Origin of the sequence: Microbulbifer zhoushanensis (assembly GCF_021729055.1) — a bacterium.
Taxonomy (GTDB): Bacteria; Pseudomonadota; Gammaproteobacteria; order Pseudomonadales; family Cellvibrionaceae; genus Microbulbifer; species Microbulbifer zhoushanensis.
On record NZ_JAJSAO010000002.1, the window covers coordinates 278928 to 334413 of the forward strand.

60 protein-coding genes and 1 riboswitch (2 of these 61 only partly in view) are annotated in these 55486 nt (G+C 63.2%); of the genes, 29 read left to right on the forward strand and 31 right to left on the reverse strand.

What is annotated here, in order from left to right; translation table 11 throughout:
• The 3 genes from LVD10_RS04795 to LVD10_RS04805 all read left to right on the forward strand — a co-directional run.
• On the forward strand, positions 1 to 442 hold the 3' portion of the coding sequence (locus LVD10_RS04795) for a hypothetical protein (RefSeq protein ID WP_237062099.1). Its footprint begins 23 nt before the window's first position; the window shows 442 of its 465 coding nt (coding positions 24–465); its start codon lies off the left edge, out of view; its stop codon occupies positions 440 to 442.
• A gap of 53 nt (positions 443 to 495) precedes the next feature.
• Positions 496 to 858 (forward strand): Imm41 family immunity protein, encoded by a 363-nt coding sequence (locus LVD10_RS04800; protein ID WP_232940131.1) that lies wholly within the window; start codon positions 496 to 498, stop codon positions 856 to 858.
• Between the two features lie 118 nt (positions 859 to 976).
• Entirely contained in the window at positions 977 to 1498 is a 522-nt protein-coding gene (locus tag LVD10_RS04805; protein WP_232940133.1) for a YcxB family protein, read from the forward strand.
• A gap of 142 nt (positions 1499 to 1640) precedes the next feature.
• On the opposite strand, the gene LVD10_RS04810 is transcribed toward LVD10_RS04805, so the two are convergent.
• Positions 1641 to 2537, reverse strand: a complete 897-nt coding sequence (locus LVD10_RS04810; RefSeq protein ID WP_237062101.1) for a LysR family transcriptional regulator — start codon at positions 2535 to 2537, stop codon at positions 1641 to 1643.
• Positions 2538 to 2701: 164 nt separating this feature from the next.
• Here LVD10_RS04810 and LVD10_RS04815 point away from each other — a divergent pair, with 164 nt between their 5' ends.
• The gene (locus LVD10_RS04815; RefSeq protein WP_237062103.1) at positions 2702 to 3193 is read left to right on the forward strand and encodes a DoxX family protein; all 492 of its coding nucleotides are present in this window, start codon (positions 2702 to 2704) and stop codon (positions 3191 to 3193) included.
• Positions 3194 to 3286: 93 nt separating this feature from the next.
• The gene (locus LVD10_RS04820; RefSeq protein ID WP_237062105.1) at positions 3287 to 4129 is read left to right on the forward strand and encodes a DODA-type extradiol aromatic ring-opening family dioxygenase; all 843 of its coding nucleotides are present in this window, start codon (positions 3287 to 3289) and stop codon (positions 4127 to 4129) included.
• 227 nt (positions 4130 to 4356) lie between these two features.
• Here the strand turns inward: LVD10_RS04820 and LVD10_RS04825 are convergent, their stop codons facing one another.
• Positions 4357 to 4524: a hypothetical protein gene (locus LVD10_RS04825; protein WP_232940141.1), complete on the reverse strand. Its 168-nt coding sequence runs from the start codon at positions 4522 to 4524 to the stop codon at positions 4357 to 4359.
• Positions 4525 to 4857: 333 nt separating this feature from the next.
• Positions 4858 to 5352: a SixA phosphatase family protein gene (locus tag LVD10_RS04830; protein ID WP_232940143.1), complete on the reverse strand. Its 495-nt coding sequence runs from the start codon at positions 5350 to 5352 to the stop codon at positions 4858 to 4860.
• A gap of 169 nt (positions 5353 to 5521) precedes the next feature.
• Here LVD10_RS04830 and dbpA point away from each other — a divergent pair, with 169 nt between their 5' ends.
• On the forward strand, positions 5522 to 6925 hold the full coding sequence (gene dbpA / locus LVD10_RS04835; RefSeq protein WP_237062107.1) for an ATP-dependent RNA helicase DbpA: 1404 nt from the start codon (positions 5522 to 5524) through the stop codon (positions 6923 to 6925).
• Positions 6926 to 6980: 55 nt separating this feature from the next.
• On the opposite strand, the gene LVD10_RS04840 is transcribed toward dbpA, so the two are convergent.
• Positions 6981 to 8162, reverse strand: coding sequence for an acyltransferase family protein (locus LVD10_RS04840; protein WP_255701179.1), 1182 nt, complete (start codon positions 8160 to 8162; stop codon positions 6981 to 6983).
• 376 nt (positions 8163 to 8538) lie between these two features.
• Here LVD10_RS04840 and LVD10_RS04845 point away from each other — a divergent pair, with 376 nt between their 5' ends.
• Positions 8539 to 8976 carry a hypothetical protein gene (locus tag LVD10_RS04845; protein ID WP_232940149.1) on the forward strand — a complete coding sequence of 146 codons (438 nt, stop codon included), beginning with the start codon at positions 8539 to 8541 and terminating at the stop codon, positions 8974 to 8976.
• 17 nt (positions 8977 to 8993) lie between these two features.
• Here the strand turns inward: LVD10_RS04845 and LVD10_RS04850 are convergent, their stop codons facing one another.
• The 4 genes from LVD10_RS04850 to LVD10_RS04865 form a co-directional block, all read right to left on the reverse strand.
• On the reverse strand, positions 8994 to 9905 hold the full coding sequence (locus tag LVD10_RS04850) for a choline kinase family protein (protein ID WP_232940151.1): 912 nt from the start codon (positions 9903 to 9905) through the stop codon (positions 8994 to 8996).
• Between the two features lie 9 nt (positions 9906 to 9914).
• Positions 9915 to 10598, reverse strand: coding sequence for a nicotinamide riboside transporter PnuC (pnuC, locus tag LVD10_RS04855; protein ID WP_232940152.1), 684 nt, complete (start codon positions 10596 to 10598; stop codon positions 9915 to 9917).
• Positions 10591 to 10866: a hypothetical protein gene (locus tag LVD10_RS04860; protein ID WP_232940153.1), complete on the reverse strand. Its 276-nt coding sequence runs from the start codon at positions 10864 to 10866 to the stop codon at positions 10591 to 10593. Before LVD10_RS04860 ends, pnuC begins: the two co-directional genes overlap by 8 nt.
• Before the next feature lie 78 nt (positions 10867 to 10944).
• Positions 10945 to 13101, reverse strand: coding sequence for a TonB-dependent receptor (locus tag LVD10_RS04865; protein ID WP_237062109.1), 2157 nt, complete (start codon positions 13099 to 13101; stop codon positions 10945 to 10947).
• 58 nt (positions 13102 to 13159) lie between these two features.
• Positions 13160 to 13275: riboswitch (TPP riboswitch) on the reverse strand.
• A gap of 127 nt (positions 13276 to 13402) precedes the next feature.
• Here LVD10_RS04865 and LVD10_RS04870 point away from each other — a divergent pair.
• Positions 13403 to 13729: a cupin domain-containing protein gene (locus LVD10_RS04870; protein WP_232940155.1), complete on the forward strand. Its 327-nt coding sequence runs from the start codon at positions 13403 to 13405 to the stop codon at positions 13727 to 13729.
• Positions 13730 to 14163: 434 nt separating this feature from the next.
• Here the strand turns inward: LVD10_RS04870 and LVD10_RS04875 are convergent, their stop codons facing one another.
• From LVD10_RS04875 to hslV, 5 genes are all read right to left on the reverse strand, one after another.
• The gene (locus LVD10_RS04875) at positions 14164 to 14352 is read right to left on the reverse strand and encodes a hypothetical protein (protein WP_232940156.1); all 189 of its coding nucleotides are present in this window, start codon (positions 14350 to 14352) and stop codon (positions 14164 to 14166) included.
• Between the two features lie 414 nt (positions 14353 to 14766).
• Positions 14767 to 16341 carry an alkaline phosphatase gene (locus LVD10_RS04880; protein WP_237062111.1) on the reverse strand — a complete coding sequence of 525 codons (1575 nt, stop codon included), beginning with the start codon at positions 16339 to 16341 and terminating at the stop codon, positions 14767 to 14769.
• Between the two features lie 218 nt (positions 16342 to 16559).
• A complete protein-coding gene (locus tag LVD10_RS04885; protein WP_237062113.1) occupies positions 16560 to 16934 on the reverse strand; it encodes a gamma-butyrobetaine hydroxylase family protein in 375 nt (124 codons plus the stop codon).
• A gap of 1 nt (position 16935) precedes the next feature.
• Positions 16936 to 18261, reverse strand: a complete 1326-nt coding sequence (gene hslU / locus LVD10_RS04890) for an ATP-dependent protease ATPase subunit HslU (RefSeq protein ID WP_237062115.1) — start codon at positions 18259 to 18261, stop codon at positions 16936 to 16938.
• Positions 18262 to 18425: 164 nt separating this feature from the next.
• On the reverse strand, positions 18426 to 18965 hold the full coding sequence (gene hslV / locus LVD10_RS04895; protein ID WP_232940163.1) for an ATP-dependent protease subunit HslV: 540 nt from the start codon (positions 18963 to 18965) through the stop codon (positions 18426 to 18428).
• A 357-nt stretch (positions 18966 to 19322) separates the two neighbouring features.
• On the opposite strand from hslV, the gene LVD10_RS04900 reads away from it, so the two are divergent.
• Complete coding sequence (locus LVD10_RS04900) at positions 19323 to 19562, forward strand: DUF2798 domain-containing protein (protein ID WP_232940164.1); 240 nt, start codon at positions 19323 to 19325, stop codon at positions 19560 to 19562.
• Between the two features lie 72 nt (positions 19563 to 19634).
• Here LVD10_RS04900 and LVD10_RS04905 read toward each other — a convergent pair whose 3' ends face one another.
• Together LVD10_RS04905 and LVD10_RS04910 are read right to left on the reverse strand one after the other, a co-directional pair.
• The gene (locus LVD10_RS04905; protein ID WP_237062117.1) at positions 19635 to 20243 is read right to left on the reverse strand and encodes an SPOR domain-containing protein; all 609 of its coding nucleotides are present in this window, start codon (positions 20241 to 20243) and stop codon (positions 19635 to 19637) included.
• An 89-nt stretch (positions 20244 to 20332) separates the two neighbouring features.
• Positions 20333 to 22546 carry a primosomal protein N' gene (locus LVD10_RS04910; protein WP_232940166.1) on the reverse strand — a complete coding sequence of 738 codons (2214 nt, stop codon included), beginning with the start codon at positions 22544 to 22546 and terminating at the stop codon, positions 20333 to 20335.
• A 283-nt stretch (positions 22547 to 22829) separates the two neighbouring features.
• Here LVD10_RS04910 and rpmE point away from each other — a divergent pair, with 283 nt between their 5' ends.
• The 10 genes from rpmE to rsd all read left to right on the forward strand — a co-directional run bounded on the left by rpmE (position 22830) and on the right by rsd (position 30434).
• Positions 22830 to 23042 carry a 50S ribosomal protein L31 gene (gene rpmE, locus LVD10_RS04915; RefSeq protein WP_232940167.1) on the forward strand — a complete coding sequence of 71 codons (213 nt, stop codon included), beginning with the start codon at positions 22830 to 22832 and terminating at the stop codon, positions 23040 to 23042.
• Positions 23043 to 23065: 23 nt separating this feature from the next.
• Entirely contained in the window at positions 23066 to 23881 is an 816-nt protein-coding gene (locus tag LVD10_RS04920) for a thermonuclease family protein (RefSeq protein ID WP_232940168.1), read from the forward strand.
• 122 nt (positions 23882 to 24003) lie between these two features.
• Positions 24004 to 25266 carry a malic enzyme-like NAD(P)-binding protein gene (locus LVD10_RS04925; protein ID WP_232940169.1) on the forward strand — a complete coding sequence of 421 codons (1263 nt, stop codon included), beginning with the start codon at positions 24004 to 24006 and terminating at the stop codon, positions 25264 to 25266.
• 141 nt (positions 25267 to 25407) lie between these two features.
• Positions 25408 to 25818: a hypothetical protein gene (locus tag LVD10_RS04930; RefSeq protein WP_232940170.1), complete on the forward strand. Its 411-nt coding sequence runs from the start codon at positions 25408 to 25410 to the stop codon at positions 25816 to 25818.
• Between the two features lie 138 nt (positions 25819 to 25956).
• A complete protein-coding gene (gene gshA / locus LVD10_RS04935; RefSeq protein WP_232940171.1) occupies positions 25957 to 27537 on the forward strand; it encodes a glutamate--cysteine ligase in 1581 nt (526 codons plus the stop codon).
• A 94-nt stretch (positions 27538 to 27631) separates the two neighbouring features.
• Complete coding sequence (locus tag LVD10_RS04940) at positions 27632 to 28234, forward strand: acyl carrier protein phosphodiesterase (protein ID WP_232940173.1); 603 nt, start codon at positions 27632 to 27634, stop codon at positions 28232 to 28234.
• The gene (locus LVD10_RS04945) at positions 28231 to 28722 is read left to right on the forward strand and encodes a disulfide bond formation protein B (RefSeq protein WP_232940175.1); all 492 of its coding nucleotides are present in this window, start codon (positions 28231 to 28233) and stop codon (positions 28720 to 28722) included. The genes LVD10_RS04940 and LVD10_RS04945 overlap by 4 nt, the downstream gene beginning before the upstream one ends.
• A 38-nt stretch (positions 28723 to 28760) precedes the next feature.
• Positions 28761 to 29150 carry a CidA/LrgA family protein gene (locus LVD10_RS04950; protein WP_232940177.1) on the forward strand — a complete coding sequence of 130 codons (390 nt, stop codon included), beginning with the start codon at positions 28761 to 28763 and terminating at the stop codon, positions 29148 to 29150.
• Complete coding sequence (locus LVD10_RS04955; protein WP_232940179.1) at positions 29143 to 29841, forward strand: LrgB family protein; 699 nt, start codon at positions 29143 to 29145, stop codon at positions 29839 to 29841. The genes LVD10_RS04950 and LVD10_RS04955 overlap by 8 nt, the downstream gene beginning before the upstream one ends.
• Positions 29842 to 29966: 125 nt before the next feature.
• On the forward strand, positions 29967 to 30434 hold the full coding sequence (gene rsd, locus LVD10_RS04960; RefSeq protein ID WP_232940181.1) for a sigma D regulator: 468 nt from the start codon (positions 29967 to 29969) through the stop codon (positions 30432 to 30434).
• 146 nt (positions 30435 to 30580) lie between these two features.
• Here rsd and bamJ read toward each other — a convergent pair whose 3' ends face one another.
• Positions 30581 to 31417, reverse strand: coding sequence for a BamJ family beta-barrel-assembly machinery protein (bamJ, locus tag LVD10_RS04965; protein WP_232940183.1), 837 nt, complete (start codon positions 31415 to 31417; stop codon positions 30581 to 30583).
• A 484-nt stretch (positions 31418 to 31901) separates the two neighbouring features.
• Between bamJ and LVD10_RS04970 the strand changes: the two genes are divergently transcribed.
• Entirely contained in the window at positions 31902 to 32885 is a 984-nt protein-coding gene (locus LVD10_RS04970) for a histidine kinase (protein ID WP_237062119.1), read from the forward strand.
• Positions 32886 to 32888: 3 nt separating this feature from the next.
• On the opposite strand, the gene LVD10_RS04975 is transcribed toward LVD10_RS04970, so the two are convergent.
• On the reverse strand, positions 32889 to 33377 hold the full coding sequence (locus LVD10_RS04975) for a TIGR02444 family protein (protein WP_237062121.1): 489 nt from the start codon (positions 33375 to 33377) through the stop codon (positions 32889 to 32891).
• 97 nt (positions 33378 to 33474) lie between these two features.
• Between LVD10_RS04975 and LVD10_RS04980 the strand changes: the two genes are divergently transcribed.
• Positions 33475 to 35391 (forward strand): ATP-binding cassette domain-containing protein, encoded by a 1917-nt coding sequence (locus tag LVD10_RS04980; RefSeq protein WP_237062123.1) that lies wholly within the window; start codon positions 33475 to 33477, stop codon positions 35389 to 35391.
• Here the strand turns inward: LVD10_RS04980 and LVD10_RS04985 are convergent, their stop codons facing one another.
• From LVD10_RS04985 to ftsY, 7 genes are all read right to left on the reverse strand, one after another.
• Positions 35392 to 36264, reverse strand: coding sequence for a porin family protein (locus LVD10_RS04985; RefSeq protein WP_237062125.1), 873 nt, complete (start codon positions 36262 to 36264; stop codon positions 35392 to 35394).
• A 98-nt stretch (positions 36265 to 36362) separates the two neighbouring features.
• A complete protein-coding gene (trmB, locus tag LVD10_RS04990) occupies positions 36363 to 37079 on the reverse strand; it encodes a tRNA (guanosine(46)-N7)-methyltransferase TrmB (RefSeq protein ID WP_237062127.1) in 717 nt (238 codons plus the stop codon).
• 75 nt (positions 37080 to 37154) lie between these two features.
• A complete protein-coding gene (locus LVD10_RS04995; RefSeq protein ID WP_232940191.1) occupies positions 37155 to 37532 on the reverse strand; it encodes a DUF423 domain-containing protein in 378 nt (125 codons plus the stop codon).
• Positions 37533 to 37687: 155 nt separating this feature from the next.
• Positions 37688 to 38542 carry an RNA polymerase sigma factor RpoH gene (gene rpoH / locus LVD10_RS05000; RefSeq protein WP_232940192.1) on the reverse strand — a complete coding sequence of 285 codons (855 nt, stop codon included), beginning with the start codon at positions 38540 to 38542 and terminating at the stop codon, positions 37688 to 37690.
• A gap of 219 nt (positions 38543 to 38761) precedes the next feature.
• Complete coding sequence (gene ftsX, locus LVD10_RS05005) at positions 38762 to 39787, reverse strand: permease-like cell division protein FtsX (protein WP_237062129.1); 1026 nt, start codon at positions 39785 to 39787, stop codon at positions 38762 to 38764.
• Positions 39768 to 40454 carry a cell division ATP-binding protein FtsE gene (ftsE, locus tag LVD10_RS05010; RefSeq protein ID WP_237062131.1) on the reverse strand — a complete coding sequence of 229 codons (687 nt, stop codon included), beginning with the start codon at positions 40452 to 40454 and terminating at the stop codon, positions 39768 to 39770. The genes ftsX and ftsE overlap by 20 nt, the downstream gene beginning before the upstream one ends.
• Positions 40455 to 40566: 112 nt before the next feature.
• A complete protein-coding gene (ftsY, locus tag LVD10_RS05015) occupies positions 40567 to 41781 on the reverse strand; it encodes a signal recognition particle-docking protein FtsY (RefSeq protein WP_237062134.1) in 1215 nt (404 codons plus the stop codon).
• An 81-nt stretch (positions 41782 to 41862) separates the two neighbouring features.
• Here ftsY and rsmD point away from each other — a divergent pair, with 81 nt between their 5' ends.
• The 5 genes from rsmD to sugE all read left to right on the forward strand — a co-directional run bounded on the left by rsmD (position 41863) and on the right by sugE (position 45811).
• On the forward strand, positions 41863 to 42441 hold the full coding sequence (gene rsmD / locus LVD10_RS05020; protein ID WP_237062136.1) for a 16S rRNA (guanine(966)-N(2))-methyltransferase RsmD: 579 nt from the start codon (positions 41863 to 41865) through the stop codon (positions 42439 to 42441).
• A 153-nt stretch (positions 42442 to 42594) separates the two neighbouring features.
• On the forward strand, positions 42595 to 43074 hold the full coding sequence (gene coaD, locus LVD10_RS05025; RefSeq protein WP_255701105.1) for a pantetheine-phosphate adenylyltransferase: 480 nt from the start codon (positions 42595 to 42597) through the stop codon (positions 43072 to 43074).
• A 161-nt stretch (positions 43075 to 43235) separates the two neighbouring features.
• A complete protein-coding gene (ggt, locus tag LVD10_RS05030) occupies positions 43236 to 45008 on the forward strand; it encodes a gamma-glutamyltransferase (RefSeq protein ID WP_237062138.1) in 1773 nt (590 codons plus the stop codon).
• Between the two features lie 52 nt (positions 45009 to 45060).
• A complete protein-coding gene (locus LVD10_RS05035) occupies positions 45061 to 45462 on the forward strand; it encodes a DoxX family membrane protein (protein WP_232940199.1) in 402 nt (133 codons plus the stop codon).
• A 22-nt stretch (positions 45463 to 45484) separates the two neighbouring features.
• A complete protein-coding gene (sugE, locus tag LVD10_RS05040; RefSeq protein ID WP_232940201.1) occupies positions 45485 to 45811 on the forward strand; it encodes a quaternary ammonium compound efflux SMR transporter SugE in 327 nt (108 codons plus the stop codon).
• Between the two features lie 21 nt (positions 45812 to 45832).
• Here sugE and LVD10_RS05045 read toward each other — a convergent pair whose 3' ends face one another.
• From LVD10_RS05045 to radC, 7 genes are all read right to left on the reverse strand, one after another.
• Entirely contained in the window at positions 45833 to 47632 is a 1800-nt protein-coding gene (locus tag LVD10_RS05045; RefSeq protein ID WP_237062140.1) for an amidohydrolase, read from the reverse strand.
• A 128-nt stretch (positions 47633 to 47760) separates the two neighbouring features.
• A complete protein-coding gene (locus tag LVD10_RS05050; RefSeq protein WP_232940204.1) occupies positions 47761 to 48321 on the reverse strand; it encodes a disulfide bond formation protein B in 561 nt (186 codons plus the stop codon).
• A gap of 7 nt (positions 48322 to 48328) precedes the next feature.
• Entirely contained in the window at positions 48329 to 48487 is a 159-nt protein-coding gene (locus tag LVD10_RS05055) for a DUF5993 family protein (protein WP_232940205.1), read from the reverse strand.
• Between the two features lie 70 nt (positions 48488 to 48557).
• A complete protein-coding gene (gene mutM / locus LVD10_RS05060) occupies positions 48558 to 49373 on the reverse strand; it encodes a bifunctional DNA-formamidopyrimidine glycosylase/DNA-(apurinic or apyrimidinic site) lyase (protein WP_232940206.1) in 816 nt (271 codons plus the stop codon).
• A gap of 154 nt (positions 49374 to 49527) precedes the next feature.
• Positions 49528 to 49683 carry a 50S ribosomal protein L33 gene (rpmG, locus tag LVD10_RS05065; protein ID WP_020413983.1) on the reverse strand — a complete coding sequence of 52 codons (156 nt, stop codon included), beginning with the start codon at positions 49681 to 49683 and terminating at the stop codon, positions 49528 to 49530.
• A gap of 34 nt (positions 49684 to 49717) precedes the next feature.
• Positions 49718 to 49954, reverse strand: a complete 237-nt coding sequence (gene rpmB, locus LVD10_RS05070) for a 50S ribosomal protein L28 (RefSeq protein WP_091513718.1) — start codon at positions 49952 to 49954, stop codon at positions 49718 to 49720.
• Between the two features lie 276 nt (positions 49955 to 50230).
• Complete coding sequence (gene radC, locus LVD10_RS05075; protein WP_232940207.1) at positions 50231 to 50905, reverse strand: RadC family protein; 675 nt, start codon at positions 50903 to 50905, stop codon at positions 50231 to 50233.
• 120 nt (positions 50906 to 51025) lie between these two features.
• Between radC and coaBC the strand changes: the two genes are divergently transcribed.
• The 3 genes in view from coaBC to argB are tightly spaced (at most 45 nt apart) and all read left to right on the forward strand, a layout consistent with a single transcriptional unit that may run on beyond the window.
• Positions 51026 to 52237 (forward strand): bifunctional phosphopantothenoylcysteine decarboxylase/phosphopantothenate--cysteine ligase CoaBC, encoded by a 1212-nt coding sequence (coaBC, locus tag LVD10_RS05080; RefSeq protein ID WP_237062142.1) that lies wholly within the window; start codon positions 51026 to 51028, stop codon positions 52235 to 52237.
• A 40-nt stretch (positions 52238 to 52277) separates the two neighbouring features.
• Positions 52278 to 54575: a phosphomannomutase/phosphoglucomutase gene (locus LVD10_RS05085; RefSeq protein WP_237062144.1), complete on the forward strand. Its 2298-nt coding sequence runs from the start codon at positions 52278 to 52280 to the stop codon at positions 54573 to 54575.
• A gap of 45 nt (positions 54576 to 54620) precedes the next feature.
• Positions 54621 to 55486, forward strand: the 5' portion of a protein-coding gene (argB, locus tag LVD10_RS05090; RefSeq protein ID WP_232940210.1) for an acetylglutamate kinase. The gene runs 43 nt beyond the window's last position; the window shows 866 of its 909 coding nt (coding positions 1–866); the start codon lies at positions 54621 to 54623; the stop codon falls past the right edge of the window.

Here is a 55486-nt window from a genome sequence, read left to right on the forward strand (position 1 = left end):
AAAAATTGACCATAAAGACTCACCTGGCGAGTATCGTCAGGCAGTTTTTCGATACGTTAGAGATTTGATTGGTGCCCGGGGTAGATCGCCAGAGAGCTTTGCCGAATTTTGTGGCGAATGGGTTTGTGACCAAGTCCAGGGTGAAGGGCAGTCCACTAGTGGAACTAGTGTATCCGAAATAACAATTGAGCCAAGTGGTGAAGCGCCTTCAAAAGCATTGGATTCAAGCTGGGAATGTCCACGCGATAAATGGGAATTAAAAGAAAACGGATGTTTAGCTCAGTGGCACTATGTTGAACCTATGCCAGAGTTTGGTATTAACCATCCAGGCTACCAAGAAGAGTGGCTGCACGCTCTGTTCATCTCCGATGATGAATTTGTGACCTTCAACGGTGATGCGAGCCTGGTTATGAAATATAAGCGAAAAAATAAGAAAACCTGACAATGCCATGTATGCGGAGATTGCATGATGACGGACGTCTGCACTAGGAAAGTATGAACGAAATCAATAGAAACTTTTCCTGGAATAATGATTACTCTGAAGACTCCTTCGTAGCCATCTTTCACGAGAACCAGACGTGGGATGATGACGAGTACTATAAACTGGAAAATTACCTCTACAAGGAGTGTGAACTTCACTCAGGCCAAAGTGTTATTCCACGAGAGGTGGTCTGGCCTGCAATGCGGATTTATAGTTATTTGTCGCAGTCCATTGGCTGTCACTTTGATAAGGATGATGGATTTGAAATAAAGAACATTAACCGGGATCAGTTATATCAACGGCGCGAGCGCTTACAATTAATATTCGAGGGCTTTTTTAAGGGTCAAATGCCAAATAAAGAGCACCTTGGTTACTAGCTGTCCAGGCCACTACTAAAAAGTCAAAGCACTCCGACATGACAAAGTTGGCATTTTTCCCCAAAAAGCCGCCAACTTCAACAACCCGGCATTCAAGCCGTTACATTTTAGAGGAAATATGGAGCAAGTTTTTAGGTATCAGAGAGAGGATTGGGAGAAGTTCCAATCGTTCCTGGAGAAAGACCTCTGCAGGTCGACAAAGATGTGGCACGAGAGGCCTTGGTTTAATGTCACCTTGTGGTTCATCATTGCGCTGGTTTTCTTGACATTTTTTCAGGATGGTAGTGAATTTAGCTGGCCTACCGCTGGAATCGTTGGCTTTTTCTTCATATTGATATTTACACAGGTCATTCTTGCGGGACTTAAGCTTAAAAAGCTATGTGCTCCCTCAGAGGAAGGTATGTTTATCGGTGAGCATCGATTTAAATTTGATGAGGAGGGAATTCATAGCCAGGGTAAAGGCTATAGTGCCACTCACAACTGGAGCGTGGTAAAACGAGCCGTAAAAACAGATGGGGCAATCTATTTATTCCTGGATAATGCCTATGCGTATATATTTCCACTTTCTCAACTTGAAGACCCTGGGAAATTCTATGACTACGTTGACTCCAAAATAAATGCAACAAGTTTATCCAGCTAACGTCCAAACCCACATGCCTTTTGTGTATCAATATTGACCCCAAGTAAAGTTCTGGCACTTAACCCATTCGCAGAATAGAACCTCCAATAGCCGCACAGCTCCCGCTGGCAGTGCGGGTGCTGCCCAGGTCGCAGAGACCCGGTCATTCAAACCTATCCCAGTAAGGCGGATCGCCGAAATAGCCGTCCATGAACTCCACGAAGCTGCGGACCTTGCTTGCCAGCAGTTGCCGGTGGGCGTACACGGCATAGAGTGCCATTGGCTCCGGCTCGTGCTGCGGCAGGATGATGCGCAGCTTCCCCTCCTGAATCGCCGAGCCGGCAATGAACGTGGGCTGCAGGACGATGCCGGCACCGGCAATGGCGGCTTGCATCAGTACATCGCCGTTGTTGCTGACCAGGTGGCTTCCGGCACTGCGCAGCCCGCGATACACGGCCTCGTCGGCATCCGCCTCCATGTAGCTGTAGCGCAGGTAACGGTGGTCCCGGAGTGCCTCCGGTCGCGCAGGTGTGCCGTGCTGTTCCAGGTAGCCCGGAGAGGCGCACATGACCAGTCGAACCGGCGCAATCTGCCTGGCGATCAGGGAGGAGCTTTTCAGGTGGCCAATGCGCAGCGCGATATCAAAGCCTTCCTCGACGATATCCACCTTGCGGTCGTTCAGCTGCAGGTCGATGTCCACGGCGGTGTGGGCTGCCTGGAAATCGGTCAGCAGTGGCGCCAGGTGGCGGATGGCGAAGGAAACCGGGGCGCTGATACGCAGCAGGCCGCGCGCCTGGGTCTGCAGGTCACCCAGCTGGTTTTCCATCTCCTCGATGTCGTTCACTACCTGCTGGGCGCGCTGGTGGTAGCTGGCGCCCGCTTCGGTCAGGTGGATCCTGCGGGTGGTGCGGTTCAGCAGGCGCACGCCGAGGTGCTGCTCCAGCTGGGACACGTACTTGCTCACCAGCTGCGGGGACATCTCCAGCCGGTCGGCGGCGCGGGTGAAGGTGCCCTCGTTCACCACGGTGACGAAGGCCCGCATGGCATCGATACGGTCCATGGGTTTATCCCCCCTTGTGCGTTTTCGTGATTATCAATATTGCATTGATAATAAAGCAACACTGGCCATCTTAGTCTGCTGTTATGGCGATAGTAGAGTGCACACATCAACCGGGGCAGGGGCTCCGGGACCAAGCAACCAGAGCAAGACTTGAGGTGACCATCATGAGCAATCAATTCGCACAGACCCTGTTTCAATCCAACGCCGGTTTCGCTGCCCTGGTGCTACGGGTGCCAGTGGGGCTGGTCCTGGCGGCTCACGGCGCACAGAAGCTGTTCGGCTGGTTTGGGGGCTACGGCCTCGAGGGCACCGGCCAGTGGATGGCGAGCATCGGCCTGGAGCCGGGCTACCTGATGGCGCTGATGGCCGGCGGTGCCGAATTCTTCGGCGGCCTGGCCCTGGCCCTGGGCCTGCTGACCCGGCCGGCCGCGCTGCTGAGCGCCATTACCATGCTGGTGGCAATCTTCGCGGTGCATATCGGCAATGGCCTGTTTATGTCCAACAATGGCTACGAGTACGCCCTTACCCTACTGGTGGTGAGTGTGGCACTGGCCATTCAGGGCGGCGGGCGCCTCTCCCTCGATAACCTGCTGCTGGACCGCCTCAGTGGCGCCGGGCACAACCAGCCGGCTACCGCACAGGCGACCGCGGCCTGATCACAGCATCACTCACAGGTTTGAGAGAGTGAGTTCGATAGGGCACTTCCCGGCTGTGGGGAGTGCCCCGCTCGATGAACATAGGTGCCCCGCATGCAGACGATTAACGGAGAAGCGACCATGACCACAGATAGTAATGTGCTGTTTATCTCCCATGGCGGTGGGCCGCTGCCACTGCTGGGAGACCCGGCGCACCGGGAGCTGGTGGAGCGGCTCACCGAAATTAGCGGCAGGCTGAGAAGGCCATCGGCAATCCTGGTGATCAGCGCCCATTGGGAGCAGTCGGTGCCGACAATCACCGCCGGGGCCAGGCCGCCACTGATCTACGACTACCATGGCTTTCCTGAGGAAGCCTACGATATCCAGTATCCCTGCCCGGGTGAGCCCGCGCTGGCCGGGCAGGTACACCAGGCGCTGAAACAGGCGGGCATCCCGGCGCGGCTCGACCAGCAGCGCGGCTTCGACCACGGCCTGTTCGTGCCGCTGAAGCTGATGTACCCGGAAGCGGATATCCCGTGCGTGCAGTTGTCCCTGGTCAACAGCCTGGATGCTGGTGAGCACCTGGCCATCGGCCGCGCCCTGCGGGCGCTGGACTACGATAACCTGCTGGTGGTCGGCTCCGGTTTCTCGTTCCACAACATGCAGGCGTTCTTCGCGCCCGACAATCCGGAGATCCAGGTCCGCAACCTGGCTTTCGAGGACTGGCTGCATGAGACCTGCACCGATCCCACCATACCGGAATCCCGGCGTACCGAGCGCCTGCTCCACTGGGAGCGCGCGCCCCATGCCCGCTTCTGCCATCCCCGGGAAGAGCACCTGCTGCCGCTGCATGTGTGTTACGGACTTACGGGCAGGGCCAGTGACAGCTATCTCCCGGCAACAATCCTCGGCAAGAAGTCAGGCATGTTCCACTGGGGAAGCAGATTGTCCATTTAGTGAGTGGCGGTATCGGGTGACGATCTCACGCTGGGAGATGGGGGAGGTTCCAGGCGGCGAAATTCAGTTCGCAGTCCTGCCGGCCACTGGGGCTGGAAGTGGTGATATCGGGTGGGGAAAGATCGTGGCGTTCGGGCTGGGCGTGCCGCACAAGCCGAGGTGGACCAATTCCGGGGTGAGCGGGGCAGGCGCTGGTCCCGCGCCTTACCCCGACCTGGCGAGCCGGCTTAGCAATTGCCTTTCTTGGCCTGGCCCGGCGGGCAGTGCTTCTGGTGTCCACCGACGACGCCGGGGATCCTTACCTTGGCGGGTTCCAGTTTCACGCCCGGGCCAATGATTTCACATCCATTGAGAAAGACTGCTGCGCAAAGAATAGCGGCGATTTTGAGTTTCATTGAAATACCCTGGTCAATAAGTTTGGCGGTTATTTTACTGGCCGGCGTCGCTGGCGGTCTAATCATCCCTCCTGTTTTTTATTAGATTTGAGGGCTGTTTCGCACTGCAGGTTTTTCGAACCTGGGGCTGATCACAGGAATGAACGCAGCTGCCATAAGCGGGTCAGAACAGGGTTTCGGGAAATATGGCCAGAATGGGTGCTCCGCAGTTTCTTCATGCTGCAAACCGGGTATTAAAAGCCCGGCGTCATCCTACTTTTTGGGAAAGAGCGGGGCGGATTTTTTGTGAACCTGCACAGGCTTTTATCAGTCCCCGGTGAAAACTTTAAGCATCTATCGATGCAGCTTCGGGTAGTCGAACAGCTCGACGCTGCCACAGGATCCAGTCAGTTCGCACCAGCGCGTAATGCCCAGGCGCATATGCAGCACAGCGGCAGTGGGAAACTTGGCCAGCCGTTCGCCGGTAAGATAGCACCCCAGGCTTTCGAGCCCCGGGTTGTGCGCGACTACCATCAAGTGATGCCAGCGGTCGCCCTGCCGCTGCAGCTGATGCAGCAGTGTCTGGTAGCTGCATGCGTATAGTGCCGGCCGCACCACAATCTGATCCGGGTCCAGCTCCAGCGCATCGGCGACAGCCCGGGCCGTGGTAAGTGCCCGGGCCGCGCCACTGGTTAGCAACAGGTCCGGCACCAGGCCGAAATCCCGCACTCGCTGTGCCATGGCCGGGAGGTCACGTTCACCGCGTGCGTTGAGGGGGCGGTCGAAATCGTCCAGGCGGGTATCGTCCCAGCTGGATTTGGCGTGCCGTATCAACGTCAGCTTTTTCATGGGCGGGCCCGGGTCGCGTACTGTCATCGCAGTATTGGCCGAACATCCGGGAAAGACCACTGCGTGAGAAACCACTGATGGCAGCGAGGGTGACTTTGTTTTGCTGCCGATAGGAACTTGGCCCCCGTTTACCTACAATGCCCGGCTATTCACCCATTGAGTGCCCGTCGTGACCACCCCAGATTCTGACCACCCCCGCGATTTCCAGTCCCTGTCGCTGCAGCCCGCCCTGCTAAAGAACCTCCAGGACCTGGGTTTTGCCCAGATGACCGAGATCCAGGCCGCCGCGCTGCCGGCGATCCTGGACGGCAAGGACGTCATCGGGCAGGCCAAGACCGGCTCCGGCAAGACCGTGGCGTTTGGCCTGGGCGTGCTACACAAGCTCCAGGCAGAGCGGTTCCGGGTGCAGGCGCTGGTACTATGCCCCACCCGCGAGCTGGCCGACCAGGTGGCCCAGGAGCTGCGCAAGCTGGCGCGGGCCATTCACAACATCAAGATCCTGACGCTGTGCGGCGGCATGCCGTTCGGGCCGCAGATCGGCTCCCTCAAGCACGGGGCCCACATTGTGGTGGGCACGCCCGGTCGCATCGAGGACCACCTGCGCAAGGGCAACCTGGACCTGGGCGAGGTACAGACATTGGTGCTGGACGAGGCCGACCGGATGCTCGACATGGGCTTCCAGGCGGTGCTGGACCAGATAGTCGCGGAACTGCCACGGCAGCGGCAGTCGCTGCTGTTTTCCGCCACCTACCCCCGGTCCATCGACCAGCTGGCCACCCGGGTCCTGCGCGACCCGGTGAAGGTGGAAGTGGCCACGGCCCACACCCAGGGGTCCATCGAGCAGAAGTACTACCGGGTGGAGAACAACGAGCAGCGGCCGGCGGCGCTGTACCAGCTACTGGCCAGCTTCGATGCTTCCTCCGCTGTGGTTTTCTGCAACACCAAGAAGGAAACCGACGAGGCCGCGCAGACCCTGAAGCGCGCCGGCTTCGCAGCGCTGGCGCTGCACGGGGATATGGATCAGAAAGACCGCGACCGCACCCTGGCCCTGTTTGCCAACGGCAGTGCGTCGATCCTGGTGGCCACCGATGTGGCCGCCCGGGGACTGGATATCGAGGAGCTGCCGCTAGTGGTGAACTACCACCTCTCCCGCGACCCGGAGGTGCATGTGCACCGCATCGGCCGCACCGGCCGCGCGGGACAAAAGGGCGTGGCGCTGACACTGGTCAGCAAGAAGGAAATCTATAAGGTGGAGCGGCTGGAGGAGCTCATGGGGCAGCCGATCACCCTGCAGGAAGTCCCGGACCTGCCCCGGGGGTTCGCTCCTAACAGACCCGTCATGTCCACGCTGCAGATCGACGGCGGCAAGAAACAGAAGGTGCGCCCCGGTGACGTTGTCGGTGCCCTGACCGGCGACGGCGGCATCGATGGCTCACAGATCGGCAAAATCCGCGTTTTTGACTTCTCCACCTTTGTTGCCGTGGAGCGCAAAGTGGCCAAGAAAGCACTGGCCAAGCTTGCCGACGGCAAAATAAAAGGGCGCAAGTTCCGCGCCCGAATTGTGGGCGTCTGATTTTACTTCCTGCTATACGCTGGCGGCCGGCCGGGCCGCCTCCCATCGCGCAGGCTTATAGCCTGAGGAAAATTCCCTGCCGGTTTAGCGGCCATACCAACAGCGTGACTATGGCGAGTATGCCGAAGGCACAGAGTAATGACGCCGCCCACGGACTGCCGACCACAGACGATGCCACCTGGAATCCAAAGCTCTGCGGGCTGGTGCCGCCAATCGGGGTGCCCGAATAGGCCAGGAAAACCTGGGAGAGGATAAAAGCGAGAATAGCGTTGCTGCCGAGGACCAGCACAGGCTGCAGTATTTTCCGGCCCGCCGCGGCCTGCAGTGCGGGGAACAAAAAACAGTAAGCCATCGCCGCCCAGCCACTGGATACGATCGCGAAGCTGGAGGTCCAGATCCGCTTGTTGATGACAAAGAGCGGGTCCAGCAAGTGGCCGATGCAAACCAGCGCAAAACCTGCCGCTATGCCCAGTTTCAGCTGCCTGCCTGAGGGTGCCCGACCAAGCCAGTGCGCGAATGTCGCTCCGATCAGGACATTCGCGGTGGCGGGGAGACTCGACAGCAGCCCTTCCGGGTCATACACCACCTCACCGGCTGCGTTGGTGCCGTAGGGCCACAGGTGCGCCACCGTGAAGACCTGGCGATCCACCCATGCGGCCAATGTTCCTGCCGGGGTGACCGATCCCGCCGGGTAACCCGGTGCCGAGGTAAAGGACAGCACAAGGACCCAGCCAATCAGTAAGGCAAGGGTTGCCAGCACCAGGCCTTTGACATTCAGGATTCGAACGCTGTTCACCCGTTTCGCTGTCGACAGCATGATTATCGCTGCAATCGCGTAGCACAGGCCTATCCGCTGCAACACGCCGGGAATGCGCAGGCTGGCGAAATCGAAACTGGGCAACAGGTTCAGCAGAAGACCCAGCCCGATCAGCGACAGGGTGCGGCGGCCTACCCTTCCTGCGTGCTGGCCGATCGGCCGGTCACTGGGAAATCCCAGAGCCATAGCGGCACCCACGGCGAAGAGAAACGCCGGGAACACCAGGTCGGCCAGGGTGTAACCGTGCCAGGGCGCATGATCGAGCATGGGCAGGCGATGGCCCCAGGAGCCGGGGCTCACTACCAGGATCATCCCCATAACGGCAAGGCCGCGCAGAGCGTCTAGTGCGATAATCCTTTTCCCTTCACTTACCGGTGTGTCACCGAGCGTCGATATGGGAGTTGTCGTTGTTGTTTCCATACTGGGTCCGCAGTAACTTTCTGCTACAGAGCACTGGAGCAGGCCCGGCTGCTGGAGGCCGGCATTGTTGGCTATTAACTTCTTGTCGAATTTTCCATGCTCGGATATCTGCGCACTGGCGCGGATAAACTTCACTGAAGGTATCCTGTCGGTCAGGAGCGGGTCTATGTTATCGCGGCAGGAGGGGACTCAATCACGACCAGAGGGCGTGCATATCCGTTTACGCACTAAACCCTCGCTGGCCCCATAGGAGCTGGTGGTAATCCGGGCTTGCCCGGCAAGGAATCGCCAGCAAACCGAAGGGCAGTTACAATCATTGCAGTGTCTGGCTCGCCCTGCTCCAGTTATCTGCCAACAAAACTGATCGTAACTATCCATGAAGATTCATTTTCGTAATTTCACTCGCGGTGGAGATAATTACCCATGGGCCGGAATGCTGCCCATGCACCTTATTCGCAAGCCGAAATTACTGGCTGCCTGGGAATTCCTGCAGTTCCTGTTGGCAATCTTTGGCGGAGTACTGGCAGCTGCAAATACGGATTCATGGCTCGCTGCATCGCTTCTGGCAATTCCGGTGGGATTTATTATCGCCGCACTCTTACTCGCTTTCGATCACTACCTTTTCAGGGCAACTTCAAGCTTTACGGTTTTGGCAGCTGTCATATGGCTGATTTATTTTGGGAGCAGCAATGACATTCCGGGAGTAGCCGTGGCTGCAAGCTCCCTGTTGATCATTTTTGTGGGCAGCATGTATATCGGTACGGAATCCCGCGCTTACTATGCGTGGTGCAAGAACAGATCCCGGGAAGAATAGATAAACTGTGCCGGGCGTTATTGGTCACCTGGAATAGAGTTATTACTCCAGACAATATTGCTAAGGGCAGACAGTTTTCGGGCTCTACCGGCTACAGCCGAATTGGTGCCTGAATCAATCCCGCCTTCAGCACAGGCCTGGACCGCGTACCAGAGCACGGCAAGATAGCCGTAAATCACCCGCCAGTGCGCCAGTTTTTTCAAGTCCAGTGATTTCAGCGGCCGCTCAAGATAGGCTTCAATTAGTCGATGTTGCTGCGCATCGTCGAGGGAATGCTCATCGACAATCACAGCAAGATCGTAAAAGGGGTCACCCATTGCCGCGTATTCCCAGTCGATGGCATAGAGCCTGCCGCCGGGTTCGGTAATGAGATTCGCAGTGGACAGGTCGTTGTGGCAAAGGCGAAGGTCATCAGCCAATGGGCGCACCGCTTCAATGTGCCTGTGCATTTCAGCATCCAGCGTGCGCAAGTCTGGGTGGAAACCTGCCTGCTGGTCGATTGATTGCCAGTAGCTCGCTACTTTTTCTTCGATATCCAGGGTGGCGTCGATAGTGGGCAGCTGGTGAATGCCGCGCAGCAGGTCGGCCAGCTGTTGCAATGCGCCATTGCTGTCTCTCCGCCAGGGCTGCCCCTCGACAAAGCGGGTGACCATGTACCGGTGCCCCGGGTCGCAGTGGACCAGCGGGGCGCAGAGGCCGGCACGATCGGCATTGCCCATGGCCGCGGCCTCGGCCTGGCGATCCAGGTCGAGGGCGTCGCTGATGGGGGAGTTTTTCCGCAACACCAGCCTGTCATTGCCGGCCGCCAGCAGGTAACTGCGGTTTGTCAGGCCGCCCGCCAGCGGCCTGATCACCCTGGGCGGGACGCTGCTCCAGCGTGCCCAGTCAGCGGGGATAACGTCTGCCAATGGCCCGGTGCTTTCGGTCACGGAGGCGCCTTACCGTTCGGGCATTACAGGATTGAAGCCAGGCTGCGCGGCCTGCACCTGCTCTTTGCCGTGCCGGCCGGTAGTTTGTTCCCGCCGGTAAATCGCCAGCCACTGGAAGAAGCCGATCACCACCAGGATTACATACACCAGGAACAGCAACGCCGTGAGGTACAGCTCCCGGTCCAGGTACAGGTAGATGGAGGCCCCATCCACCACGATCCAGTAGAGCCAGTTTTCCAGCACCTTGCGGGTCACCATAAAGGTGGTGAGCACCGCACCCCAGGTGGTAAAGGAATCCAGGTAGGGCAGTGCGGCACTGGTGTTGGCCTGCAGGGTATAACCGAACACCAGAGTCAGGGCGCCCACTGCCGCGATGGCCAGCAGGTGGCGCCGCAGCGACCAGCGGTGGATGTGCAGGTCCTGCTGGCGATCGCGGTGGTGCTGCCACTGCCACCAGCCGTAGACAGCCATCACCAGGTAGAAGACCTGTAGCGCGGATTCCATCAACAGGCTGACATCCCAGAACAGGAACAGGTAAATCGCTGTGCTGGCAAAGGCGGCATACCAGCAGCTGATTTTTTCCCGCATGGCCAGCAGCAGGTAGGCCAGCGCCAGTATCACCGCGGCGATTTCCCACAGGGACATTGCCGCCAGTGAGGCAGCAATGGCGCTGCTGATATCGTGGTCAGGCATCCCGTTCACCCATTTTCTCAGTGGGAGCCAGGTCGCCGTCGATAAACTTGCATACAAAAATAGCGCGCCCGAATTTTTCGTAGGACGCGCGCATTTCCTGCTTCAGGGTATCCATCACCAGATCGTAGTCACCGAACACCTGGGTACTCATGGTGTTGGTGATAACCCGCAGGTCCGGGTGCTGGTTGAGCCGGTCGATAAAGTCCTGGATGGCGGGAATGTACTCGTCCTTCAACGGATACTTGCTGATCTCGACGGAAATGTTCATAGGTTGCCTCCGGGACCCCTGGTCCGGAATCATGGGCGGCAGAAGCCGCCCGTAAACTTTAAAAAAGGTGGGTAAATCTTAAAACGTATAGGTACCGGAAATGCCCGCAACCCGTGGCTCGCCATACTGGTAGTAGGCTTCCGGCGCATAGCCATTGGCCGGGTTGTTGCCGAACTGGTTGCTGAAGTAGAAGCCCCGGGTGTAATAGTCCTCGTCCGCCAGGTTGCGGCCCCACAGTGAGGCCTCCCAGCTATCGCCGCGATAGGTCAGGCGCGCGTTTACGAGTTCGTAGGCGATGGACTTCTCGTTGTGGCTGTTGGAGAAATAGAAGGCGTCTTTGCCCTCCAGCTCCAGCCGCAGCAGCAGGTTTTCGGTCAATGACAGTTCGGTACCGGTGAAGAACTGGTAATTGGGCGCATGGGCCACATCCCGCCCGTCCAGGTTTACCGGCGCCAGTGCCAGGCCATTGTAGTCATCCCGGGCATCCACATGGGACGTGCTCTCGAAACCCTCGAACTCGGCGTTCAGCCAGCCCGCCGAGGCAAAGAAGCGCAGGGCTTCTGTAGCGCGGTAATCCAGTTCCACTTCGAGGCCGGTGGTTGCCCCGCCAGCAGCGTTGGTAAGAAAATCGTCGAAGGAGAAATCCGCGGGGTCGAACACCGACTGCTTGGCCTGTACGTCACTGCGATCCTGGTAGAAGGCGGCCAGTTGCGCCTGCAGGCGGTTGTCCAGCCAGGCGCCCTTGATCCCCAGTTCGTAGTTGAGTAGTTGCTCGGTGTCGAACTCGAAGGCATCGCGGCCGATATCCGGGTTGGTGGCGGAGGCCGAAATGATCCGGCCGTTGACGCCGCCGGCCTTATAGCCACGGGAGACAGTGCCGTAGACCAGGGTATCGGCAATACCGCGGTATTCCAGGGTGATATCCCCACCCCAGAGGTTTTCGTTATTGCCGGCATCAACCGCCAGTGAATCGGTGTAATCCGCCTCCCGCTGCTCGAGGCGCAGGCCGGTCACCAGCGCGAGAGTCTCGCCCAGGCTGGTGCGCAACTGCCCGTACAGGGCCTGGTTGGCGGTTTCAAACTGGCTGGTAAAGGCCTGGTTGCGCTGCAGGTCCTCGCTTTCATCGCGCAGGTAGATCCCGGCCACCCAGCTGCTGCGGCCATTGAACAGTGCTGTCTGTTCAGTGGACAGCAGGCGCAGGTCTGCACTCAGGTTGTTGCGGTCGCGCAGGTAATTGTCGGTGGAGCTGTATTCCCACGGGTGAAAGCCCACATAGGTCCAGTCTTCATCGTAGCCGTACTCGGTATCCGAGCTGGCCACGCTGACGGTGGACTCCAGGGTAAACAGGTCACTGCCGGACCAGCGGGCAACCAGTGAACCGGCCAGGGTCTCCTGGCGGTCCCAGCCGGGCTGGTCCGACAGGGTCTCGCGGGTGTTGTACAGCGAGAAGGCGTCGTAGCCGTTGTCCACGTCGATATAGAGCGCGGTGATATCCAGCTGCAGGTCGTCGCTGGCCTGGTAGCGGAGCTTGCTGCGCAGGATCGACTCATCGATATTGTTGGTGTCTTCCCGGCCCAGGTAGCCGTTATCGATGTAACCGTCCGACTGCTGGTTGCGGGCGGCCAGGCGATAGCTCAGCCTGTCGGTCAGTGCACCGCTGCCCACCGCAGACAGGGTGCGGCCATTGTATTCGGCCACCTCTGCGGAGACCTCTGCCATGGGCGTGTCTGTGGGCGCATTGCTGGTCATGGTGACCAGGCCGGCCAGGGCGTTGGCGCCGTAGACCGTGCCCTGCGGCCCGCGCAGGATCTCCACCTGGCCCATATCCAGGGTGCTGGCGGCCAGCCCCAGGCCGGTAAAATCGATGCCGTCGATGATCAGGCCCACGGACGGGTTCACCGGGTCGATAAACTGGCTGCGCTCGCCGATACCGCGAATCTGGATAAAGCGGCCCCGGGACGCACCGGCGGCAAAGTTGACGTTGGGAGCCAGGTTGAGCAGCTGGTCCAGGTTACCCGCGCCGCGGGCGCCGATGGTGGCACTGTCCAGCACACTGGCACTGGCCGCCAGGTCGAGCTGGCTGGTGTCGCGCAGCTGGCTGGTGACGATGACCTCTTCCAGGTCCCGGGTGCCGGATTCGGTCGCGGCCGCTGGCAGGGCGGACAGGCTGCCGGCCAGCGCGACTGGCATTGCGACTGAGAGGGCGATGGGTCTTATTCTGGATGGGCGATTCATGGTTCTCTCTCGGCAAAAGCTGAAGTGAAAGAGACCCGGGCTGCGACGTGAGGAGGCTATTCTTGGACTTACCTATTCCTACGCCGGTATTAACCGGATCAGGTTCAAGGGTTCGCGCTGTGGTGTCTTTCGATCACCGCGCATCTCAGGCCGAAGCCACCCCTAAGGTGTTGCGGGCGCGATCATAACAGAAGTCATGCTGGTTAGTAATTGGGCAGGGCGCCTGTAGCTTCCCTGCTGACCATTGCAGCCAGGCAGCTGGCACACGACGGAAAACCACATTGAAACCCTGGAGCCCCCCATGAAACCCGGCAATTTTTTCACGCAGCTACCGGATGCGCTCGACGCGGAGGTGTTTGAGGAGGTGCTGGCAAGCGGCCCGGTGCGAATCGAGCGGATTGTCTCCCGGGGCCAGGTTACCCCACCCGGGGAGTGGTACGACCAGGAAGAGGGCGAATGGGTAATGGTGCTGCGGGGCAGTGGCCGCATCGCCTTTGCCGACGGCCGCGAGGTGGTGCTGGGCGAGGGGGATTACCTGGATATCCCCGCCCGCGTGCGCCACCGGGTCAGCTGGACGAACCCGGATTGCCAGACGGTGTGGCTGGCGGTTTTTTACCCTGTGACTTAGGCCTTTAAATGCAGAACGGGTTCCCGGAATGGCTTTCGACTTCACAAACCAGATAGCCATATCCTGTCGATACTAAATTTTACTGATTGGCATAATCCGCGCATCGATTTTGTCCAGGAAAAAAACCCTGATAGCCAGGGCCAACAAGACTAAGAGTCCTGCAGCAACCTGGCCCTGGTTCATGCATATGGAGATAAGAAGGGCCATGCTGATACTCAGGGCAGATGAGTAGAATACGCTTGTTACAACAGCACAACCACAAGCTTCGCAGTAGGTACCATCCTCCAAGAGTCCAACATCAATACTGCATGTTTTACATTGAGGGCACTTTCGATATTTTTTCATTGTCAAACACAATAGGATTTTAAAGCCGGCCTGGATGGCTAAAGTTTTTTCTACCAAGCCGGCTCCAACTCCTGTTAGTTTACTTTGGTTTAGCGAACCCTGGAATCCAAGCCCACTGCTGCCTGATAGGTTCCGTAGGACAGTGAAAAATTACCAATGAAATGCTTCGCTAACTTACTCGTCACAAACCTGGTTGCGAAACCAACAGCCACCGGTAGTAGAGCCTGATAAAAACCACCATTTACATTTTTCATTTCCTGAAGATTTAGCTCACGCATTATTTTCTCCCTGGGATGTCAACCATATGTGAGCCCGTAATGCGCTACTTCATTTGGTGCTCGCCCTTGATTAGTAGTTACAATTGAACTCAGCGCTAATTCATCAAGCGCCTGAAAACACTATCCTGCGTGCCGATGTAGAACAATAAAAAAATACGCCAGATTAAAATCAAATCAAAGATGACATTTACTATCGAGTGAATAATGCTTGGATGTGGTAAATATTTAAAATAAGATCTATTTCAGCCGGCTAATAATCAACTAATTTTATTTTTATAAATCTTCCCCGCAGAGATAGTTTCAATCCAGTCTACAGGCGGCGCTTACAACTTATTCTTACACCTGGAGCATTCATAGTAAGCCTCGCTAACAAAGTTATTAGCGAGGCCTCTACCTCTATTATAAGTTGCCGGATCAATCGGCCAGTAAACCACCCGACCGGGCCATTACATGGAAGATATAGCTCTGCTCACGGGTACCGGACAGCAGGTGCGCGCCGGGGCCGCGGGCCCAGATACCCACGTCCTCGCCACCGTGGGTCTCGGCTTCGGTGGGTACCAGTGCTTCCTGGTGGAAGCCCGGTGCGGTGGTGTCCACTTCGGCCAGGTCCCTGCGCCCGTTGCTGGCGGGCAGGCCGTAACGGACATCCGCATCGGTCTCATCCCCCAGCGCGGCAAAGCCGCGTCCATTGGCATAGCCCAGGGTGGTGTAGGGCTTGCCATCATCGGCCAGTTTCGGTTCCGACTCCGGTTCACCGCGGCTGTCATTGCCGACCACCTTGCCCAGGATGGGATTGCCGCGGGTAGGGTAGCCGGCCATGGTGAATACATGGCTGTGGTCGGCGGTTACGATTATCAGGGTGTCTTCCGGATCGGTATTGTCCATGGCCACCCACACCGCCCGGGCGAATTCCACCGCATCGGTGAGTGCGTTGTGGGCGCTGCCGGCGTGGTGGCCGTGGTCGATTCGACCGCCCTCCACCATCAGGAAGTAACCGTCTTTGCCCCTCTCCAGCATCGCCAGCGCCTTGCCTGTCATCTCTGACAGGGAGGGTTCGCTCGCAGTGTCTTGCGGGCGGTTCGCCTCGTAGCGCATATGCGAGGGCTCAAACAGGCCCAGCAGTTTGCCGGTGGCCGCCGGGTCCACATCCACAAACGCCTTGCGGTCCTCCACGTACACGGCGGCGCTGGCTTTGCTATCCCGGTTACTTTTTCCCGCGTAGCGCTGCTGCCATTCCTGCACCAGGTTGCGGCCATCCTCGCGCCGGCCCGGCTCACTTTCCAGGTCGGTAACCTCTTTCGGCAGGAACGCGCGCCGCCCGCCGCCCAGCACCACATCGATACCGTCACCGTAGGGGAATTCCACCAGCTGCGCGGCGATATCGCGACAGCCTTCCGGTGCACTGTATTCCCAGCCGCGCTCGGCGGCCTTGGCGTAGGTGGCCGCCGGGGTGGCGTGGGTGATGCGCGCCGTGCTTACCACGCCAGTGCGCTTGCCCAGTCCCTCGGCCAGTTCCAGGGCGGTAACCAGCTCGCGACCGCGGCTGGCGGCGCAGTCGCCCCGGGGCACGTCGCCGGTCACACCGAACATGCCGGCACGGGTTTTCACGCCGGTCATGATGGCGCTCATGGTGCCGGCCGAATCCGGGGTCTGCTGGTTGGTGTTGTAGGTCTTGATCAGGCCGGAGAAGGGCATTTCCTCGAAACTGAGCCGGTATTCCTCACCGCTCATACCCTGCTGCTGGCCGGCCAGGATCCGTGCGGCGGTGACCGTGGAGATACCCATGCCGTCGCCCACGAACAGGATGATATTTTTCGCTGCCCCGGGTTTGTTATTGATCGGCTGCGCGGCGGATTTCTCCAGGTTCGCCTGGCCCTCGGTAAACCAGCTGCTGTCGCGCTGCGCCTCGGGCAGGACGGGTTTGGCAAATGCGCTGCCAGACAGTATCAGGGTGCCGGCCAGTGCCAGCGGGGCAATCGGGTTTCGCATGGGGCGGACTGCTCTTATCTGGTTATTCAGGGTGTCGGCCGCGCGCGGACAGTACTGCCAGAACGGCGCGACGCAGGCAGGAGCCTGGTGGCAAATTGTGCCACACTCGCGCCGGCATGCGCGTGACAGTTTGTTGAAGCTGCGCCGCGGTCCGGTCCGCAGCCGCCAGCCGCCGTCCCTCCGGCAGTGCTGTGCACGGGTTTGCGGGGCAGGGAGGGTCAGGGGATAAACTTCACCACGCTCTCGTCCGGGTCGCGGCCCTTGCCCGCCGCCTGGAGGCGCTCGAGATAATCGCGCCAGTAGGTGTCGTGCTGTTCGCACAGCTCGCGCAGGTAATCCCAGGTGTAGATGCCACTGTCATGGCCATCGCTGAATACCAGCTTGAGGGCATAGCGTCCTGCGGCTTCCACGGTATCGATGCCCACATGGATTTTGCCGTGCACCAGCACGCCCTCACCGGGACCATGGCCACGCACTTCGGCACTGGGGGAGTAAACCCGCAGGTACTCGGCCGGCAGGGTGTACTCCCGGTCGGGGTACACCAGCTGCAGGCTGTTTTCTCCGCGGTTGAGGCGGATACGGGTGGGCTTCATGTCAGAGGATAAACCGCGACAGGTCTTCGTCCTGGCTCAGCTCACCCAGCTGGCTGTCGACGTAAGCGGCATCGATGGTGACCGTCTTGCCGGCATCGCCGGCGTCGAAGGAGATTTCCTCCAGCAGTCGCTCGAGCACCGTGTGCAGACGCCGCGCACCGATATTTTCCGTGGTCTCGTTGACCTGGAAGGCCACCTCGGCGATTCGCTGGATACCGTCTTCGGTAAATTCCAGGTCCAGGCCCTCGGTGGCCAGCAGTGCCTTCTGCTGCTCGGTGAGCGAAGCGGACGGCTCGGTGAGGATGCGCTGGAAATCGGCAGAGGTCAGCGAATCCAGTTCCACGCGAATCGGCAGGCGGCCCTGCAATTCCGGGATCAGGTCGGACGGCTTCGACAGGTGGAAGGCGCCCGAGGCGATAAACAGGATATGATCGGTGCGGATCATGCCGTGCTTGGTGGTGATGGTGCTGCCCTCGATCAGTGGCAACAGGTCGCGCTGCACACCCTCGCGGGAAACATCCGCACCACCGCTCTCCTGGCGCTTGGCCACCTTGTCGATCTCGTCCAGGAACACGATGCCGTTCTGTTCCGCCGCCTCGATGGCGCGGTTCTTGATGTCCTCGTCGTTGACCAGGCGGGCGGCTTCCTCGTCCGTCAGCTGCTTCATCGCCTGCTTGACGGTCAGCTTGCGCTTCTTGGTCTTGCCCTGGGACATATTCGAGAACATGCCCTGCAACTGGTTGGTCATTTCCTCCATGCCCGGGGGCGCCATGATCTCCACCCCCATGGGCGCAGCGGAAACCTCCACCTCAATCTCTTTCTCGTCCAGCTGGCCTTCGCGCAGTTTCTTGCGAAACATCTGGCGGGTGCTGTTATCGCCCCGTTCAGCAGGGTCAGTGCTGCGCGCCGGGGGCAGCAGGGCATCGAGGACACGATCCTCGGCGGCATCCATGGCGCGCTGCTGCACGGCTTCCATGGCTTTCTCGCGCTCGAGCTTGACCGCCATTTCCACCAGGTCGCGGACGATGGACTCGACATCGCGGCCCACATAGCCCACCTCGGTAAACTTGGTGGCCTCCACCTTGATAAAGGGTGCGCCGGCCAGCCTGGCCAGGCGGCGGGCGATCTCGGTCTTGCCCACACCGGTGGGGCCGATCATGAGGATATTCTTCGGGGTGATTTCCGGGCGCAGCTCCTCCGCCACCTGCATACGGCGCCAGCGGTTGCGCAGGGCGATGGCCACGGCGCGCTTGGCCTCTTTCTGGCCGACGATATGGCGGTCCAGTTCATGGACGATTTCACGGGGGGTCATCTGGGATTGGGACATTGGGATTCCTGCAAATTCTGTAATGGTTCCGCTACTTGCCTTGCGGGCCATGGCCGGCCCGCATGCCGGCCTATAACACCCGTTATCGGCCTGGCGGGGGGCCCGGTGCGGACATGGGCCGCAGCAGGCGTTATCCGAGCCATTCGGGCGAAATGGCGCAGCGCTTAATAATCCAGTTCTTCGATGGTGTGATTCTGGTTGGTGTAGACACAGATATCACCGGCGATCTTCAGGCCCTGCTCGACGATGGTGCGGGCATCCAGGTCGGTATTGTCCAGCAGCGCGCGGGCGGCGGACTGGGCAAACGGGCCGCCGGAACCGATGGCGATCAGGTCGTCCTCCGGCTGGATCACGTCGCCGTTGCCGGTAACGATCAGGCTGGCAGTCTCGTCCGCCACCGCCAGCAGGGCCTCGAGCCGGCGCAGGGCGCGATCGGTGCGCCAGTCCTTGGCCAGCTCCACCGCGGCGCGGGTCAGCTGGCCGCCGTGGGCCTCCAGCTTGGCCTCGAAGCGCTCGAACAGGGTGAAGGCGTCGGCGGTGCCGCCGGCAAAGCCCGCGATCACCTTGTCCTTGTACAGGCGGCGCACCTTGCGCGCATTGCCTTTCATGACGGTGTTGCCCATGGACACCTGGCCGTCGCCGCCGATAACGACCTTGCCATTGCGGCGAACGGAGAGAATGGTGGTTCCGCGATATTGTTCCAAGGGGGACCTCTTGAATCCGGGGTTCTGGTCGCAGGAGCGGCCGGCGGCCGCGACTACCGGGATTTCCCGGACCTGGTCGCGGCCATGGGCCGCTCCTACGGGGGATATTCATTGCTCAGTGGTAAGTGTGGTCATTGGTGGGATTTTTCAATACGGGGCGGTTAAAATGCGGCCACGCTGCCAGCGGCGCCCGGGAAGCGCTGGATGACCCCGCACCGGGTTTGCAGGGCTTGCAGGGCATTCCACCGGCCGCGCTACAGCCGATTGAAAGATCTCGACATGGCCGCGAGATCCCGTCCTGGTTGCAATCCGCCCTGAAGGCCAGATTGGCCACGAAGTTATCCAGAGGTTCCCGCTGTGCCCAACCTGCCGCCACGTCTCTATACCCCGGTCTTTGCGCTCTTCATGTCGTGCATGATGTCGCTGCTGATGTCGGGGATCATCACTTTTATCAATACCGGGATGGATACTGGCTTCGTATTGCGCTGGCTGCGCGCCTTCCTGGTGGCGTGGGCGGTGGCTTTTCCGCTGGTGTCGTTTATCGCACCGCTGGCCCACTGGCTGACCCGCAAGCTGGTCAGGCACCGGGACCTGTAACAGGCCCCGGGCCGGGAAAGGCGTCAGAAGATAAAAGAAACAGCAGATGTCGCGGGACAGGGCCCGCCGCGATCAGCCTGACTTGGGCGCGCGTTTCAGGACCAGCGGCATCAGCTCGTGCTCGGCGAGAATCTCGCGCGCCTTGGCGACCCGCGAACGGCTCTGGTAGGGGCCGATGAGGACGCGGTGCCAGGTCCCGCGGCTGTCGGTGGCGGTTTCCACCTTCACATCCAGGTTGGAGAGGGCCAGCTGCGCGCGCAGCCTGTCGGCCTCGCTGGCGTCGCGGAACGACGCGGCCTGCAGGATATACACCAGCTCCGGCTCCGCGGCAGGGCGCTCGTCCCGTACGGCTATCTCCCGCGGGGGCTCACTCTCGCTGTCATCGGCGCTGGGTGCACGGTCCGGGCGGATCAGCTTCTTGGTTTTCGGCGGCGGGACCGCCACCTCGTTTTCCTTCAGCAGCGTATAGAAATCGAACTTCGGTGAGCGGCCGTCATCTTCCGCCTGTTCCGATTGCGGCGCCTGCTGGCGCGCGGCACCGCTGCCGGCGCGGTCGTTATCGAGCCCGTTGAGGAAAATCAGGAACACCGCGAACCCGCCGACAAAGTTGCCCAGGACAAACCAGACCCAGGCGGGCTTGCTGGCGGGGCTGTTGCGACGGCTGGCGTTGCGGCGGCTCATCTCGGTTCAGTTCCTTTTTATCGGTGTGGCTTGCGTCAAATTGTAACGCCTAATGCATGGCGGGGGGACCGGGCGACGGCAGTATTCGGTCAGGACAATTCCTGCGCGTCCATATCGACCGCCCAGCGCAGGCGGCGGTTCCGGTTGCCCTCGGCCCACTGGCACAGCCGCGCCAGCAAGGGCTGCAGCCGGCCGCGCTGTTCCGCCGTCACCTGCAGGTAGAAGCGATAGCGCCCGGACTTGCGCTCCAGCAGTGCCGGCACCGGGCCCAGGTACTGGATTTCCGGTGACGACGGGGCCATCGCCTCCAGGTGGCCGCGCGCCTCCTCCAGGAAAGCCTCGGCCCAGCGCGGTTCCTCGCACTCTGCCCGCACCAGCGCCATGGCCCGCAATGGCGGCAGCTGCGCCGCGGTGCGCTCGCGCAGCAACTGCCGGGCGAAGGCGCTGTAGCCTTTCTCCAGCAGCAACTGCAGCAGCGGGTGCTCGGGGAAGCGGCTCTGTACCAGCACCCGGCCGGCCAGGTCGCCGCGCCCGGCGCGGCCCGCCACCTGCTCCAGCAACTGACCGGTGCGCTCCGGTGCCCGGAAGTCGGCACTGAACAGGCCGCCGTCAGCATCCTGGATGACCACCAGGGTGACCCGGGGCAGGTGATGGCCCTTGGCCAGCATCTGTGTGCCCAGCAGCAGGCAGGGCTCGCCATCCCGCGCCGGCGCCAGCAGGCGATCGAGGGCCTGCTTGCTGGCGGTGGTGTCGCGGTCGACACGGATCACCGGGAAATCGGCAAAGCGCCCCGCCAGCAGTTCCTCGCTGCGCTCGGTGCCGCCGCCCAGGGCGCTGAGCGAGCGGCTGTGGCACTGCGGGCAGGCGTCCACCAGCGGCCGCCGGTAGTCACAGTGGTGGCAACGCAGCTGGCGCTGGCGCCGGTGCAGGGTGAGCTTGCTGGAACAGTGCGGGCAGTCCGCCAGCCAGCCACAGTCGTCGCAGGTCAGGGCGGGGGCAAACCCGCGTCGGTTGATAAATACCAGCGCCTGCTCACCGCGGGCCAGGGTATCCCCGATATGCCGCAGCACCTGCGGCGCGAAGCCCTCCTCCAGCTGCTGCCCCAGGGTCGGCACCACATGGATCTGCGGCGGTTTCGCATCGCCGGCGCGGCGGCGCAGGCGCAGGTGCTGGTAGCGCCCACTGAGGGCATTGTGCAGGCTCTCCAGCGAGGGGGTGGCCGAACCCAGCAGCACCGGCACGCCGGCGTTGCGGGCCAGCACCACCGACAGGTCGCGGGCGGAGTAGCGCACCCCGTCCTGCTGCTTGAAGGAACCGTCGTGCTCCTCATCCACCAGCACCACACCGGGGCGCGGCAGGGGCGTGAGGATCGCGGAGCGGGTGCCGATGACGATATCCGCCTGCCCGGAGGCGGCCGCCAGCCAGGCGCGGGCCCGTTCGCCGTCGGCGAGGCCGGAGTGCAGTGCAGCGATGCTGTGCCCGGGGAAGCGCGCGGCGATGCGGCGCAGGGTCTGGGGAGTGAGGCCGATCTCCGGCACCAGCAACAGGGCCTGCCGGCCCCGGTCCAGCGCGCGCTGCATCAGGCGCAGGTATACCTCGGTCTTGCCGCTGCCGGTGGTGCCCTCGAGCAGGGAGGCGGAAAAGCCCTCCGCAGCCACCGATTGCAGCACCTGTTGTTGTTCCTCATTGAGTTCTGGCGGCGCGGCCGGTTCGGCGTCGGGGATGGGCGGCGGTACCGTGGGCCCGGATTGCCACTCGGCCAGTCCCCGCTCCACCAGCGCCCGTGTGGCGGTCGCCGGGTGGCCCAGTTCCTTAAGGTGGGTACGGCTGTGGCGGCCGCGCTCCAACAGCAGTTGCAGCAGGGCCTGCTGCTTGGGCGCCCGTGCCAGCGCGGATTCCGGCAGGCCCTTGCCCTCGGTGGTGAGTTGCAGCCACTGCTCGGCCCAGTGGTCAGCTGGCTTGCCCTTGCGCAATGCCACCGGCAGGGCCGCCGCATAGAGCTCACCCACCGGCGCCTGGTAATAGTCCGCCGCCCATTGCAGGAAAGCGCGGCTGCGCTCATCGAACAGCGGCCGCTGGTCAATCAGCTCCAGCGCCGGCTTGAGCTCCGCCAGCGGCGACTCCCCCACGATATCCACCAGCACGGCCACCAGCTTGCGGCCACCGAAGGGGACCCAGATACGCTGGCCGGGCACCAGTTGTGCCGGGTCGGTGCCGGACGGCGGCAGGTAGTCGAACAGGCGCCGCAGGGGGACCGGGACTGCCAGCCGCAGGATGACCGCTTGTCCGCCGATTGTCGCCAAATTGCCCCCCGCTCACGTTACTGCCTGTGCAAGCGCGGCATGATAACGCACCTGGAGCGCCAGCTGCCTGCCCCTGTCGCCGCCTGTCCCACCGGTCAACCGGGGTATCCGGCGGCATCGCCACCAGTGGCGGGGCCTGCGGCGCGATTGTGCTTGATCCGGCCGGCTAATCTGATTAGTATGCGCCGACTTTTTAAGCAGCCCGGAACTCCACCAGTTCCTACATCAACGACGACTCCGTGCTCGGCAACAGACCGGGTGGCGGATTCGAGCAGAGGCAATCATGAAAGCAGATATCCATCCGAACTACACCGATGTGACCGCAACCTGTTCCTGCGGCAACAGCATCAAGACCCGCTCCACCCTGGGCAAAGACATCCAGCTGGACGTGTGCTCCCAGTGCCACCCGTTCTACACCGGCAAGCAGCGCGAAGCGAGCACCGGTGGCCGCGTGGACCGCTTCAAGAAGCGTTTCGGCAGCCGCATCAGCAAGTAAGCGAGTCTCGCAGGGCCGTTGCCATGAACAACGGCGAACACTGCAGGAAAAAGGCACCCCGGTTTACCCGCGGTGCCTTTTTTTGTGCCCTCACACTGCTGTTCCCGCCTGCCTGGGCGGATTGCGTGCTGGGACAGGCCGACGAACTGGTGGCAGTCGAGCGGGTTCAGGATGGTGACACCCTGCTACTGGAGGACGGCCGGCGAGTGCGCTTGATCGGCGTCAATACGCCGGAGATGCCCCGCAAGGGGGAGCCGGGGGAGCCGCTGGCCCAGGCGGCAACCGACTTTACCGAGCGTTTTCTCGATGGAGGCGGGGTGGAGCTGGTGTACGACCGCGCCCGGCGCGATCGCTACGGCCGCGTGCTGGCCCACGTCTATAACCACCGGGGCGAGAGCCTGGAGGCCGCACTGCTGTCGGCGGGACTCGCATTCCATATCGCCATCGCCCCCAACCTGGCCCTGGCCGAGTGCCTGCATACCCGCGAGGAATGGGCGCGGCGTGCCGGTCGCGGGATCTGGGCAGCCGGTACCTGGCCGCGGCTGCGGGCAGGGGACGTCCGTCCCGGCGACGGTGGCTTTGTACTGCTGCGGGGCCGGGTGGAGAAGGTCGACCGCAACCACTTCCTGTGGCTGGAGCTGGACGGGCCGGTGGCGATCCGGCTGGATCCCACCCGCGATTATGGACAGGTGACGGGGCGCGATTGGCAAGATCGCGAAATAGAAGTGAAAGGCTGGCTGGTGGACCGGGGCACGAAATACCTGTCCCTTTATCCGCAAAATAAACGCTGGTTTATTGCGGCAGATTCCGAATTTACCATCGAAATTAGTAGGGATTAGCGTTCACGAACCCTCCTCGCCCTTGTAGCGGCAGACCTGCCTCGGTTATTCTCTGCGCCCCCGCAGTAAACCGGTCGCCACTTAGCGGGTTAGCGACCACTGACTCGAGAGAATTACCCAAGATGAAGGATGCGAAGGAAGCATTGCGCCAGGCAGCGCTGGATTACCATGCGCTGCCGACCCCGGGCAAGCTGTCGGTAGAGCTCACCACACCGGCGCAGACCCAGGAAGACCTGTCCCTGGCCTACAGTCCCGGCGTCGCCGAACCGGTGCGCGAGATCGCCCGCGACCCGGATGCCGCCTACCAGTACACCGGCAAGGGCAACCTGGTGGCAGTCATCTCCAATGGCAGTGCCATCCTCGGCCTCGGCAACCTGGGCCCGCTGGCATCCAAGCCGGTGATGGAAGGGAAGTCCCTTCTGTTCAAGCGTTTCGCCGGGATCAACTCGGTGGATATCGAGGTGGAGGCCAAGAGCCCGGAGCGCTTTATCGAGACGGTCAGCGCCATCGCCAACACCTTCGGTGGCATCAACCTGGAAGATATCAAGGCGCCGGAGTGTTTCCATATCGAGGAAGCGCTGATCGAGCGCTGCCCGGTGCCGGTGTTCCACGACGACCAGCACGGCACCGCCATCGTGACCGTGGCGGGCATGCTCAACGCCCTTGAGATCCAGGGCAAGAAAATCGAGGACGTGCGCATGGTGTGCCTGGGTGCCGGCGCAGCCGCCACCGCCTGCTGCAAGCTGATGCTGGCCGCCGGGGCCAAGAAAGAACAGATCACCATGCTCGACAGCCGCGGCGTGATCCACTCGGGGCGCACCGACATCAACGCCTACAAAGGCGAGTGGGCACGGGATACCGAGATGCGCACCCTGGACGATGCCATCGAGGGCGCCGACGTATTCCTGGGCGTATCCGGCCCGGACCTGCTGTCCGCCGAGCAGCTCAAGCGCATGGCCCCGCGCCCGGTGGTTTTTGCCTGCTCCAACCCCAACCCGGAGATCTCGCCGGAACTGGCCCACAGCGTGCGCGACGACCTGATCATGGCCACCGGTCGTTCGGACTACCCGAACCAGGTCAACAATGTGCTCTGCTTCCCGTTCATCTTCCGCGGCGCCCTCGATGTACGCGCCGTGCGTGTCAACGAGGAGATGAAGCTGGCGGCCATCGAGGCCATCCGCAAGATCGCCCACCTGCCGGTGCCGGACGCGGTGCGCGAGGGCTACGGCGGTATCGAGCTGGGCCTGGGCCCGGCCTATATCCTGCCCAAGCCCACCGATCCCCGCCTGCTGCCGGAAGTGGCGGCGGCGGTGGCACGCGCAGCGGTGGACAGCGGCGCGGCCCGGCTGCCGTACCCGGAGCACTACCCCCTGGAGGCGATCTGAACCATCGCCACCGTTGGCGCCCCGCATCCATTTCCGCGCCGGCCCAGCCCGGCCGGGACGGGTGCGGGCCGCCGGGTTCTTGACCCCGTTCCCTCCATCGCTACACTGCCCGTCTGTACATAAGCAAAGTTGTCCTTCCGCATGAGCCATGTGTACGTGCTGACGAACCAGCACCAGCGATTCCTGAGCAAGAGTAACGAGTGGATCGACGGCCGCGACGCCGGCAAGCTGTTCCGCAGCGAGCACAAGGACGTCGCCATCAACCAGATGTTTGAGGCCAACACCCGCGATGTCAGCCTGCGCATCGAACTGCTGCAGTGCGACCTGAACCCCAAGGGACAGCCCCAGGTGCCCGAGGAGGCGCTGGGCGACCCGGAAATCGAGCCGGGCTCACCGCCGGAAACCCCGCCGGAGCAGAACCCGGAAATCATTCCCGAGCCCACCCCGGAGATTGAACCGGGCGAGCCGCCGGAGATCACGCCGGAAGAGCCACCCGAGATCGAACCGGACCAGCCCGGCGAAGACGCGCAGCGATCCGGTTCGGCCGTCTGATTCCACGGCCGCCAATCCTATCCTTGAGAAAACCGGCGCCGGTCCCCATATCGGCCGGAGTGCCGGCGGCCGCCGTACCGGTCGGCGGTTTCCCAACGGCAGTCCAGAGGCACAGCCAGCCTCAGTAAGGAGATACGAGTGCCCCATTACCTGGCCGCCCTGGCCCAGCCGCAAACGCTGCAACTGCTGAAGGGCATTCGCCGCGGTGTCGAGAAAGAGAGCCTGCGGGTCAATCCCGATGGCACCCTGGCCCGCACCCCGCACCCGGCAGCACTGGGCTCGGCGCTGACCCACGACCTGATCACCACGGATTTCTCCGAGGCCCTGCTGGAGTTCATCACCCCGCCGGTGGCGACACCGGAAGAGGTCCTGGAGACCCTCGACCAGATCCATCGCTACACCTACGGCGAGATCGGTGACGAGCGGCTGTGGGTCAACAGCATGCCGTGCGTGCTGGGCGAGGACGAGGATATCCCGGTGGCGCTCTATGGCAGCTCCCACAGCGGTTCCATGAAAACCGTCTATCGCCTGGGGCTGGGCCTGCGCTACGGCCGCGCCATGCAGACCATCGCCGGTATCCACTACAACTTCTCCCTGCCGGAGTCTTTCTGGCAATGGCTGCACGAGCGTGAGGGCAGCAGCGAGGAGCTGGGCGAATTCAAGACCCGCCGCTACTTCGACCTGATCCGCAATTTCCGCCGCCATTACTGGCTGTTGATCCACCTGTTCGGTGCCGCACCGGCTGTGTGCGCCTCTTTTGTCGAGGGGCGCGATCACTCCCTGGAGCCATTCGACGGCAACCCCAGGAGCCTGCACACACCCTACGCCACCTCCCTGCGCATGGGCGACCTGGGTTACAACAGCGACGCCCAGCAGTCACTGATCGTCTGCTACAACGACCTGCCCAGCTACCTATCCACCCTGTGTGCGGCAATCAGCAAACCCTATCCGCCGTACCACGAGCTGGGTGTGAAGGACGCCGGGGGCAATTACCAGCAGCTGTCCACCGGCCTGCTGCAGATCGAGAACGAATTTTACTCGCCGATCCGGCCGAAGAACCCGGCCCGCATGGGTGAGACCGCGCTGTCCGCACTGGACAACCGCGGAGTGGAATACATCGAGGTGCGCTGCCTGGACCTGAACCCGTTCGAGCCACTGGGCATGGACGCGCAGCAGATGCGCTTCCTCGACTGTTTCCTGCTGCACTGCCTGCTGGAAGACAGCCCCAAGACCGACGACGCGGATTACCGGGCCACGCAGGAAAACCAGAACCGCATTGTCTACCGCGGCCGCGACCCGCAACTGAAGCTGGTCCACAACGGCGGCGAGCGCCCGCTGGTGGACTGGGCGGAGGAGCTGCTGGGCCAGATGCAACCGCTGGCGGAACTGCTCGACCGCGCCTGGGAAGGTGACGACTTCGCCCGCGCGCTGGCAGCACAGCAGCAAAAAGTCCGTGGTGAGGTCGCCACTCCCGCGGCGAGAATGCTGGCGGAGATGCGTGAACGCGGCCAGAGCTTCTTCGAGTGGGCCCAGGACAAGGCCGAACAGCACCACCGGTACTTCCGCGAACGCCCCCTGGACGACAGCACCCGCGAGGAATTTGCCCGTGGCGCAAGGGAATCCCTGGAGCGCCAGCGCGAAGTGGAAGCCGCCGATACGGGCACTTTCGAGGATTTCCTCGGTCAGTACTATGCGCAGTATACGTTCTGCCAGCGATAGCGCTGGCCCAGCCCGAACCGGCTCCCGGCCCGCCTGAGCTCGCACCGGCGGGCCGGGGTTGTCCCCCACCAGTAATCGCCAGGCCCAAAGCCCCATGAACTATCTCGCCCACCTGCTGTTATCCGGCCCCGACCCGGACTGGCGCCTGGGCGGCCTGCTGGGGGATTTCGTCAAGGGCCCCCTGCGGGGAGAGTTCCCCCCCGCCATCGAGGCCGGCATCCGCCTGCACCGCCGCATCGACGCGCGCTCCGATGCCCACCCCGCCTATGTGGATGCCCTGCAACGGCTGGGCCCGGAGTGGCGACGCTACGGGGGTATCGTGCTGGATATCTGGTTCGACCACCTGCTCAGCCGCCAGTGGGACGACTGGCACCCGTATTCCCTCGACAATTTCTGTGACCAATGCTGGCGAGACTTCCACGCCCGCAGGCGGTATATTCCGCCCGGCGCCCGGCGCTTTATGCAGCGGGCCGAGCAATTTAGACTGCTGCAGAGCTATCCCGACCGCGATGTCATTGCCCGCACCCTGGAGCGCGTCGGCCAGCGCCTGCGACGCCCGGTGGCACTGCAGGCCGCACTGCCCGCAGTGACCGCCGCCGGGGAAGCCCTGGAGCGCGACTTCGATCTGTTGTTCAGTGACTTGATGCTCGATGCCCGGCGGTTTCGAGAGGATTTTTCAGGATTCGATAACAAATGAGCCTTCCCAACCCGCGTATTACGTTTTTGCTGGTTTTTCTCGCCGTCATTTTTCTGCTCGGCAGTGCCTTTTACCTCGAGTATGTCCGGGGACTGGAGCCCTGCCCGCTGTGCATTACCCAGCGCGTAATGCTGCTGGGCGTGGGGCTGGTGTCCCTGCTCGCATTTGTGCACAACCCGGGCGTTATCGGTCGACGTTTATACGGCATGCTGGTGTCACTGTGGGCGCTGGGCGGCCTGTACTTCTCTGCCCGCCAGCTGTGGCTGCAGAGCCTGCCCGAGGACCAGGTCCCGGCCTGCGGTCCCGGCATCTCCTACATGATCGATGCCTTTCCTTTCCTGGATGTGGTCAAGGTACTGCTCACCGGTGACGGCAACTGCGCCGAGGTGCAGTGGACCATGCTGGGCCTGAGTATTCCCGCCTGGGCCGCCGTGGGCTTTGTGGGCCTGGTGGTATTCGGCCTCTGGCAGGCCTTCCGGCGCCAGTAAACACCCCCTGCCTGATGCCCGGCCACCCGAAAAGCAGCGTGCGGATCAGCGGCCGCGCTGGCGGCTGGCTGGCCGGTGCGGCCCTGCTGGTAGCGGCTAACCTGGCCGGTAACTGGTTACAGGCCAGCCTGGCGCTGCCGGTACCCGGTTCGGTTCTCGGCATGCTGCTGTTGCTGCTGGGCCTGCTGGTTTACGGCAGCGTACCGCAGGGCCTGGCGGAAGTGAGCGGAGCGTTGCTGCGCCTGCTGGCGCTGCTGTTCCTGCCCGCCGCCACTGGCCTGTTCTTTCTCCGCGACCTCTCCCCCGCAGACTGGCTGGGCCTGTTGGCAGCCACGGTGCTGGGCACCCTGGCCAGTATCGCGCTCTGTGCCCTGCTGCTGAAAAAACTGCTGCGACGTTACGGCAGCGGGGCCGGCCCCCATGCCTGATTCACTGCCGGCACTGCTGGGCCACCCGCTGTTTATCCTGCCACTCAATGTCGCCGGTTTCCTGGGCGGCCTGTGGCTGTACCGGCGCAGCGGCACCACGCTGCTGCACCCGATCGTCGGCGCCAGCCTGCTGGTGGCGGGCAGTCTCTATGCGCTGGGAATCGAGTACCGGGACTACCAAAGCGCCAGCGGCGCCCTGTATGCGCTGCTGGGGCCGGCAGTGGTGGCGCTGGCAGTGCCGCTGAGACAGAACCTGGCGATCATCCGCCGCGCCGCCATGCCGCTGACAGTGACCCTGTGTGTGGGCGCGGTACTGGCACCGCTGATTGGCGTCGGTCTGGCACTCTTGCTGGGCGCCTCCGGCCCGGTGCTGGCCGCACTTTCCGGCAAGGCGGTAACCACACCGATTGCGCTGGCCATTGCCGGCAAGGTAGGTGCCGCCGAGAGCCTGACCGTGGGGATCGTCGTGTTCAGCGGCGTTGTGGGCGCCGTCCTGGGGCCGTCGCTGATGCGGCGACTGGGTGCCGGCGACCCGCGCATTGTCGGCTTTGTGCTGGGCATCAACGCCCATGCCATCGGTACCGCGCGGGCCCTGGAAATCAGCGCCCTGTGCGGGGCCTTCGCGGCGCTGGCGATGGGGCTGTGCGGCGCCCTGACCGCGGTATTCCTGCCACTGCTGGCAGGTGCCTGACAGCGCCGGCTTCTGGCGCCGATTGCCGCTTTCGCCTTGCCCGCGATACCCGAATCTCCTATCTTGCATAAAAGCCCGCTGAGCATGATTGTGGTGGGGCAGAGCGAGATAAAAGGAAGCCTGAAATGCTGGAAAACTGTAAGTCGGCGCGTGAACGTTGGGGCGGGGTCAGCGACATAATCGATCGCTGGCTGCATGCCCGCCAGGCGCTCCTGGTGCGCTTCTGCAGCCTGTCGGAAAACCGGGAAGTGCGCGACGGCGATGCCCGCACTGAAGAAGCAGTGCGCGAGCTCTGCCAGCTGCTGATGGACTATGTGTCGGCGGGCCACTTCGAGGTGTACGAGCAGCTGATACTGGAAGGCAAGGCATTCAATGACGAAGCCGGGCTGGAAAAATCCCGCGAGCTCTACACCAAAATTGATGCCACCACGGATATCGCCGTGGACTTCAACGACAAATACCTGGAAACCGACGATTTGGACAGCCTGCCGAAGGACCTGTCACTGCTGGGCGAGGCGCTGGAATCCCGCTTCCGTTCCGAGGACGAGATGATTTCGGTCCTGCACACGGCGCACAAGAACCAGCTTGCCTGACTCCCCGCCGCTGTTTCCCGTCGCCGGCCTGCAGGGCCACGAGCGGTTGCTGCAGGCAATGAGCGCCAGGGGGACAGGGACTTAAAAGGAGACAAAAAAAGGGCCGCTGGATAGCGGCCCTTTTTCTTGTCGGTGCAGGAAGTAGCTTACTCCTGCTCCTCCTGCGGCGCCTCTTCACTACCGCTCTCATCGGTCGCCTCGCCTTCACCGGCGGCAGGTTCTGCATCGCTACCCGCGCCTGCCTCTCCTTCAGCAACGTTCGCCTTGTGCAGTTCCACTTCGAAAATCAGGGTGGCATTGGGGCCGATCAGGCCGCCCGCACCGCCGGGACCGTAGGCCAGGTCGGAGGGGATATACAGTTCCCATTTAGCCCCTTCCTTCATCAGCTGCAGCGCCTCGGTCCAGCCCTTGATCACCCCGCCGACCGGGAACTGTACCGGCTCACCGCGGGCATAGGAGCTGTCGAACTCGGTACCATCAATCAGGGTACCCTTGTAATCCACCTCGACGGTGCTGTCGGCAGACGGGGTATCACCACTGCCTGCGCGAATCACTTTGTATTGCAGGCCGGAGTCAGTGGTAACCACGCCTTCCTTCTGGGCGTTTTCTTCCAGGAACGCCTTGCCTTCGGCCATGTTTGATTCTGCCTTGGCCTTGAATTCCTGCTCCTGCTTGGCCAGCATCTCCTGCTGCTTGGCCTGCATGTTTTCCTGGAATACGGCGATTACCTGCTGCTTGTCCTCATCGCTGAGGCGCGACTCACGGCCGGCAGCGACATCTTCGAGAGCCATGACAACAACCTTGGAATCCAGTGCGACACCCTGCGAGTCGAGCCGGCGGGCCATGTCCTCGGCAATGATGTAGCTTACTTTCTGCTCCTGGGTTTCCAGTGCGATTTCTTCGGCCTGGCCGGAATCTTGCTTGTTACAGCCTGCCAGCATGACGCCCAGGGCAACCGCCGCAGCCAGTGGATATTTGTTCATATGGGTTGTCTCTTAAGTCTCTGGATGTATTTATTCGTAGGGTTCCTTCAGACCCGGCCGGGCTGGCCGGGTCCGGGATGCGGCCCAGTAGCCGTGACAACTCCGCCATCGGGTTGGCGATCCAGTTCACGACCGCCGCATGACGGCGTGTCAGCCGATGCCCAGCAAGTCTAACGCAAGGTGACTACCGGTGCACACCGATGCCGTTCACATGTTCGAACACTGCCACATTCGCGCAGTTCCCTCCGCCTGTGGAATTTTACCGGCACTTTCGGGCGCTTTTCCGTGGTTGCGGCATACAATTTTGAAAAAAACAGCGCTATTATCGTGGGCACCTGCGGTTGCTTTGGATTGCTAAAAGGTTTTGCTCCCTGGGCAACGCGCCAGTGCAAGTAACTGTGAATGCGGCACCATCCGCAAAAGTGCCGGGCACCCACACTGCCCGGATGCGTTGAATCGATAATAAACCTCAGGATATTGACTCATGGCTGCCAAAAAGAAAGCTGTCAATCCAGTCGCAGAGCTGGAAGCGCAAATTGCCAAGCTCACCACCAAACTCGACAAGGCACGTACCAAGCAGGTAACCGATGCCAGCAAGGCGGTGCAGAAATCCAACAAGGCCCTGGCCGCTGCCAAGGACAAGCTGGCCAAGGCCAAGTCCAAGCTGGCAGATGCCCGTACTGCCGCCAGCAAGCGCAAGACCGCTGCCACCAAGAAGCGGGTGGACACGGCGAAGGCCAACGTGGAAAAGCTGACCGCCGCAATGGCCGATGCCCGCGAAGCTGCCGCCGAGGCAAAACAGGCCGAAGCCGCAGCCAAATCCGAACTGAAGCTGGCGGAACAGGTAAGTAAGGTTGCCGCCAAGGCAGAGAAGGAAGTTGCCAAGGCAAAGAAAAAGAAAGGGGCCGCCAAGGCCAAGACGGCGCGCAAGGCTGCCAGCGGCAAATCCACAGCCAGGAAAGCGGCCACAGCCAAGAAGCCGGCGGCCAAGAAGGCTACCTCCACCAAGAAGCCCGCCGCCAAGAAGTCTGCAGCCAAAAAGGCAACAGCCGGCAAAACTGCGGCGAAAAAAGCCGCACCCAAGAAGGCTGCAGCCAAGAAAGCCCCGACCAAGAAAGCGACAACCAAGAAAGCCCCCGCCAAGAAGGCAGCTACAACTGCAGCTGCAGGGGCTAAATCAGCGGCGAAGAAACCCGCAGTGAAGAAAGCGCCGGTCAAGAAGGCACCCGCCAAGAAGGCTGAGGCCAGTGAGCCGGCCCCGCAGAAATCACCCGCCCCCAGTGCGGTAAAACCGACTCCGGCGGAGACCGCCAGGCCGGCAGAACCCAAGCCGGCGGAAGCGAAACCGGCTGAAAGCACACCGGCCCCCGCCAGCAAGCCGGCCGAGGCCCCCAAGCCGACACCGAGCATCACTCCGGTGACGCCCTTTAACAGCCTGTTTTCCAGCGAGCGCTCGGACGACCAGTAACGTTCAGGTGCCACCGCTACAGTAGCTGTCGATCAGGCCCGCCCAGCGGGCCTGTTCTTTTTGCGGCAGGCCATATTGCTGGCCCGCCAGTGCCAGCGCGCAGCGATCCTCCGGCCAGGTCTCCTGCTGCAGTTTCCACAGTGCCGCCAGCTGTAGCTGTTCCAGTTTCAACTCATAGTTTTTGCAGCGCTTATACAGTGACTGGGTCCGCGGGCGCATACGCCCGAGCCAGCGTCGCAGGTTGCGCACGCTGGCGATCATACGCCGGCGCGGGGCAAGCCCGCGATCCGCCACCCGCCAGCTCTCCTCGCTCAGCTGCCGCCCGGAGGCCGACACATAGGACGCCCACAGCATCAGGCAGACATCCGCACCCCGGTCGTCCTGGCAGGCCAGCAGGAATGCCTGCACTTCTTCATGGCGATAGAAGTCGAGGCTGAACTCCCACAGGGGATTGTCCAGGGCGGAAGAGGATGGAGGGGAGCGTTTCGTCACGTTAGAATCCCGGCTTTCTTATCGGGTGTGCCGCGCGGCTGTAATGTCGTTAGCCTAGCACCATGGCGCGCCGGGGTAACTCCGGAAGAGGTTTTTCTTGATCAATCTGCAAGGCGTCTCGCTGCAACTGGGCGGGCGCGAACTGCTGCACAATGCTGACTGCCGCATTTTTCCCGGCCACAAGGTGGGGATTATCGGTGCCAATGGCTGCGGCAAATCCACCCTGTTCAAGCTGCTGCTGCGGAAGCTGGATACCGATAGCGGTAGTGTCGAGCTGCCTGCCGGCTGGCGCATCGCACACATGGCACAGGAGGTGGCAGCGGGCGACCAGACGGCCCTGGACTACGTGCTGGATGGCGACGCCGAGCTGCGCCGACTGCAGCGGGAACTGGAAACACTCGAGGCCGCGGCCTCACCGGACGGGCGGCGACTGGGGGAACTCCATGAGCGCATGGCGGCGATCGACGGCTACAGCGGCCCGGCCCGCGCTGCCCAGCTGCTCGACGGCCTGGGGTTTTCCCACGCCCACCAGCAGCGGCCGGTAAAGAGTTTTTCCGGCGGCTGGCGTATCCGCCTGAACCTGGCACGCACGCTCATGTGCCCCGCCGACCTGATGCTGCTGGACGAACCCACCAACCACCTGGACCTGGATGCCACCCTGTGGCTGGAACAGTGGCTGCAGAAGTTCCCCGGCACACTGCTGATCATCTCCCACGACCGGGATTTCCTCGACGCGGTGGTGGACAGTGTGGTCAGTTTCGAGCACCGCCAGCTGGTCCAGTACAGCGGCAACTACAGCGCCTTCGAACGCACCCGCGCCGAGCGCCTGGCCCAACAGCAGGCGCAATTTGAGAAGCAGCAGGCCCAGCGCGCGCATATGGAGGACTTTGTCCGCCGTTTTCGCGCCAAGGCCACCAAGGCCCGCCAGGCCCAGAGTCGCCTCAAGGCGCTCGACCGCATGGCGCAAATTGCGCCCGCGCACGTGGATTCCCCCTTTCGCTTTTCCCTGCCATCGGCGGACAAGGTCTCCAACCCGCTGATCGACCTGCGCGACGCGGAACTGGGCTATGGCGACAAGGCGGTGGTACACAAGGTGCAGCTGGGCATCCACCCGGGCCGGCGCATTGGCCTGCTGGGCCCCAATGGCGCGGGCAAGTCCACCCTGATCAAGACCCTGGCCGGCGAGCTGGCGCCTATCCATGGCGAGCGCCAGTGCGGTGAGCACCTGGCCATCGGCTACTTTGCCCAGCACCAGCTGGAGGCGCTCGACAGCGCCGCCTCGCCGATGCTGCACCTGCAGCGCCTGTCACCGGAAGCCAGCGAGCAGTCACTCAGGGATTTTCTCGGTGGTTACGGCTTCACCGGCGACCGTGTGTTCGAACAGGTGGGCGGTTTTTCCGGCGGCGAGAAGGCGCGCCTGGCACTGGCGATCCTGGCCTGGCAGAAACCCAACCTGCTGCTTCTGGACGAGCCCACCAACCACCTGGACCTGGAGATGCGCCACGCGCTGGCGCTGGCGCTGGCGGAGTTTCCCGGCGCCGTGGTGCTGGTTTCTCACGATCGCTACCTGCTGGCCAATACCGCCGATGAATTCCTGCTGGTGGCCGACGGCAGGGTGCGGGCGTTCGACGGCGACCTGGAGGATTACCGCCAGTGGCTGCTGGAGTTCCGCCGCAACGAGCGCGCCGGGGAGAAGGCCGCCGTGCGCCAGGACGACCAGCCCACGGAAGGTAAAGAAGACAGGAAATCCCAGCGCAGGGCTGCCGCGGCATTGCGCGAGCAACTGAAACCCCTGACCAACCGGCTCAAGCGCGTGGAGCGGGACATGGCCCGGGTCGAGGAGCAACTGGCCGGGCTCGACGCCCGGCTCGCCGACGAGAGTCTCTACAGCGGCGGCCAGCAGGAGGAGATAGCCAGGCTCAACCGCGCCCAGGCCGAGGAGCGGGAAAAGCTCGAGTCGCTGGAGATGGAGTGGCTGGAAATCAGCGAGCAGCTCGACGCGGCGCGAGGCTGATCACTTGACCGGGAATTCGCCCTGCGGCGGGGTCTCCGGGCAACCCTCTTCGTCCACGGCCGTCGCGTAGGGCGTGCCGGGGCACAGGTCGAGGTAATCCGGCACACCGTCGGAGTCCGTGTCGATCGGGCAGCCGGTGTTATCCACCGCCACTCCGGGCGGGGTCTGCGGGCACATATCCACGTCGTCAATAAAGCCGTCGCCATCGGTATCCCGCACCACCGGCGGAAACTCCATCCACTGGTAGCCGATGGTAAAGCTCAGTGCCGTATCCATACCCCCGCGCTCGACTCCGTAAAAGGCACGCGCATCGGCGCGGGCCTGCCAGCGCGGTCCCAGCCGGTATTTCACCCCGACCCCGAAATTGGCCATGGTCTGGCGATCGTGGTCCTCCCTGCTGCGATCGAAGAACACCGGGCCGTCGTAGTCCGCCGGGATTACCGGCAATGGCTCGAGCAGGCGGTCATACTCGATCCGGACCTCGCCGACACCGAAGGCCAGGTAGGGTTGCCAGCAGAAGTCGCCACAGAACTGCCCGGCAAATTGCCAGAACAGGTCCATGTGGTAGTTGTACACGTCGACTTTTTCGTCCAGCCCATCGATGTCCGCCGAGAAAGCGTCCACCACACCCTCGAGTGCCCAGCGGTCGGTGATATTGAAGCCAAGGCCGACACCGCCGCCAGTACTGTCATCCAGCTCGAACTCCTCGAACGGGGTGCCGTCCAGCCGCTCGCTGTTAAACCACTGGCGGGTTCCCTTGAGGTAGAGGTTGAGGGTGCCCTCTTCGTCGGCGAGGGCGGGCATGCAGGGCAGGGCGAGAAACAGCAGCGCAACGGCGACGGTGCGCGCGGGCCGAAGACTCTTATCAGTCATTGTGGGCTCCGGAGTGTCCTTTTACCGGCGGGTCGTCTGACTTATGAAGATAGCAGACCCGCCGGCAGCCCGTAGGTACGTCTTTTACCCCGCTGCAATCAGGTGCGGCGGTAGAGCAGGTCCCAGACTCCGTGGCCCAGTCGCTGGCCGCGCTGCTCGAACTTGGTCTGCGGACGGAACTCCGGGCGCGGGGCATACTGTCCGGCGCCGGCGGTGTTCTCCAGTGCCGGCTCCGCCTCCAGGACCTCGAGCATATGCTCGGCGTAATTCTCCCAGTCGGTGGCCATGTGCATCAGCCCGCCGGGCCTGAGCTTGGTGCACAGCAGCCGCACGAATTCCGGCTGCACGATGCGCCGCTTGTGATGTTTTTTCTTGTGCCACGGATCCGGGAAATACAGCTGGAACCGGTCCAGCGAGGCGTCGGCGATGCAGTCATTGAGCACATCCACCGCGTCGGCCATATACACCCGCAGGTTTTTCACCCCGGCCTTGCCGGCGTTGTTGATCAGGCGGCCGACACCGGGCGGGTGCACCTCGATGCCAATAAAATCCTTGTCCGGCTCGGCCTCCGCCATCGCCAGCAGCGAGTCGCCCATGCCAAAGCCGATCTCCAGTACCAGCGGCGCCTGGCGACCGAACTCCTGTGCCGGGTCCAGCGGGCCGGCGAACAGCGACAGGCCGTACTGCCCCCAGTAGTTATCGAAAGCCCGGCGCTGCCCCTCGGTCATGCGACCGGCGCGGATGACATAACTGCGGATGGACTTTTTCTTGTACTCGGTGCGGTAGGGAAAATCTTCCGCGGACTCTTCTTGCATGCTTTGCGACCTCGGATGCAAATTCGTAATCAAGTCATTGTAGGAGCGGCCGCTCCCAGGGGAAACGACGGGCGCTCAGCGCGGCAGGTTCAGCGCCGCCACAAACAGGGCTATCCAGCCGGCAATCATCAGGCTGCCGCCCAGGGGGGTGACGGGCCCCAGCCAGCGCGGCCCGCCAAGGGCCAGCCCATAGAGACTGCCGCTGAACAGCAGCACGCCGACTGCGAACAGGGCGCCGCAGGTCACCAGTGCGGTGCGCGAGCCCCACTGCTGGATCATCAGCGCCACCAGCAACAACACCAGGGCATGCACCAGCTGGTAGTGCACACCGGTCTTGAAGGCTTCCAGCAGGTTTTCGGCCACTCGGCCGCGCAGGCCGTGGGCACCGAAGGCGCCAAGCATGACGCCGGTGGCGCCGAGAAAAGCGGCGATCAGCAGGTAGAGTTTGGTCATGGTGATTCCGGTCCAGGCCCCCGGGGCCGTGTTTCCCTTCGTTGTCCGTTTATGTTGGCAGGCAAGGCCCCTGGCCGCGGTTCGCCGCAGGTTTGTCACAGTGCAAAAAAAAAACCGCGCGGTTGCGCGGTTTTCTTCAGGGCCCGGTGGCGCGATCAGGCTTCCATCGCCACGCGTACCTTTTTCATCGCGTTCTTTTCCAGCTGGCGGATACGCTCGGCAGAGACGCCGTATTTATCAGCCAGCTCGTGCAGGGTCGCCTTGTTCTCGCTCAGCCAGCGTGCCCGGATGATATCGCGGCTGCGATCATCGAGCTGCTCCATGGCCGCGGCGAGACTGGTGAGGTTGGTCTCTTCCCAGTTATCGCGCTCCAGCTGGGCCGCCGGGTCGAAACTGCGGTCTTCCAGGTAGTGCGCCGGCGCCTGCCAGGCACTGTCGTCATCGTCATCCACGCCCGCATCGAATGCGGCGTCATGGGCAGAGAGGCGACCCTCCATCTCGTGCACGTGCGTCACGTCCACATTCAGGTCCTTCGCCACCGCCTTGGCCTCGTCATTGGTGAGCCAGGCGAGCTTCTTCTTCTGTCCGCGCAGGTTAAAGAACAGCTTGCGCTGCGCCTTGGTAGTGGCGATCTTCACGATGCGCCAGTTGCGCAGGATAAATTCGTGAATCTCGGCCTTGATCCAGTGCACCGCAAAGGAAACCAGGCGCACCCCCTTCTCGGGGTTGAAGCGCTTCACGGCTTTCATCAGGCCGACGTTGCCTTCCTGGATCAGGTCTCCCTGGTTCAGGCCATAGCCGGAGTAGGATTTGGCGATGTGCACCACAAAACGCAGGTGCGACATAACCAGCTGCCGTGCAGCATTCAGGTCCTCGCGATAATAGAGGTCCTCCGCCAGCCGCTTTTCTTCCTCAGCGGACAGCACATCGAAGCCGCTGACCGTCTGGATATAGGCCCCGAGGTTGGCTCCCGGGGACAGCGTTTGCACTGGCTGCAGGCTAGTTCCCATGCAGATCTCTCCTGTCAAAACTCTGGTGCCGGTTGAACTTGCGATCAAACGACCGCCGGGAGTTACCCGGCGAATTGGGCCAGTTTAGCACTAGCGCGGGCGAATAAGAAAGCCCGCCCACAGTGCCGGAGCCGTTGAAATCCGTGGCATTAGAGGGTTTATCCACAGGCGCGGTTCCCGTGTGCGCCACGGGTTCCGGAAATAATTGTGACCACCGGGTCAGGAGGGCTCTATGGCGCGGACATGTCGTGCCACAGCCACCCAGGCACCCGCCAGGCCCAGCAGGGCGGCGCCGCCAGCCAGAGCCAGCAGGTAGGCCAGCCCGGGCCCGTCGAGGCGGTAACCACTGCCGTAGGAAGAGGCCAGCCCCGCTACCGGGCCCGACAACAATGCCACCCCCAGGGTCACCAGCAGCCATGCCAGCAGGCCACCGAACAGGCCGTAGCATAGACCGCTGTACAGGAACGGGCGGCGCACAAAGGCATTGGTCCCCCCCACCAGCTTGACCACCAGGATCTCCTCCCGGCGACTCTCGATATGCAGGCGTATGGTGTTCACCACCACCAGAATCACACCCAGTGCCAGCAGCAGGCCCAGCCCCAGGGAGAGGCGCTGGCCCAGCTCGGTCAGCCGCGCCAGCCGTTCCACCCAGGCCATATCCAGTACCACCGCATCGCTGAGGGCACTTTCCCGCAGGGACTCGGCCAGAGCCTCCAGCTCCCCGTTGGCGCCGGCGGGACGCACCAGCAAGACCGCCGGCAGGGGATTGCTGCCCAGCCCGGCCAGCGCATCACCGAGGCCGGACGACTGCTGGAACTCCTCCAGCGCCTGCTCGGGTGAGATATACGTCACCTCGGCCACCCGCGGATCTTCCCGCAGGTCTTGCACGTAGGAGGTGATGGCGGAGTCGCGGGCACTCTTGTTCAGGAACACGGAAATCTGCGGCTGGCCGTCCCAGCCCGCCACCGCGCGCTGGAAGTTCACCATGCCCAGCTGCAGGGAGGCCGGCAGCGCCAGGGCAATAGCGATTACCAGGGCCGTCATGAAGCTGGCCATGGGCGCCGCGAAGAAACGCCGCAGGGCCTCGGCGGCCATCTCGCGGTGGTGCCCGACCCAGCCGCGCAGGCGATCGCCCAGGCGGGTTCGGGCCGTGACGGCGCCGGTGGCGCGGGTGCGCTCTGCCGCGGCCTGCTGGCGAGCGGCAGTACGAACCGGGTTGCCGGGGTTACGGGTAGGCTGCTTCACGGCTCGGGATTCCATCGTAGATCAGCTGGCCCGCCTGCAGGGTCAGTACCCGGCGTTTCTGGCGGGCGATCAATTCCAGGTCGTGGCTGGCAATCATCACCGTCACCCCCACCGCGTTGAAGTCGGCAAACAGCTGCATGATCTCCGCGGACAGCTGCGGGTCCAGGTTACCGGTGGGCTCATCCGCTACCAGGATCGCCGGCTTGTTGACCACTGCCCGGGCGATACCGACCCGCTGCTGCTCACCACCGGAAAGCATAATGGGGTTCTGGCGCTCCTTGTGCAGAAGGCCCACCTTGTCCAGTGCCGCGCGCACGCGCCGGCCCACCTCACGGCGGTTGCAGCCGGCCACGGACAGGGGCAGCGCCACATTGTCGAAGACACTGCGGTCGAACAGCAGCTGGTGATTCTGGAACACAATGCCCACATTGCGGCGGTAGTAGGGCACCTGGCTGTTGCGCAGGCGGTTGAGGTTCTGGCCCGCCACCAGGATGCTGCCGCGGGTGGGGCGCTCGATCGCGGTAAGGAGTTTGAGCAGGGTGCTTTTGCCGGCACCGCTGTGCCCGGTGAGGAATACCAGTTCGCCCCGCTGCAGCTCCAGGCTGACGCGCACCAGCGCATCCTGCCCGGATTCGTAGCGCTTGTTGACGTTGTCAAAGGTGATCATGCAGGCGGCGAATTCTTGTTATTAATGATAGGAGCGGCCCATGGCCGCGAATGACCTGCCCTGGCACCTCGGGACCCAATCGCGGCCATGGGCCGCTCCTACAAACGGGAAATCAGTTTTCGTCCCGGCGAAACAGCGCGGCGACAAAGTCTTTCGCGCGGAATGGCTGCAGGTCTTCAGCCTGCTCGCCGACACCGATGAAGCGTACCGGAATACCGAAGCGCTGCGCCAGTGCAAAGATCACACCGCCTTTGGCGGTACCGTCCAGTTTTGTCAGCACCATGCCGGTGACACCGGCGGAATTGCGAAACTGCTCGGCCTGGCTGAGGGCGTTCTGGCCGGTACCGGCATCCAGTACCAGCAGCACCTCGTGGGGCGCGGTCTGGTCCAGCTTGCCCATCACCCGGCGGACCTTGCTCAGCTCTTCCATCAGGTTGGACTTGGTATGCAGGCGCCCGGCGGTATCGGCAATCACCACGTCCACGCCGCGGGACTGGGCCGACTGCACGGCGTCATAGATGACCGAGGCACTGTCGGCGCCGGTGTGTTGGGCCACTACCGGCACGCCGTGGCGTTCACCCCAGACCTGGAGCTGTTCCACCGCGGCGGCACGGAAGGTATCGCCGGCAGCCAGCATCACCGATTTGCCCTCGCCCAGGTACCGATGCGCCAGCTTGCCGATGGTGGTGGTCTTGCCCACGCCATTGACGCCCACTACCAGGATCACGAATGGCTTTTTGGCGGTGTCGATGGCCAGTGGCGCCTCGACACTGTCCAGCAGCCCGGCCAGTTCCTCCTGCAGCGCCCGGTAGAGCGCCTCGCCGTCATTCAGCTCGCGCCGGGAGACCCGGGCAGTGAGGCGGTCGACAATTTCGGTGGTCGCATCCATCCCGACATCGGCCATCAGCAGCTGGGTTTCCAGCTCTTCGAGCAACTCGTCGTCGATCTCCTTGGCACCCAGGAACAGGTTGCCCATGCCCTCGGCAAACTGGTTGCTGGTGCGACTGAGTCCGCGACGGATGCGGGCAAAGAACCCCACTTTTTCCTCTTTTGCGCCGGACGGGGCCTGTGCCTTGTCGGGCGCGGGGGCCGGTTCAGGGGCGGGGGCTGGCTCGGGGGGGGCCGGCTCTGCCAGCTCCGGAGCCGGTGCGGCCTCGCCTGCCGGCTCCTCGTGGACCGGCTCAGCGGGGGAATCCGGTGCTGTGGGTGCAGCCTGCCCTTCGCGGGCCTCGTCTTCCCCGGAGGTTTCGCCCGGCTGCTCGGCGGGTTTCTCCTCCGCCTGTTCCTCGGGCTTCGGCTTTTTCTTGCGCAGGAAGTCAAAGATCATGCTCGTATCCGGCTGTACCACGGTGTTGGAAAGGCGCTAATCTTAGCACCGCTCGATGCCCCACACAGCCAGGAAACCACCTTGCCCAGAAATCGCCCGCGCAAAGCCTCCCCGCAACCCCTGTCGCAGCTCCGTATCATCGGAGGTGAGTGGCGCGGGCGCCGGCTGCAGTTCGCCCCGGTAGAGGGCCTGCGCCCCACCGGTGACCGGCTGCGCGAGACACTGTTCAACTGGCTGCAGTTCCGGCTGCCGGGCGCCCGCTGCCTGGACCTGTTTGCGGGCTCCGGGGCGCTGGGACTCGAGGCGCTCTCCCGCGGCGCGGCAAGTGTGGAATTTGTGGAACTGAACCGGAGGGCGGCCGACACCCTGCGCGCCCAGCTGCAGCTGCTCGGCACCGACCGGGGCCGGGTGCACCACCAGAGTGCGCTGGATTTCCTGGCCGGCGATGCCAGCGCCTACGATATCGTCTTCCTCGACCCGCCCTTCACCGCCGACCTGTGGCAGCCCGCCCTGGCCGCCCTGCACGACCGGTTGGCGCCGCGCGCCCTGGTTTATGTGGAGACACCCCGGGACACAGCGCTGCCGTTGCCTGGGCACTGGCAGGTGGAGAAGGAGAAACGTGCGGGCCAGGTTTGCATGCGCCTGCTCAGTGCCGCCTGAACCGTGTTTTTTGAGGGTCGCGCACAAATTGTTTAACATGCGCGTCCCCGCCGGGCCGCATTGCCCCTCCATCAGTCCTTTCCGGGACCGGGAGGGCGGGCATGCCAGCGGCCAAGACATCGGCGTCCAGCGATAACCTGCGAAACCCTGCTCATGAAAAAAGTCGTCTACCCCGGAACGTTCGACCCCATCACCAACGGTCATATGGACCTGGTGGAGCGCGCCTGCCGCCTGTTCGACCACGTGATCGTGGCCGTGGCTTCCAGCTCCCGCAAGAACCCACTGTTCACCCTGGATGAGCGGGTAGAGCTGGCCCAGCAGGTCCTGCGCCACCTGCCCAACGTGGAAGTCATCGGCTTCGATATCCTGCTCGCCGACCTGGTGCGACAGGTAGATGCCTACGGCGTGCTGCGTGGCCTGCGCGCGGTTTCCGACTTCGAGTACGAATTCCAGCTGGCCAATATGAACCGGCAACTGGCGCCGAACATGGAAAGCCTGTTCCTGACCCCGGCGGAGCACCTCTCCTACATTTCCTCTTCACTGGTGCGGGAAATCGCCTCCCTCGGCGGCGACGTCACCAAGTTCGTGCCGCCGGCGGTCGAGGAAGCGCTGCAGGAAAAATTCAACCGCTGAGTTCCCGCCCCGGAGCCGCCCGCTACCCGGTGGCGGCACCGGGGTTCCGGCGCCTTCACGGCGCCCCTGCCGCATATTCCCGACCGCACCTCGCCCCCCTTACTGTTGCGCACCCGGTTAGCTGTTAAACTCCGGCGAGTTTTCCCAGACCGGAGTCGAACGTGCGCAAACTGGTTCTCGCATCCCTGATCTCTGCCGGAGTCATCTCTGCCGGCCTGCTGCTTGCCGACCCTGAAAAGCCCGGCCCCGGCGCCGCCGAGCGCAGCGAGGAAATCCAGCCCGAGGTGGCCACCGGCCGCAGTGAGGTCAAGGCGGCCAGCGCATCGGAATTCATGGCGGTTACCGCCAACCCCCATGCCAGTGAGGCCGCCGCCGGCATCCTGGCCCGCGGCGGCACCGCGGTGGACGCGGCCATCGCCGCGCAGCTGGTGCTGGGCCTGGTAGAGCCCCAGTCCTCGGGTATCGGCGGCGGCGCCTTTATGCTGAGCTACCGCGCCGACGACAAATCCCTGCATTATTACGATGGCCGCGAAACCGCTCCGGCGGCGGTCGATGAACAGTATTTCATGCACGACGGCGAGCCGCGGGATTTTCTCAAGGCGGTCATCGGCGGCTACTCGGTGGGCGTACCCGGCGTGATGCGGATGCTGGAACTGGCTCACCAGCGCGACGGCAAACTGCCCTGGGCGGAACTGTTCGTCCCGGCCATCGAGCTGGCAGAGCAGGGCTTTGAGGTTTCACCGCGCCTGCACCAGCTGCTCGACCGCCTGCCGCAGGTGGATGCGCGCCCGGCCATCGCCAGCTATTTCTTTACCGATGACGGCAAGCCGCTGGCAGTGGGCACGCTACTAAAAAACCCCGACTATGCCCGCACCCTCCGGCAGCTGGCGGAGCAGGGCGCCGATGCGTTTTACCGGGGGGATATCGCTGCGGCCATCGTCGATGCGGTGCGCAACGACCCGGTCAACCCGGGCGTGATGACCCGCGAGGATATGGCCGGCTACCAGGCGAAAGTGCGCGAACCGGTATGCAGCGAATTCCTGCTCTACCGCGTCTGCGGTGCCAGCGCACCGTCCTCCGGTGGCACCACCGTGGGCGCCATCCTGGGCATGGTCGGCCAGTTCCCGCTGACCGAGTTCGAGCCCGGCAGCGCCGAACTGACCCACCTGTTTGCGGAGGCCTCGGAACTGGCATTTGCCGACCGCAATACCTATTCCGCCGATCCGGATTTTGTCGCCGTGCCCACGCGTGCGATGGTGGCCCCGGAGTACCTGGTGCGGCGGGCAAAACTGATCTCGGGCGAGGAGGCCACCACTGCCGTGCCGGGCAAGCCCAGGCCCTTCGATGCCAAGCGCCAGCCGGCAGATTCCCCGGAAAAACCCAATACCAGCCACCTGTCGATCGTGGACCGCTACGGCAATGGCGTAAGCATGACCACCAGTATCGAGACCGGCTTTGGCTCGCGCCTGCTGGTCCGCGGTTTCCTGCTCAACAACCAGCTGACCGACTTTTCCTTTACCCCCGAGCGCGCCGATGGCGAACTGGTGGCCAACCGCGTGCAGCCGGGCAAGCGACCGCGCTCCTCCATGTCACCGACCGTCGTATTCAACCGGGACGGCAGCCTGCGACTGCTGGTGGGCTCCCCGGGCGGCTCGCGCATTATTGACTACACTGCGCGGACCATTCTCTATCACCTGGGCCTGGGGATGCCCATTGCCGACGCCATAGCCGCGGGCAATATCGGCGCGATCGGGTACCGGGTGGAACTGGAGTCGGGCTTTTTCCCCGCGGAGACTGTAAGAAAACTGGAACAGCTGGGACACAAGGTGGTGGAGCGCAACCTGAACAGTGGTATCCACGGGATTGCACTGATCGACGGCAAGCTCCACGGTGGCGCCGACCCACGCCGCGAGGGTAGTGCGGTCGGCAAATAGCGCCGGCTGTCCAGTAGGGCGCCGGTCAACAACTTACCCAGGGGATCCTTCCATGCGCGCCTTTTCTTTACTACTCCTGCGAATCAGCCTCGGCCTGTTGCTGGTCATCTGGGGCGTCGACAAGCTGGTGAATGTGGAGCACGCGATCGCCGTGTCCGACCGTTTTTACCTGGGCGTGGTCAGCGCACCACTACTGTGGAAGATGTTCGGTGTGCTGCAACTACTGCTGGGCGCCGCGGTGATCACGGGCCTGTGGCAGCGCTATACCTATCCCGCCCAGGCCATCGTCAACGGCATCACCCTGTTGGGAGTCTGGCGCTCGGTGGTGGATCCGTGGGGCTGGTACCTGGAGGGCACCAATGTGCTCTTTTACCCATCGCTGATCGTGTTTGCCGGCTGCCTGGTGCTGTGGGCCTTCCGCGACGAGGACCGACTGGCGCCCGGACGGCGCTGAGGCCAGAGGAGACAGGCTGGGCATGAACAGTCCGTGGATGTTGCTGCTGGTCGCCGGCCTGCTGGAAGTGGGCTGGGCGATCGGCCTCAAGTACAGTGACGGGTTCACCCGGCCACTGCCCAGTGTGTTGACCGTGGTGACGATGGTGGCGAGCTTTTATTTCCTCGCCCAGGCACTGAAGGTGATCCCGGTGGGTACCGGCTACGCCGTATGGACCGGCATCGGTGCGGTGGGCACCGCGATCCTGGGGATTGTGCTGTTTGCGGAATCCACCGCGCTGCCGCGGTTATTCTGTATCGGGCTGATTGTGGCGGGGATTGCCGGCCTCAGGCTGACATCCCCGGCCTGAAAGCCTTCCCCGCCCCCGGCTTCATTCCCCATCCCCGGCCTCGTACACCAGCCGCCCGCGATAATAGGTCTCCAGTACCCGGGCCGACCCGATCTCCGCCGGGGGAATCTGGAACAGGTTCCGGTCCAGCACGATCAGATCCGCCCACTTGCCGGTTTCCAGGCTCCCGGTCTGCTCCTCCAGGCGGTTGGCGATGGCACCGTTGATGGTGAACGACAGCAGCATGCGTTCCAGTGACACGCCCTGGTCCTCCGGCACCGGAGCCGCGGCATCCAGGTCCTGTGCCGCGGCATCGCTGTCGCCACCCGGATCCGGTCCCCGCATCACGCCCGCCTGGATGGCGGCCAGCGGACCACCCCGGGGGGTTGCCGGGTAGTCGCTGCCTGAGGCGACCGTGACCCCGGCATCGAACAGCTTTTTCACCGGGTACTGCGCGGCAGCCCGCGACTCACCGAGCCGGGGCAGGTCCAGTGACCGGTAATGGCCGCTGCGGTCAAAGCGCATCGGCAGCATTACCGCGATAGTCCCGGTTTCGGCAAAGCGGGGGATATCCACCGGGTCGACCAGCATCAGGCCTACCATACCGTTGCGCATATCCGCGGGACCATTGATTGCACGGGAGTGACCGAAGGCAGTGAGGCCCATTTCCACCGCCGCATCACCCACCGCCCTGATCATTACCTGCAGGCCCGCCGCATTGGCAAGCTTGGCCAGCTGGTTTAGGTTCTGCTGCCCCAGCCTGCTCTCTACTTCATAGTCCGGACGGTGGGCATAGGGTTTTTTCAGCAGCGCCCTTTCCCCGGCGATGGAGCCATCGGCGAACAGCTTGACCGAGTGCACCTGGAATTCCTCGTCCCGGTATTTCTCCGACAGTGTTTTCAGGAAGCGAACCTCCTTCTGGCCGGCACCGGGGCCCACCACGAAGGAGCCGCGCACGCGCACAGTGAGTTTCTTCAGCGCCGCCATTTTCTGGTAGGCATCCAGCTTGGAGGCATCCTCTGTGGGCCGGATATAGGCATCGTGCAGGGTGGTGATACCCCGGCGGGCGGCGGCGTCCTGGACCTCGCGGATCTCGGCGCGATAGTCGGCCTCGGTTTTCACCGGGATGATTTTCTCCACCAGCGCCATGGCGCTGCGCCCGCGCAGTATTCCGGTCACCAGGCCGGTCTCGTCCCGCTCGATCACCCCGCCCGCCGGATCCGGCGTGTCGTTGCCGATACCCGCGGCGGCCACCGCCTCGGAGTTCGCCCAGATACTGTGCAGATCGCTGGAGTAGAGAACGATGGGAATCAGGTCGTTGACGTGGTCGAGCTGCGCCTTGTGCGGGGGCCCGTCGGCGAACACCAGCCGGTCCCAGCCGCGACCGACGATCACCTGCTGTTCCGGGTTGGCCTCGATATAGTCCGCCACCGCCTGCTGGTAGTCGGCCACACTGCTGCCGTCGTACAGGCCCACCTGGCCGCCGCCGCTGACATGCATGTGCGCATCGACAAAGCCCGGCAGCACCAGCTTGCCGTCGAGGTTTTCTACCTGGGTGTGGGGACCGATAAACGGCTGCGCGCCGTCGTCACTGCCCACGAATACGATGCGGCCTTCGCGCACCGCCAGTGCCTGGGCAATGCGGCGATTGCTGTCGACGGTGTAGATATAACCGTTGCGGAAAACCAGCTCGGCGGCCGGCAGCACTTTCTGGTCGGGGATATCCCCGCGGGATTTGCCGCTGTCACCGGCTGGCGGCGGCTGCTTTCCCGCTGGCGGCGCCTGGGGCCCGCACGCTGCCAGCGACAGTAGCATTGCGCCGACTATCCAGACCCATCTCATTCGCTGCGCTCCCTCGCCTGAACCGGTGGCCAGCCCGCCTGCAGCGACGCGTTACAGCGCGCCCGTCATCCGCGGGTTCCGGCTTGAGTACTTGAGTATAGGAAATCACCTCCGGCCCGTGGCCGGCGCTAAAGCCACCGCAACCAGAGGTAATCGGTGGGATTGTCCGGGCAGGGCCCGAGTCCGCACTCCAGGGTGGTGGAAAGCGCATTCACCGCCAGGATCGCCAGGAAGGCCAGCACCGCCAGCCGCGCCAGGAATCCCAGGGGCCGGGGTTGTGGCCGGTCATCGACCCGGTCGGTGAGCAGCATCACGCCACAGTAGGCCAGCAAAGCAAAGAAGGTGATCAGCGCCCAGGTGTAGAAGTGCAGGCCCATAAAGGGCGAACCGAACCCCGGGTTTCCCGGGGCGATATGCAAGAGCACCTGGCGCCCCGATGCCACCAGCCCGGCCAGCGATGACAGGACCGCGATCCCGTAGTGCAGCGGCCGCACACCAAAGCGGAGATTCAGCAGCAGGCCGACACCGGCCATGGCAAAGGCGGCGCGCTGCAGCAGGCACAGGGGGCAGGGCAGTTCGTGCAGCAGCAGTTGCCAGGCAAAGGCAAACCAGAGCACCCCGGCCAGTGCCAGCAGCCCCAGCGCATCCAGACAGGTGGCACAGCGACCGAGGCGGGTGACCAATGGCATCACCGCCCTAGAGGCTGATATCGAGGTGGGAAGTCATATGGTAGAAGCACCAGGCGACAAAGATCGCCAGGGTCGCCAGCCACCAGCCGACTGCGCCCGCACGGCTTCCCCGCCAGGCAAACCAGGCCGACAACAGCACGGTGACAAACGGCAGCATCATGACCATAAGCGGACTCCCGCAGCGTATACGGGCGCAATTTTAGTCCCGCTTTATGCGGTTCCCCAGCGCCAGTGACTCAGCGCTGGCAGCGGCGACAGAAAAATGTGCTGCGCTGGCCCAGCACCATATCCCGGACCGGCCCGCCGCACTGGCGGCAGCGCTTGCCCGCACGGCCATAGACGTTGAGCTGCTGGGCAAAATAGCCGGGCTCGCCATCGCCGCCGATAAAGTCCCGCAGGGTGGTGCCGCCCTGCTGGATCGAGCGCGCCAGTACCCGCTTGATGGCATCCGCGAGCCGCTCATAGCGCGCGCGGGAAATGGTGCCGGCGGCGCGGTCCGGGCGGATACCGGCCATGAACAGGGACTCACTGGCGTAGATATTCCCCACACCCACCACCACGCGCCCGTCCATGATGAATGTCTTTACTGCCTGCCGGCGTCCGCGCGACATGCGGTAGAGATAATCACCACAGAACTCGTCCGCCAGCGGTTCCGGGCCCAGGTGGGAAAGCAGGTCGTGGGCGGCCGGGTCCGAATCTGTCCACAACAGGGCCCCGAAGCGGCGCGGGTCGTGAAAGCGCAGGCACAGGCCGGAGTCCAGCACCCAGTCCACGTGGTCGTGCTTGCGCACTTCGGCGCCCGGTTTTACCAGCCGCAGGCTGCCGGACATGCCCAGGTGCCAGATGGCACAGCCACGGTCGGTATGCACCAGCAGGTACTTGGCACGGCGCTCCAGGCGCAGGATCCGCGCGCCGGCAATGCGGCGCTCGAAATCCGGCTCCACCGGCCAGCGCAGGCTGCGCTGGCGCACGGTGGCCGAGCGCACGATATGTCCCTCGAGGTGGGGGGCAAGGCCGCGACGGGTGGTTTCGACTTCGGGAAGCTCGGGCACAGGTGTCGTCTTTCTGCTGGCAGGGGCTGGTTTGGAATTCTACACGCCTGGCGGCGCCGGGTGCTGCTGCGGGTTGCCACCCGGCGGGCTCCCGGGCTATCCGGCAGGCATAAAAAAACCCGGCAATGCCGGGTTTCTCGCAAGGCGGGACCAATTACTTGATCTTGCCTTCCTTATACATCACGTGCTTGCGGACAACGGGATCGTACTTTTTGATCTCCATTTTTTCCGGCATGTTGCGCTTGTTCTTGGTAGTGGTATAGAAGTGACCAGTACCGGCGCTGGAATTCAGGCGGATCTTCTCACGCATTGTTCTGTCTCCGATTTCTTGGCTGGGCCGTCAGTTACACTTTTTCGCCGCGGGCACGCAGCTCGCTCAGCACGGTATCGATACCTTTCTTGTCGATCACGCGCATGCCTTTGGAGGAGACACGCAGCTTCACGAAACGCTTCTCGGATTCAACCCAGAAACGGTGGCTGTGCAGGTTGGGCACAAAGCGACGCTTGGTGCGGTTTTTAGCGTGGGATACGTTGTTACCGGTGACCGGGCGCTTACCGGTTACCTGACATACCTTGGACATCTGTTGGCCTCTTCAAAACTCTCGTGCCCGCATGACAGGAGGTGCGGGGACTGTAATTCGGGATTCTAATCCGGTTCCTGGGCGGCGGCGGAAACTGTTCAGAATCTGGCCCGGCCGCAAAGAGCGGCGTTTTATACCAGAACAGCTGGGGGGAGACAAGTTTTAACCAGTTTTGACTGCGACCGGGCGGTTTTCTCCCGTCACTCTTTGCATCCCTTGCGCCAGGGCCGCCGCCCCCCTAATCCCGCGGGTCACTGCCCCGGGCTGCCGGCAGGGCTACAGCAGGCCACGCTCGGCGAAGGACAGTGCGTCGCCATCCCCCACGATCATATGGTCCAGCACCTTGATATCCACCAGCCCCAGCGCCTGCACCAGGCGCTCGGTGATCCAGATATCCGCCTGGCTGGGCTCAGTGATGCCCGAGGGGTGATTGTGTGCCAGGATCACCGCGGCGGCCCCGCGGTGCAGCGCCGCCTGCACCACCTCGCGCGGATAGACACTGGCCGCATTGAGGGTGCCGTGAAACAGCTCCTCGAAGCCGATCACCCGGTGCTGGGTGTCCAGGAACAGGCAGCAGAAGACCTCCCGGCGGCGGTGGCGCAGCTGCGCCGCGAGGTACTGGCGCACGGCCCCGGGACTGTCCATGACGTCGCGGCGCTGGAGGTCCTCCGCCAGGTGGCGGCGGGCCATCTCCAGCACCGCCTGCAGCTGGGTGTACTTGGCATCGCCCAGGCCGCGGCCGCGGCAGAACTCGGACTGCGGCGCCTCCAGCAGCGGGCGCAGGCCGCCGAAATCCACCAGCAGCTGCCGCGCCAGGTCCACCGCGGAAACGCCGGCGGCACCGGTGCGCAGGAATATTGCCAGCAGCTCCGCATCCGAGAGCGCCGCAGCCCCGCGCTGCAGCAGTTTTTCCCGCGGGCGCTCCGCCGCGGGCCAGTCACTGATCGCCATGTTGTCCCTCCCTGAGACCCGTTCATTGTCCCCGGCCGCCGCCGGGGAGCCCGCCACGCTTATCCCGCGCGGCGCATAAATGCTAATCTTACCCGCTCCTGCAATTTCGGGAACCGAACTATGTCCTCCCTGGCCCACAAACGCATCCTCCTGGGTGTAGGCGGCGGTATCGCCGCCTACAAGAGCGCCGACCTGGTACGCCGCCTGCTAGAACGGGGGGCCGACGTGCGCGTCGTGATGACCGCCGGGGCCCGTGAATTCGTGCAGCCACTGACCTTCCAGGCCCTGTCGGGTAACCCGGTCCATACCGACCTGCTCGACCCCGCGGCCGAGGCGGCCATGGGACATATCGAGCTGGCCAAGTGGGCCCAGCTGGTGCTGGTTGCCCCGGCCAGCGCCAATATCATGGCGCGCCTGGCCGCCGGCATGGCGGATGACCTGCTCACCACCCTGTGCCTGGCTACCGAGGCACCACTGGCGCTGGCGCCGGCCATGAACCAGGCCATGTGGCGCCACCCGGCCACCGCCGCCAATGCGGCCACCCTGAGCCAGCGCGGCGCAACGCTGCTGGGACCGGATGCCGGCAGCCAGGCCTGTGGTGATGTAGGCCCGGGACGCATGCTGGAGCCCCTCGCCCTGGCGGAGGAAGTGGAAAAACTGTTTGCCCCGGCCCAGTCCCTCTCCGGCAAGCGCGTGGCGATTACCGCCGGGCCCACCCGCGAGGCACTCGACCCGGTGCGCTTCCTCAGCAACCACAGCTCCGGCAAGATGGGCTTTGCCCTGGCCGCCGCGGCACAGCGGGCGGGGGCCCAGGTTACGCTGATTGCCGGCCCGGTATCCCAGCCCACCCCGGCCGGGGTGAAACGCATCGATGTGGTGAGCGCAGAGGAGATGCACGAGGCCGCCGAGCGCGCCGCCGACCTGTGCGACCTCTTTATCGGCGCGGCCGCAGTGGCGGACTTCCGCCCGGCGGAAGTGGCCGGCCAGAAAATCAAGAAAAAGGACAACAGCGACACCGACAGCCTGGCCCTGGTGAAGAATCCCGATATCGTCGCCGCTATTGCCGCACGCACCAGCCAGCGCCCGTTCACCGTCGGGTTTGCGGCAGAGACCGAGAAAGTTGAAGAACACGCGCGGGGCAAGCTACAGCGCAAGAAACTCGACCTGATCATTGCCAATGATGTCAGTGCAGCCGACAGCGGCTTCAACAGCGACCGCAATGCGGTAACCGTCATCGACAGCGACGGTGCCACCCGGCTGCCGTCCGCCCTCAAGACACAGCTGGCCGACCAGTTGATCGGGATTATCGCGGCCCGCGCCTTCCCGGCCTGAACGACACAACAACAGTAACAAGACAGGACGTATAACTACCGTGTCCCCAGAAACAAGCTCCTCCCCGGTATCGCGCATCCCGCGCGAGCTGGTGCTGCCGGCTTTGCTGGCCCTGGTCGCCTGGGCCGGCGGTGCCTACCTGCTGCACCAGCACGTGGTGTCCCCCCACAACCAGCGGGCAGTAGAAAGCGCTGCCACGGCCCATGCGGGCGTACTCGCGGGCCGGGTGGCTGAAGAAGTGGCTGAACGCGACCGCTACCTGGAAAGCGTCGCCCGCGATCCCGCAACCCGCCAGCCCGGCAGGTCGGTACAGGTATTCCGCGACGGGGAGGTCCGCGTCGGCGCCGGCGAGAACCCGCGCCTCAACTTTGCCCTGGTGGACCTACTGGAGCGCGGCGCCCGCAACGAGGCACAGGCGCTTGAGTTCCTGCGCACCGGCAGCGACAACAACTGGCAGCTGCACGGCGCCGCCGCCACCAATGGTGGCGTGGCACTGGTCTCCGAGCCGCTCGCGGCACTGGAGAAGGTCTTCTCCGGATTCGACACTGCGGCCGGCCAGATCCGTGTCATCCAGCAGTTCCCCGGCGGCCCGCCACAGCCTCTCTGGCAGGCGGGGCAGGGCACCGGCCAGACCGTAGCAGCAGGCGTTCCGGGCAGCTTCCTGAAAGTCGAGCTCCGGCCCTCGGCGCACTTTGCCCGGGAAAACAGCATCGCGCCGCTGTGGCTGCTGGTCGTTGCGAGCATCGGGCTGCTGGTCACGCTGTGGCTGCTGTGGCGATTTATCCCCCGCGATACACCCGCACCGTGGCAGAACGCGCAGCCACCGAAACGCCGCAGCGCAGATTATCCGGGTGTGCCGCCAACCCCGACAGCCCCCCGGGCAACCGCCGGCAACGAGGGCTCAGAAAAATCCCGGCAACCGGCGGAGGACCGGGACCAGTCCCCGGGCTCGGCCATGGGCGCCGTCAGGGATTTTCCGGCCCACGTCTTCCGCGCCTACGATATCCGCGGGATTGCCGGCGAGGAGATCGACGAGCCGTTTGCCTACCAGCTGGGCCGCGCACTGGGCACACTCGCCCTGCATGCCGGCGAGGAACTGCTGATGGTGGGACGCGACGGCCGCAACTCCAGCGAGCTGCTCACCGGTTGCCTGATCGAGGGTATCCTCGACAGCGGCTGCGACTGCGTCGACCTGGGCCTGGTGCCGTCACCCATCCTCTACTTTGCCTGTGCCCGGGGCAGGAACGGCAGCAGCGGGGTGATGGTGACCGCCAGCCACAACCCGGCCGAATTCAACGGCTTCAAGATCCTCCTGCGCGGGCGCCCCCTGGCCGAGGAGAAACTGCAGCGACTGCGGCAGCTGATGATGCAGGGTCCCTTCCGCGAGGGCCGCGGCAGCAGCAGCCAGCAGGATGTACAGGACCTCTATGTCGACGAGATTTTCAACGACGTGGCCCTGGCGGGGGAACCGCGGCTGGTAGTGGATGCCGCCAACGGTGCCACCGCGCACCTGGCGCCGCGCCTGTTCGAGCACCTGGGCTGCAACGTAACCCGCCTGTTCTGCGAATTCGACGGCGACTTCCCCAATCATCCGCCGGACCCCTCGCGCCCGGAAAACCTGGCTGCCCTGGTGGAGAAGGTCACGGAGACCGGAGCCGACCTGGGCATTGCGCTCGACGGCGACGGCGACCGGGTGACGCTGGTTTCCCGCAGCGGCCGCATCGCCTGGGCCGACCAGCTGGTGATGTTGCTGGCCCGGGATATCCTGGCCCGCAACCCCGGCGCCAGCGTGGTGTTTGACGTCAAGAGCTCCCGCGCCCTGGGCGAGCTGGTCAGCCAGTACGGCGGGCTGCCCATTATGGGCAAGACCGGTCATGCACCGATGAAGGCCAAGATGCTGGAGAATGGTGCCATTCTCGGCGGGGAGCTGTCCGGGCACATTTTCATCAAGGACCGCTGGTTCGGTTTCGACGACGGCATCTATGCCGCAGCGCGTATCCTGGAAATCATGGCCCTGCGCGAACAGGGGCTGGACGAGCTGCTGGATTCATTGCCGCAGCTGGTCAGCACCCCGGAAATCCTGGTGCCGGTGGCGGAGCAGGATAAATTCGCCCTGGTGGAGCGCTTCCGTGCGCAGGTGGATTTCGGCGAGGCCACCCTGGACACCACCGACGGCCTGCGCATCGAGTATGCCGAGGGCTGGGGGCTGGTGCGCGCGTCGAATACCGGTGCGGCGCTGACCCTGCGCTTCGAGGCGGAGTCGGAAGAGGCCCTGGAGGCAATCCGCGCGCGCGTGACGGCCCAGTTGAAGCAAGTGGAACCCTCGCTGGCGCTCTGAGACCGGCGATGGCTTAATCGATAGACGACAAGGAATTACCGCTTTATGTCCCTGGACAGTAAATCTGCCCTGCGTGTGGCGCAGGTGCTCAACGAAGCACTGCCCTATATCCAGCGCTTTACCGGCAAGACCATTGTGGTCAAGTTCGGCGGCAATGCCATGGTGGACGAGGCCCTGCAAAACAGCTTCGCCCGTGACGTCATCCTGATGAAGCTGGTGGGCATGAACCCGGTGGTGGTCCATGGCGGCGGGCCGCAGATCGGTGAGCTACTGAAGAAACTCAATATCGAGTCGCGCTTCGTCGATGGCATGCGGGTCACCGACAGCGAAACCATGGATGTGGTGGAAATGGTGCTGGGCGGCACCGTGAACAAGCAGATCGTCAACCTGATCAACAAAAACGGCGGTCGCGCCGTGGGCGTCACCGGCAAGGACGGGCTGCTGATTCGCGCCAAGAAACTGCTGATGGAAAGCGAGACCGCCGGGCTGCACGCCTCGGAGATCATCGATATCGGCCACGTGGGGGAAGTGGAAAGCGTCGATACCGATGTTATCGATATGCTGATCGGCGGCGACTTTATCCCGGTGATCGCGCCCATCGGGGTGGGTGAGGACGGAGCCTCGTACAATATCAATGCCGACCTGGTTGCCGGTAAGATTGCCGAGTACCTGCACGCCGAGAAACTGATGCTGCTGACCAATGTGGCGGGGCTGCAGGACAAAAACGGCGAGGTCCTGACCGGACTGTCCACCCTGCAGGTGGACGGCCTGATTGCCGACGGCACCATCCACGGCGGCATGTTGCCGAAAATCGCCTGCGCCCTGGACGCGGTCAAGGCCGGCGTCACCTCGGCCCATATCATCGACGGCCGCGTACCACACGCGGTGCTACTGGAAATTTTCACCGATAC

Excerpts from the sequence above, each read along its gene's own strand:
- LVD10_RS04800 (WP_232940131.1), top strand. The coding sequence starts at position 496 with ATGAACGAAATCAATAGAAACTTTTCCTGGAATAATGATTACTCTGAA.
- LVD10_RS04805 (WP_232940133.1), top strand. The coding sequence starts at position 977 with ATGGAGCAAGTTTTTAGGTATCAGAGAGAGGATTGGGAGAAGTTCCAA.
- LVD10_RS04810 (WP_237062101.1), bottom strand. The coding sequence starts at position 2,537 with ATGGACCGTATCGATGCCATGCGGGCCTTCGTCACCGTGGTGAACGAG.
- LVD10_RS04815 (WP_237062103.1), top strand. The coding sequence starts at position 2,702 with ATGAGCAATCAATTCGCACAGACCCTGTTTCAATCCAACGCCGGTTTC.
- LVD10_RS04820 (WP_237062105.1), top strand. The coding sequence starts at position 3,287 with ATGCAGACGATTAACGGAGAAGCGACCATGACCACAGATAGTAATGTG.
- LVD10_RS04825 (WP_232940141.1), bottom strand. The coding sequence starts at position 4,524 with ATGAAACTCAAAATCGCCGCTATTCTTTGCGCAGCAGTCTTTCTCAAT.
- LVD10_RS04830 (WP_232940143.1), bottom strand. The coding sequence starts at position 5,352 with ATGAAAAAGCTGACGTTGATACGGCACGCCAAATCCAGCTGGGACGAT.
- LVD10_RS04840 (WP_255701179.1), bottom strand. The coding sequence starts at position 8,162 with ATGGAAACAACAACGACAACTCCCATATCGACGCTCGGTGACACACCG.
- LVD10_RS04845 (WP_232940149.1), top strand. The coding sequence starts at position 8,539 with ATGAAGATTCATTTTCGTAATTTCACTCGCGGTGGAGATAATTACCCA.
- pnuC (WP_232940152.1), bottom strand. The coding sequence starts at position 10,598 with ATGCCTGACCACGATATCAGCAGCGCCATTGCTGCCTCACTGGCGGCA.
- LVD10_RS04860 (WP_232940153.1), bottom strand. The coding sequence starts at position 10,866 with ATGAACATTTCCGTCGAGATCAGCAAGTATCCGTTGAAGGACGAGTAC.
- LVD10_RS04865 (WP_237062109.1), bottom strand. The coding sequence starts at position 13,101 with ATGAATCGCCCATCCAGAATAAGACCCATCGCCCTCTCAGTCGCAATG.
- LVD10_RS04870 (WP_232940155.1), top strand. The coding sequence starts at position 13,403 with ATGAAACCCGGCAATTTTTTCACGCAGCTACCGGATGCGCTCGACGCG.
- LVD10_RS04875 (WP_232940156.1), bottom strand. The coding sequence starts at position 14,352 with ATGCGTGAGCTAAATCTTCAGGAAATGAAAAATGTAAATGGTGGTTTT.
- LVD10_RS04880 (WP_237062111.1), bottom strand. The coding sequence starts at position 16,341 with ATGCGAAACCCGATTGCCCCGCTGGCACTGGCCGGCACCCTGATACTG.
- LVD10_RS04885 (WP_237062113.1), bottom strand. The coding sequence starts at position 16,934 with ATGAAGCCCACCCGTATCCGCCTCAACCGCGGAGAAAACAGCCTGCAG.
- hslU (WP_237062115.1), bottom strand. The coding sequence starts at position 18,261 with ATGTCCCAATCCCAGATGACCCCCCGTGAAATCGTCCATGAACTGGAC.
- LVD10_RS04905 (WP_237062117.1), bottom strand. The coding sequence starts at position 20,243 with ATGAGCCGCCGCAACGCCAGCCGTCGCAACAGCCCCGCCAGCAAGCCC.
- rpmE (WP_232940167.1), top strand. The coding sequence starts at position 22,830 with ATGAAAGCAGATATCCATCCGAACTACACCGATGTGACCGCAACCTGT.
- LVD10_RS04920 (WP_232940168.1), top strand. The coding sequence starts at position 23,066 with ATGAACAACGGCGAACACTGCAGGAAAAAGGCACCCCGGTTTACCCGC.
- LVD10_RS04925 (WP_232940169.1), top strand. The coding sequence starts at position 24,004 with ATGAAGGATGCGAAGGAAGCATTGCGCCAGGCAGCGCTGGATTACCAT.
- LVD10_RS04930 (WP_232940170.1), top strand. The coding sequence starts at position 25,408 with ATGAGCCATGTGTACGTGCTGACGAACCAGCACCAGCGATTCCTGAGC.
- LVD10_RS04940 (WP_232940173.1), top strand. The coding sequence starts at position 27,632 with ATGAACTATCTCGCCCACCTGCTGTTATCCGGCCCCGACCCGGACTGG.
- LVD10_RS04945 (WP_232940175.1), top strand. The coding sequence starts at position 28,231 with ATGAGCCTTCCCAACCCGCGTATTACGTTTTTGCTGGTTTTTCTCGCC.
- LVD10_RS04955 (WP_232940179.1), top strand. The coding sequence starts at position 29,143 with ATGCCTGATTCACTGCCGGCACTGCTGGGCCACCCGCTGTTTATCCTG.
- rsd (WP_232940181.1), top strand. The coding sequence starts at position 29,967 with ATGCTGGAAAACTGTAAGTCGGCGCGTGAACGTTGGGGCGGGGTCAGC.
- bamJ (WP_232940183.1), bottom strand. The coding sequence starts at position 31,417 with ATGAACAAATATCCACTGGCTGCGGCGGTTGCCCTGGGCGTCATGCTG.
- LVD10_RS04970 (WP_237062119.1), top strand. The coding sequence starts at position 31,902 with ATGGCTGCCAAAAAGAAAGCTGTCAATCCAGTCGCAGAGCTGGAAGCG.
- LVD10_RS04985 (WP_237062125.1), bottom strand. The coding sequence starts at position 36,264 with ATGACTGATAAGAGTCTTCGGCCCGCGCGCACCGTCGCCGTTGCGCTG.
- trmB (WP_237062127.1), bottom strand. The coding sequence starts at position 37,079 with ATGCAAGAAGAGTCCGCGGAAGATTTTCCCTACCGCACCGAGTACAAG.
- LVD10_RS04995 (WP_232940191.1), bottom strand. The coding sequence starts at position 37,532 with ATGACCAAACTCTACCTGCTGATCGCCGCTTTTCTCGGCGCCACCGGC.
- rpoH (WP_232940192.1), bottom strand. The coding sequence starts at position 38,542 with ATGGGAACTAGCCTGCAGCCAGTGCAAACGCTGTCCCCGGGAGCCAAC.
- ftsE (WP_237062131.1), bottom strand. The coding sequence starts at position 40,454 with ATGATCACCTTTGACAACGTCAACAAGCGCTACGAATCCGGGCAGGAT.
- ftsY (WP_237062134.1), bottom strand. The coding sequence starts at position 41,781 with ATGATCTTTGACTTCCTGCGCAAGAAAAAGCCGAAGCCCGAGGAACAG.
- coaD (WP_255701105.1), top strand. The coding sequence starts at position 42,595 with ATGAAAAAAGTCGTCTACCCCGGAACGTTCGACCCCATCACCAACGGT.
- LVD10_RS05035 (WP_232940199.1), top strand. The coding sequence starts at position 45,061 with ATGCGCGCCTTTTCTTTACTACTCCTGCGAATCAGCCTCGGCCTGTTG.
- sugE (WP_232940201.1), top strand. The coding sequence starts at position 45,485 with ATGAACAGTCCGTGGATGTTGCTGCTGGTCGCCGGCCTGCTGGAAGTG.
- LVD10_RS05045 (WP_237062140.1), bottom strand. The coding sequence starts at position 47,632 with ATGAGATGGGTCTGGATAGTCGGCGCAATGCTACTGTCGCTGGCAGCG.
- LVD10_RS05050 (WP_232940204.1), bottom strand. The coding sequence starts at position 48,321 with ATGCCATTGGTCACCCGCCTCGGTCGCTGTGCCACCTGTCTGGATGCG.
- LVD10_RS05055 (WP_232940205.1), bottom strand. The coding sequence starts at position 48,487 with ATGGTCATGATGCTGCCGTTTGTCACCGTGCTGTTGTCGGCCTGGTTT.
- rpmG (WP_020413983.1), bottom strand. The coding sequence starts at position 49,683 with ATGCGTGAGAAGATCCGCCTGAATTCCAGCGCCGGTACTGGTCACTTC.
- rpmB (WP_091513718.1), bottom strand. The coding sequence starts at position 49,954 with ATGTCCAAGGTATGTCAGGTAACCGGTAAGCGCCCGGTCACCGGTAAC.
- radC (WP_232940207.1), bottom strand. The coding sequence starts at position 50,905 with ATGGCGATCAGTGACTGGCCCGCGGCGGAGCGCCCGCGGGAAAAACTG.
- coaBC (WP_237062142.1), top strand. The coding sequence starts at position 51,026 with ATGTCCTCCCTGGCCCACAAACGCATCCTCCTGGGTGTAGGCGGCGGT.